This is a genomic window from Fretibacterium fastidiosum (assembly GCF_964642095.1).
In the GTDB taxonomy this organism is placed as follows: Bacteria; Synergistota; Synergistia; order Synergistales; family Aminobacteriaceae; genus Fretibacterium; species Fretibacterium fastidiosum.
Window position 1 is genome coordinate 115,344 of record NZ_OZ209244.1, and the last position, 57,671, is coordinate 173,014.

The window sequence follows — 57,671 nt, forward strand, 5'->3', positions numbered from 1 at the left end:
CACGGACTTCCCCCGTTCCCGCACCCCGCAGATAAACTCCAGCACCTTGTCCACCTCGCTCAGGGCCAGGGCCGTCGTCGGTTCGTCCAGAACGACGAGCTCGGCATCGAAGTACATGGCCCGTCCGATGGCCAGCCCCTGCCGCTCCCCACCCGACAGCACTCCGGCACGGGTGTCCGGGGTCAGGCGACCCCCTCCCAGACCCATGCGAGCCAGGAGTTCCGCGGTGACGCGGCGTTCCTCCGCCACGTCGATCAGCCCCCACGAACCTTTTATGTGCCGGCCCACGAAGACGTTGCGCCACAGGGACTGCTGCAGGCCTAGCGCCCTGTCCTGATAGACGGTCTCGATGCCCAGGCCCCGCGCGCGGGAGACGCAGGAGCGCGTCCAGTCGAGCTTCCGGCCCCGAAAGAGGAACGTCCCCGCATCCGCGCCGTAGAGGCCCGACAACACCTTGATCAGGGTGGACTTCCCCGCCCCGTTGTCGCCCAGGAGGCCCACGATCTCCGCGGCGTTCACACGGAAGTCCACGCCCCGCAGGGCCTCCACGCTCCCAAAGGACTTGCGGATGCCCCGCATCTCAACCAGCGCGGCGTCCGCCCCGTCTTTTCCGCCCTCCACGCTTCAGCGCACGCCCTTCTCCGCCAGGGGGGCGATCTGCTCAATGTTGTCCTTGTCCACGAACCCGCCCGCCGTGTCGATCACCAGCCCGCCGAATCCGCAGAGGCGCGACTGGACGAGGTTCACAACGGCCAGATAGCCGATGAGGTAGGGCTGCCCCTCGCCCACGAGGTCCAGGTAGCCGGAACGGATGGCTTCGGCCGTCGCGGGGGAGAGGCTGAAGCCGGCCACCGCCACGCGGTCGGGGTCCATCCCCGCGGACCGGAGGGCGTTCCCGGACTGCGCCGTCAACGCTCCGTGATCGATGACGACGAGCCTGCAATCCTCATGGGAGGACAGGTAGCCCGTCAGGACCGGACCGCCCAGCGTCGCGTCCTTGTTGATCTCAGGAGAGATCTCGATGTAGTCCGCCGTCAACCCCGCCTTCTCGAACACGTCCAGGATGGCCTGGGCGCGCCGGCCGCGTCCGGGCAGGCTCTTCAACCCCCAGACCATGACCCGGTCCCCCTTCTTGAGGTCGAACTGCGCAACGCAGCGCTCGGCCAGCATCCTGCCCTGATTGTAGTTGTCCGGGCCGATCATTCCGAACCCGCGGGACTGGTACTTTTGGTAGAGGCGGGGCAGCGGCGTGTCAACGCAGGTGACGAGAGCTCCCTGGGCATAGGCCTGATCGATCAGGGGTTCGTAGGCGTCGTCGCCGGGGACCCCGATGACGACCATCCCGTCCGGCTTCGAGGTCAGCCCCTGACGGAAGTTCTCCAGCATCTTCTCCGCGTTCCAGTCGGAGTAGACGAACACGATGTCAAGGTCCAGGTCCCGCGCCGCGGCCGCAGCGCCGTTCTGCAGCACGGTTCCGTAGGACTCGCCGGGGCCACCGCCCGTGTCGAACCAGACCTTGAAGCGTTTCGCCTCCTGGCTGGAGTCGACGCCGAAGGCCATGGACGGGAACAGGACGAGCGCAACCAACAACAGGGCAACTGTTTTTTTCATGAACACACAATCCTCCTCAGGACTCGAAGATAACGATACGACCGCGCGCCCCTCCGAAGCGGATCGGTCGCGCGACGCAGAACGCCTCCCCTGCCGACGGGCAGGGAGCGCTCGTGTCGTTTATGAAAATTAAAGACAAAGATGAAGGGAAGACCCCATCAGGGGGTCAACGAACGGTGCGGAGAGGGGCGGGAAAGCGGGGCCTGTCGAAATCGTCTTTACGACGCAGGACCGATCCACAGAGGACCGCACCGAACGATGCATCCCGTGCACCGCAGCTCAGCGCGTCAGGAAAAACCGAACATAGCGATCCCCCCTCCCGTCTTGACCAAGAGTGCGGGGCCGCGCCGCTCAGTCCAACTCCCCGGCCGGGGCCCCGCGTAAGTATGCGTCAAGGAGGACGGTAAAGTCAAGGGGGACAAAAACGTAATCCTCACTGTTCCGTCAGCGGACAGCGAGGCACCGAAGAGCGGCGGGGCGTCGGCACGGAGCCCCCAAAGTGGAATCGAAAATTCCCTTCGGCCCTTTCTTTTAAAATCCCCGAAAGTATGGTATAACGCTCACGGGACAGCGATCGACAGTCGCATAAACGGGAGGAATCGTCTTTGGATTACACCTATCTCTTGAGCCTTTGCGTCATTCTCTTGTCCACGAAGATATTCAGCCTCATCTCGCGCCGTGCCCAGCTGCCACAGGTGGTGGGCGCGCTGATGGCGGGGCTGATCTTCGGCCCCGCCGTGCTGGGGGAGCTCACGAACGCCCTCTTCGGCATCCGGTTCTGCCTCATGCCCTCGCCGCTCCTCTCCCGCCTGGCGGAGCTGGGGGTCATCGTCCTGATGTTCACCGCCGGCATGGGGACCAGCGTCAAGGACCTGAAGGCATCCGGCAAGGCAGGGTTCCTCGTGGCGCTCCTCGGCGTGCTGACGCCGCTCGGCATGGGGGTGCTGATGCTCTACGCCTTTGAGCCGGGCACGAACCTGGAGTCCGCCCTGTTCCTGGGCTCCGTCCTCACCGCCACCTCCGTCTCCATCACCGTGGAGGCCCTGAAGGAGATCGACATGCTGACCACGAAGGTGGGCAACACAATCCTGGCGGCGGCGCTCATCGACGACATCCTGGGCCTGGTCTGTCTCACGATCGTCAGCGGGATGGGAGGGGAGCGGGTGAGCCTGGCGCTCATCGGCGTGAGGCTCCTGGGCTTCTTCGCCTTCGTGGGCATCGCTGCCGTCGCCTACCATCGGGCCATGGTGTGGATGGACCACCGCAATGCGGAGAGGAACCTACGCCGCTACCCCGTGGCGGGCTTCGCCTTCTGCCTCTTCATGGCCTGGACCGCCGAGGTGGTGTTCGGCATCGCGGACATCACGGGGGCCTTCGCCGCGGGCATGATCATCGCCACGGCGCCCAAGGGACAGTACATCGCCAGCAAGTTCGACACGATGGGCTACCTCCTGCTGACGCCGGTCTTCTTCGCCAACATCGGCCTCGAAGTCTCCATCCCCAAAATGTCCGGCTGGCTCGTCTTCTTCACGCTGGTGCTGGTGCTGGTGGGGGTCGCCTCCAAGCTCATCGGCTGCGGGCTGGGCGCGAAGCTCTGCGGCTTCACCGACCGGCAGTGCGTCCAGACGGGGCTCGGCATGGTGTGCCGCGGCGAGGTCGCGCTGATCGTCGCCAACAAGGGCATCGCCATGCACGCCATCCACGAACAGTACCTTGGCCCGATCATCATCATGATCATCGCCTGCACCATCCTCTCCCCGGCCATGCTGAAGGCGGCCTTCAGGGGCGAGGTTTCCGCGGAGAAGGGGAGCCGCCTGATCGAAAACTACACCCTCGCCGAGAAGACCGAGAGGGTCCTGGGGCGCCTGTTCAACCGTCACCATCGAAGGCAGAGGCTGGAGGACGTCCGCTCGAACCGGCAGCGCGAGGATTGAATCGGGAATTTGGAACGACCTTCCGGCCGGCGGGCCGTCAGATATGACAGGGGGGGCCGGAGACGCCCCGTCAAGGCGTCTCCGGCCCCCGCTCCGCCGCGAAGTGTCCCCTGACGTCAGCGCAGGGACTCCGCGACGGAATGCGTCAGGACGCTGCCCTTCTGCGCCGTGCTCGTCACGGCGTCCATCATGACGCCGCGGACGCCGCGGCGCTCAATCTCCGCAACGCCCTCGATGGTCATGCCGCCGGGGGTGCAGACCGCGTCCCTCAGGTCGGAGGGAGCCCGGCCGGAGTTCGTCACCAGCCGCGCCGCGCCCAGCGCGGCGGCGGCGGCGCCCCGGTAGGCCAGGGCCTTCGGCAGCCCCGCCTGGATGCCCCCCAGGGCGGCCCCCTCCAGGAGCTCCAAAAAGAACGCGGGGCCGGAGCCGATCAGCGCGGTCAGGGCGTCCAGCTTGCCCTCCTCCGTAAACTCCGCGTCCCCCAGCAGGGAGAAGGCCGCGCGAAGCCACTCCACGTCCTCCGGCGCGCACCCCTCCGAGGCCACCACGCCGCTGAAGGCCGCGTTCATCGCCGCGCAGACGTTCGTCATGACGCGGGCCCAACGGGCCTCCGGGGCCGCCTCTTCCAGCATGGGCAGGGACACCGCCGCCGCCAGCGAGACGCAGAGCTTTCCCTTCAAGGCGCCACAGAGCTCCCGCACCGCCCCCAGGGTCAGGTGGGGCTTCAGGGCGAACATCACCACCTCCGCGCCGCGGGCCGCCTCGGCGTTGTCCGCGATCAATCGAACGCCGTCCTGCGCCACCTCCGGCCGACGGTCCGGGTGCGGGCACGAAGCCGTCACCCGGCACCCCGCCCTGGCCAGGCCGCGCGCCACGGCGCCCCCCAGGGCTCCCGCCCCGATCACGGCGATGCCCGTCCTCCCGACGTCCTTCTCCACGACTAATCCCCTCCCTGAGCCGAAGCGGACGCGCGGGTCCGGCTCCACTCGAACATCCCAAGCGCCGCGGCCACGCTGGCGTTGAGGGACCCCACGCCGCCCTGGATGGGGATGCGCAGCAGCTGGTCGCAGCTCTCGCCCACGAGGCGCGACAGCCCCTCCCCCTCGGCGCCGACGACGAGGGCCAGGCGCGCCGGCAGCTCGTCCTCCCACAGGCTGGCCCCCGCGCGCCCCTCAAGGCCCACGGTCCAGAATCCTGCGGCCTGAAGCTGCGCGAGCGTCCGGACGACGTTGACCACCGGGATCATCGGAAGGCGCAGGGAAGCGCCGGCGCTGGTCTTGACCACCGTCCCTCCCGGCAACGCGGAGCGGCGGCGCGAGTAGACCGCCGCCGCGGCTCCGGCGGCCTCGGCGGAGCGCACGATGGCCCCCAGGTTGTGGGGGTCCTCCACGTGGTCCAGCACCACGATCAGGGCCGGCGCCTCCGCGGGCAGGGCCTTCAAAAAGGGCTCCAGGTCCACGGGGACCGTCTCCGTCAGTCGGCAGGCCACCCCCTGATGGCGCTCTCCAGGGCAGAGCTTGTCCAGGGCCTCCGGTGCCACCAGCTGATACACGACGCGCCCGGCCCGGGCCAGGTCCACCAGCTCATCCAGGTAGGGCGGCCGGACGTTGTTGGCGATCAGGAGCCGCGTGCACCGCGAGGGCGTGTTCCGCACCAGGTCCAGCACGGGCTGGCGCCCCCAGCAGACGTCATCCGGTGGCAGGGGCCGCTCCGCGGACCTTCGGGGGGGCTCCCCTCGCGGGGCGCCGCCCCGCCGCGCCTCTGTGGGGCGTCCCGGCCCCCTCAGGTCGGGACGCCTGCGCCCCTCCCCGCCGCTTCGGCGCGGCCCGCCCTTTCCTCCGCTGAATCGTTCCGCCATGTGTCCTACGCTCCTTTGAGGGCCATTGCCCCCTCGATCTCCTGCGCGTACTCCCGCAGGAAACGCGCCGTGTACCCCTTTTTCCTCATCACCTGTTCGGGGGTGCCCTCCGCCACGATGCGGCCGCCGCCCTCCCCGCCCTCCGGCCCCAGGTCGATGATGTGGTCCGCCGACAGCAGGACGTCCAGGTTGTGCTCGATGACCACCACCGTGCTGCCGTTGTCGGCGATGCGGTGGAGGATCTCCATCAGCTTTCTCACGTCCGTGTAGAACAGGCCCGTCGTGGGCTCGTCCAGCAGGTAGAGCGTCCGGCTGCTGAACTTCTTCGACAGTTCCTTCGAGAGCTTCACCCGCTGAGCCTCGCCCCCCGACAGCGTCAGGGCCGACTGCCCAAGACGGATGTAGCCCAGGCCGGCGTCCTGAATCAGCCGCAGGCGGCCCGCGATGCGAGGGATGTCCCCGAAGAACTCCGCGGCGTCGTCCACCGTCATGGCCAGGACGTCCGCGATGGACCGGTCCTTGAAGCGCACCTCCAGCGTTTCGTGATTGTAGCGCGTCCCGCCGCACACCTCGCAGTCCACGTAGATGTCCGGCAGAAAGAGCATGGATATCTTCATGGACCCTGCGCCGCCACAGGCCTCGCAGCGACCGCCCTTCACGTTGAAGCTGAAACGCCCCGCGTTGTAGCCGCGTATCTTCGCTCCGGGCAGCCCCGCGTAGAACTCCCGGATCAGGGAGAAGACCCCCGTGTAGGTGGCGGGGTTCGACCGCGGCGTGCGCCCGATGGGGCTCTGATCCACCAACACGACGTTGTCGAACGCCTCCGCCCCCTCGATGGCCCGAAAGCGGCCCGGACGCTCACGAAAGTCGCGGTCCAACCTGCGCCGGAGGCCGCGGTAGAGCACGTCGTAGAGGAAGCTGCTCTTGCCGGAGCCCGACACGCCGCAGAGACAGGTGAACGCGCCCAGGGGAATCTTGACGTCGATGTTCTTCAGGTTGTGGTGCGCGGCACCCCGTACCGTGAGCCAGCCCTGAGGCCTCCGCCGCTCGCCCCGCCGCACGATGCCCGAAGCCTCGCCCCGAAGGTAGGGCCCCGTGAGTCCGTTTGAGGCCACCACCGTCTCGTAGGACCCGTTCTGCAGCACCTCCCCGCCCAGCTCCCCCGCCGCCGGCCCCATCTCGATGAGCGCGTCCGCCGCCTTCATCGTCTCGCGGTCGTGCTCCACCACCACCACGGTGTTGCCGAGGTCCCGAATGGAGTCCAGGGAGCGCACCAGCCGCTCCGTGTCGCGGGAGTGCAGACCGATGGTGGGCTCGTCCAACACGTAGAGCACGCCGCTGAGGTTGGAGCCTATCTGCGTCGCCAGACGGATGCGCTGGCTCTCGCCGCCAGACAGCGTGTCCGCCCGGCGAAGGAGGGTCAGGTAGCCCACGCCCACGTCCACCAAAAAGTCGAGCCGCCGGCGTATCTCGCTCAGCACCTGCTCCACGATGCTGGTCTCCGTCCGCCCCAGGTCTAGTCGGCGCATCCTCAGGGCCAGCTCGTCGATGGGCATGACCATCAGGTCCCCGATGCCGTAGCCCCCCACCTTCACGTTCAGGGCCTCCGGGCGCAGGCGCAGGCCTCCGCAGGTCCGGCAGACGTCCTCCTCCCGATAGGCCGCCAGTTCCTCCAGGGTCTTCTCGGACTCCGTGTCCCTCAACATGGTCTCAAGCCAGTTGACGACGCCCTCGTAGCGCCCCATGTAGGGCCGCGCGACGCCCCCCTCGTCGAACACCATGGGGACCCGCTCCGCACCGCTGCCGTTCCAGATGAAGCTCCGGACCGCCTCGGGCAGGTCCCCGTACTTCGGCGCCAGATCCCAGCCGTACTTCTCTGCAAAGAGCCGGATCTTCTTAACGTAGTAGGGCTTCGTCTTCCATGGGATGATGGCCCCCTCCAGCACGGACCGGTCCGGGTCGATGACCAGGTCCTCGGAGAAGTGCTCGTGGCTGCCCAGGCCGCTGCAGTCGGGGCAGGCGCCGAAGGGGCTGTTGAAGGAGAAGAGGCGCGGCTCGATCTCCGGCATGGCGATGCCGCACTCCGCGCAGGCGTACTTCTCCGTCATCATGTACTCCTTCTCCCCCTCGACGGCGATGAGCACGTACCCGTCCGACTGCCTCATGGCCGCCTCGACGGACTCCGCGATGCGGCTGCGGCGGTCCTCCGCCACGCGCAGACGGTCGATGACCACCTCGATGCTGTGGCGCTTCCGCTTGTCCAGGTCGATCTCGTCCTCGAGGTACAGGGTGGACCCGTCCACGCGCACGCGGGAGTAGCCTTTCTCGCGGACCTGGGTCAGGAGGTTCCTGAACTCGCCCTTCTTGCCGCGCACCAGCGGCGCGAGGATTTCGATGCGCCGCCCCGCGTCGTTCTTCAGGATGTGCCCCACGATCTCGTCGATGGAGCGGCGCTCCACGGGCCTCCCGCACTTCGGGCAGTAGGGGACGCCGATGCGGCCGTAGAGCAGGCGGAAGTAGTCGTAGATCTCCGTCACGGTGCCCACGGTGGAGCGCGGGTTGTGCCCCGTCCCCTTCTGCTCGATGGATATGGCCGGGGAGAGCCCCGTGATCTCGTCCACGTCCGGCTTCTTCTGAACGCCCAGGAACTGGCGCGCGTAGGCGGACAGGGACTCCACGTAGCGCCGCTGGCCCTCGGCGTAGAGCGTGTCAAAGGCCAGCGAGGACTTGCCGGAGCCGGACGGCCCCGTGATCACCACCAGGCTGCCGCGGGGAATGTCCACGCTCACGTTCTTCAGGTTGTGCTCCCGCGCGCCCCTGATGTGAATGCAATCGGTCAAAAGATGTTTTCTCCTTCGTTCGCTACCGCTGGCGCTTCCCCGGCGCGCCGGGGAGCGGCTGAATGCGATATAATCTTCAATGGGTTTCAACCCCTCGGCGGGGCGCCCCCTCACGTTCACCGCGTATTCTATCATGAAGCGCGGCGCGGGATGAGGGGTCAACGGCGCCTCATCCCGAAATCGAAAGAGGTGAGGACATGACGTCAGGACGCGCTCTCCGCGTCGGCTCGCCGGCCGGGAGGCTCCTCCTCGCGGTCCTCCTGGCACTGACGCCGCTCCTCCGGCCCATGGCGGCCGGCGCAGCGGAGGACTGGACGCCCCCCACGGACGTCGTTCAGGCCCAGGACGAGATCAGCAGGGACATCGCGCAGCGTCAGGCCGCCGTAGAGGCGGAGCTGGGCGACGGAAAGCTCACGAGCATCGACATCGCGGCGCGCATGAGGCAGCTTGACAGGCTCATTGCGACGGCCTCCGAGGACGCGGCGGGCTGGGGCTTCAGCGCGGAGCAGCGCGAGCAGTACGCGCGCCTCCTCTCCGACCTGAGCCTGGACTGGTCCGCCTACAATTCCATGCTCCAGAGCCAGCCGCCCCGCGCCACGGACGCTTCGGGGCTCCCCGCGTCGCAGGACCTCCCCGCCGTCGCCGACATCGACTTCAGCGACGACCTCCTAATGCGGATCCAGAAAGCGGCCAACGAATTGGACGTGCAGATGTTCTACCTGCAGTCCAAGCTTGGCGTGCTCAAGCTGAGCCAGTCGGACATCGAGAGCCTGAAGGGCGGCGCGGGGGCGGACGACGGCTCCCCGACACCGCCGAAGCTTCAGGAGCTGAAGCTGGAGCTGGCCCGCGTGAGGATGGCGGCCTCATGGGCCCAGGTCCTGGCCGCGAAGCGGAGCTGCGACGCGAACGTCGCGCTCATCCGGAGCATGAGGGCGCAACTGGCCTCCGTCAAGGGGCGGCTCACCTTCCCGGAGGCCCTGCTCAACGCCCGCGTCGCCAGCCTGGACCGGGAGATCGACGAGACGGCGGTGCAGCTCGAGAATGGCCGGGCCATGCTGCTGAGCGCGGCCTCCGACCTGACGAAGGCCTACGCCGCCATGAAGTCGGCCGACGTTTTTCCCCTCACCGCCGCCTCCTCGCGCTACCTGGAGCGCAAGACCAACACGAACAAGCTGGAGTACTCCGCCACCTTCCTGGAGGACAAGGTCCGCTGCCTCCGCGAGGCGCAGGACCTGTGGCGCAAGCGCTACAAGCTCTTTCACGACCAGGTCTCCGGCCAGGATATCTGGCAGTACCGCAGCGACGCGAGGAGCAGGATGGCCGAGCTGGAACGCCAGCTCGAGGCCATCCAATTAATGAAGAGCGAGCTTCAGCGCAGCATCGCCACGATGACCGAGCAGGCGGAGGGGACCGACGGGCGGACCCGGCAGAACCTCGGCCAGGCCCTCCAGAACGCGAAGGACACCGTCGCCAACGTCCTGAACCTCTACTCCTCCCTGATCCCGAACCAGATCTTCCTGCTGCAGACGTTCTACGACGAGGCCAGCGAAAAGCTCAACGCCGTGCGCATCGCGGAGAAGGTCGGCAGCTTCGGCAAGGCCACGGTCATGGACTTCCTGAACACGAAGCTGTGGGAGGGCGAGGGCTACGCGGTCACCGTCATCAAGCTGGTCACCGCCCTTCTGGTGTTCATCTCGAGCTTCTTTCTGAGCTCCTGGGGGAGCCGCTGGATCCAGCGCTGGATCCTCTACGGCCTTCCCTCACAGACCACGGCGGCCGGTGCCGCGCAGCGGATCGTCTTCTACGTCCTGTGGTTCGCCTTCGTCCTCATCGCCCTCCAGATCGTCAACATCCCCCTGACGGCCTTCGCGTTCCTGGGCGGCGCGATAGCGGTGGCCATTGGATTTGGAGCCCAAAACCTCTTCAATAACCTCATCAGCGGCTTCATCCTCATCTTCAGTCGGCCCTTCAAGGTGGGAGACATCATCGAGGTTGACGGCACCAATGGGATCGTCGAGGACATCGGCTCCCGCTCCACGTGCATCCGCACCTGGGAGAGCTTCGACGTCATCGTGCCCAACCGCTATCTGCTGGAGAACCGCGTCACGAACTGGACGGGCAGCGACGTGAAGAAGCGCGAGGTGCTGAAGGTCCAGGTGGCTTACGGCACGGACACGCGCCGTGTGGAGGAGCTCCTGACGAAGGTCATCCGGGACCACAGCAAGGCGTTGAAGGACCCATCTCCCTTCGTGCTGTTCCGGAACTTCGGAGAGAGCAGCCTGGAGTTCGAGATGTACTACTGGGTGGACCTGACGGCGGCCTCCACGATGAAGGTGGCGAGCGACATGCGGCATCACATCGCCTCCCTGTTCCGACAGGAGGGCATCGAGATCCCCTTTCCCCGCACGGACGTATACCTCGTCCCCCCCATCGAAGGATCGGAGGCACAGGGCACGCTCGACCCGTAACGCACGAAGGGGGCGACCGTCTCTGGCCGCCCCCTTCATATTCACCGATTCACCGCATCTCTGCCGCGCCCGGCAGCGCCCTACAGCCCCAGCAGCACCGCCGCTGCGATGCCTGCGGCCTGCATCAGGAGCCCAATCCCGAACAGCGGGAGGAAGAACTTATACCACTTGTTTAGGGGGATGTGGGCGATCGCGCAGATGATGGGGATGTCCGCCGTGGGCCACATGACGTTGGAGAGGCCATCGCCGAACTGGAACGCCAGCACGGCCACCTGACGGCTGATGCCCAAGAGGTCCGCCAGCGGCGCCATGATGGGCATGGTGACGACCGCCTGCCCGCTGCCTGAGGGGATGAAGAAGTTGATGAGGTTCTGCACCACCAGCATCCCCTCGGCCGCCAGCCACTTGGGCAGGACGGAGAGCGGGAGGGAGCAGTAGTAGGCCACCGTGTCGATGATGTGCCCCTTCTGCAGGATCACCAGCATCGTGCGCCCGAAGGCGATGAGGAGGCACCCGGCGGCGATGTCGCAGAAGCCGTCCGCAAAGGCCTTCGCCGTGCCGTTGACCCCCAGGCCGCCCACCACCCCTCCCAGGATGCCCATGAGCACGAAGAGCGCGCCCAGCTCGTTGAAGTACCAGCCCTGAGCGATGACGCCCCACATCAGGACGCCCACGGCCCCCAGGCAGATGAGGCACACCAGCTTGTGCCGCAGGCTGAACTTCATGGAGACGAGCTCGTCGTGGTCCATGTGGAGCTCTCCCATGTCCACGCCGTGGAGGAGGCTCTGCGTCGGGTCCGCCTTGACGCGAGCCGCGTAGCGCGCGACGTAGAGCGCCGACACCGCGAAGAACGACAGGCTGAGGACCAGCCGAAAGGGCCAGCCGGAGAGCAGGGGGAGCTCCGCGCACTTCTGGGCAAGGATCACCGTGAAGGGGTTCATGATGGCCGCGGAATAGCCCATCCCGACCCCAACGGCCACCGTGGCCGCGCCGACCATGCCGTCGTAGCCCATGGCGATGGCCATGCCCACGAACAGCGGCAGGAAGCCGAAGCTCTCCTCGAACATGCCGAAGATCGACGCGCAGAACCCGAAGACGAACAGAAAGAAGGGCATGATGTAGCGGCGCTGGCTCTCCCCGAAGACCCGGAGCATGGCCCCCACCGCCGCGTGCAGCGCCTTCGTCCTCAGCACCACGTACCAGGACGTGTAGGCGAAGAACACGAAACCCACCACGTCCGCCCCCTCGATGAACCCCTCCATGTACGCGGTGAAGAGCCCGAAGAAGGACACGGGCGTCTGCTCCACCGCCTTAAAGGTGCCGGGCACGACGACGTTCCGCCCCACCGCCTCGTTGAGCACGCGGTCGAACTCTCCGGCGGGAAGCAGCCAGGTGCCGATGACGGCCAGCACGGCGAGGAAGAAGAGGATCGCGTAGGTGTGGGGCGCCGTGATCCTCTCAAGAAAGGACGGTCCCCGCCCGCCCCGCTCCAGCTCCAGCCTCTCATCCATCATAAAATCTCCCTTCATGTAGATATTGTAGAATGGCCCGGCCTGCCGGACCCCTGCCTCAGCTCACGCTCGACAGCACGCGCCTGAGGTACCGGTGCGTCCTCCGAACGGACGGGACGCTCACCCGCTCGGAGGGCGAATGAAAGCCCCAGGCGTCCGGCCCGATGGCCACGGCGTCGAGGTCCGGCCTCCGCTGAAGCAGACACCCCACCTCGATCCCCGCGTGGGCCGTCAGGACCCGCGGCGCAGCGCCGAAGAGCGCCTCATAGGCGCCGACGCACAGCTCCCGCAGGGGCGACCGGGGACGGAACTCCCACCCCGGATAGAGGTCGTCGCACCGGCAGCTCCCGCCCAGCAGGCCCGCCAGGCGCTCCATCCGCTGATAGAGGTACGTCCTCAGGCTGTCCCGCGCCGAGCGCAGCTCAAGGGTCAGGCGCAGCTCCCGGCCGTCGAAGCGGACCTCCCCCAGGTTGTCCGACGTGTCCACCAGCCCCTCCAGCATCTCGTTCATCTGAAAGATCCCGTCCGGCGTCAGGACCAGGGCGGAGATCACGGGCCCCGGCTCCGCGGCAGCCGCCGGGGCCTCCGGCTCCCGCTCCAGCGTCACGCGCACCTCGTCCCCCGATACGGCCAGCTCTCGGCTCAGGTCCTCCGCTAGTGCGGCCAGGTCCTCCCTGAGCGCGGGCTCCTCCGCGGGGTCCAGGCAGACGACGGCCTCCGCATCCCTGGGGATGGCCAGGCGAAAGCTGCCACCACGGATGGAGGCGAGGCGCGCCCCTCGACGCTCCGCAACCATCAGAAGGCGCGCCAGCAGGACGTTGGCGTTCCCGTGCCCGCGGTGGATGTCCTCGCCAGAGTGGCCGCCGCGCAGCCCGGACACGGCCAGGCGACAGGCTGCAAACCCCGCCGGCAGGGGCTCTGCCGTCACGGGAAGGCAGATGTCCGCCCTCATGCCGCCGCAGCTGCCGCACAGCAGGGAATCGCCCTCCGCGTGGTCCAGGTTGATGAGGAAGTGCGAGCGTATCTTCCCCGCGTCGAAGTTCAGCGCGCCGCTGAAGTCCGTCTCCTCCGCGACGGTGAAGAGCGCCTCAAGGGCCGGGTGCTCCAGCGAGTCGTCCTGGAGCAGCTCCATCGCCATGGCCACGCCGACGCCGTCGTCCGCCCCCAGCGTGGTGCAGCCTCCCGTGGAGAGCAAATCCCTCTCCAGAACCCATCGAATGGGGTCCCGCGCAAAGTCGTGCTCGACGCCCGGCGCCTTCTCGCACACCATGTCGAGATGCGCCTGAAGCAGGACGCCCGGCGCCGCCTCCCGGCCCGGCGCGGCGGCCTTGCGGACGAGGACGTTGTTCACCGCGTCCCGCTCCGCCTCAAGCCCAAGCTCCCGCGCCCAGGCCAGCACGTGGTTGCTGAGCGCCCTCTCGTTTCCGCTGCCGTGCGGAATCTGGCAGATATCGTAAAAGTGCCGGAACACCGGCTCACGCCTCAGCGCGTCCAACGTCATCATCAACAACCCTTCCTCGTAGCTCCTATTTATTAATGCACTATGCTAAATAACAATAGCGATACTTTATAACCGAACAAGCCTTTTGTCAAGGCGTCCGGCGTTCCGTACAAAAGCGAATACGGGAAAGCCGGAACGCCCGGCCCTCCCGTATTCGCAATACGGTTGACAGTTCTCAACAACTTCGCCCCTGTTGCCTAACGCGCACCTCAGAGCCTCCGCTCCGGCGAAGTCCTCCCTAGGTGGAATGAAAGTACTCCTCCTTCAGCATCGAATAGATGATCTGGTCCAGGTAGCCCCGATCGGACTTGTAGTTCTGCCGCAGCACGCCGTCCCTGTGAAGTCTCAGGCTTTCATAAAGTTTTATGCCCACCGCGTTGTCGGGGTAGACGTCCAGCCAGAAGCGGTTGAACTTCAGCGTCTCGAAGGCGTACTTCATCAGGGCCTCCATGGACTCCCTTCCGTATCCCCTTCCCTTTTGGGCGATGACGATCCTCCGAAGCTCGAAGCGCTCGGACATGAAGTCGAGACGGGCCAGGGCGTAACCGACCGTCTCAACGCCGTCCTTCCTCCGGATGACCAGCAGCCGGTGTCCGGGGTCGGCGATCTCCGCCAGGTGCTCTTCGTAGGTGCCGACCCAGATGAACCTCCGGTTCTCCTCGTCGTTCTCCTGCGCAACGATCCAGCCGATGTCCGACTCCGCGGCCTCGACGATCGCAAGGCGCTCCGTCTCCAGCATCGCGCCGACCTCCTCCTCACGTCCTCACGTCCGCAGGGCGCATTCCCCCGCGCAGGCCATGCCACTGTGCGAGGATCATCCCCGAAAACATCAACACACAACCCACGTAGCCCCGCAGCCCCAGGTTCTCGCCCAGGACGACCGCTCCTCCCAGGGTCGCGAAGACCGTCTCCACGCTCAGGATCAGGGCCGCATGGGCGGGAATGACGTCCTTCTGGGCCACCACCTGGAGCGTGTAGGCGATCCCCACGGAGACCACCCCGCAGTAGAGGATCGGGAGCAGGGCGTCCCCCACGTGTGCAAAGCCGCCCGGCTCCAGGGACAGGGCCGTCCCGACGCTGAACAGCGCACAGAACGCGAACTGCCAGAACGAGAACTCCAGGGGGTCCGTCCTCTTCACGTAGGCGTCGATGCACAGGATGTGCAGGGCCCAGAACACCGCGCCCGCGATCTCGAAGACATCGCCCCGCGAGACGGAAAGGTCCTCCCGCACGCTCAGGAGGTAGAGGCCCACGAGGGCCAATATCCCGGCGCACCAGGTCGTCAACGGAACCCTGTGGTGCATGAAGAGCCCCAACAGGGGCACAAAGAGGATGTAGAGCCCCGTCAGAAAGGCGGCCTGCCCGGCCGTCGTCTCCGCGATTCCCGCCTGCTGGAGCCACGCCCCCAGGAACATGACGCCTCCGTTCAGAAGCCCGCCCTGGACCGAGAGCCTGCGGGACGCAGCCCTCGCGCGCCTCCTCGCCGGATCGTGCCATCCGAAGATGACGATCAAAGGGAGCAGCGACGCGCTTCCCAGGGCAAAACGGCAGGCGTTGAAGGAAAAGGGGGGCAGGGCCCTGGAGCCGAACTGCTGTGCAATGAACCCAAAGCCCCAAATGGCTGAGGTGACGAGGAGCAGGAGGTTGCCCCTCAGCGCCCTGGAATCCATGGTTCGTCCCTCACGACGGTTTCTTCATTCCCACTGCCATCATAAAGTATTGTCCTGCCCATACCGGTACCTTCTCGACGTACTTTGACATGAAGATCATCAGGAGCGCCTTGTAGTCCACGTCGAAGTCCAGGGTGCCGCCGACGTGCACGTCGCCCTTCGCGTGGGTCACGTCGAAGATCGTGTGGTCGGAGGAGTAGTGTCCCAGATAGCGCAAGCCTTCCATGCGGGGCGTCAGGCTGAAGGGGAACGTGTCCTGTCCGCCGACGGCGATGATCGCGCGCTGGATCATCCCCCGGTCCTCCATCTCCGCCGGCGGCTCCCCGAAGGCGTTGAGCCCCCGCTCGCCGGACGGCACGGAGTGCTTCAGCTTCTTCTCGATGACCTCGCACCGCAGCGTGAACACGTCGTGCAGCATCCCCGGTATGGAGCTTCCATAAGACGTCTCATGCCCAAGGAGGAAGGCCTCGCCGATGCGGAGGTGGTTGATGCCGGACGGTATCCGATCGTCGAACACCAGCGGCAGGCTGCCGGAGTTGCCGCCCGACACGTACTCGAACTCGTAGCCGCAGCGGTTCTGCGCCTCCTTCGCCAGGTCCGCCAGCTCCTTCAGCTTCGCTGGCGTCGGGATGACGCCGCCGTAGCAGTTGAAGTTCACGCCCAGCCCGGCGAGCTTCACGCCGCGCATCGTCAGGATCTGCTCCACCATCGGCATGACGTCCTCCGGCAGCGCCCCCTCGCGCAGGTCGCCCAGCTCCACCATCAGGATGACCTCGTGCGTCCGCCCCAGCGTCAGCGCGGCGTCCGACAGCGCCTCGATGACGGCGAGCTCCGAGTTCAGGCTGACGTCGCAGAGGCAGACGACGTCGTCCGCCTCGGAGATCATGGGCACGCGCAGGAGCATCGCGCTCCGCGCCCAGCGCTTCAGCACCTCGATGTTCTCGAGGCGCGCGTCCGCGAAGTTGCGGATTCCAGCGTCCGCGAGGGCGTCCACCATCGGCTCCCACGCGCAGAAGCACTTGGTGACGTAGTGAAACTTCAGCTTGTGCGCGCTCAGGAGCCCGGACAACACCCTCGCGTTCTCAAGCAGCTTGTCCAGATCGACCCGTATCTGTGGGTACCTCATGCGTTACCTCCCTCCTCGTTTTCCTCGTTCGGGCTGCTTCCGGCTCACTTTTCTGCGTCCTTTTGCCTGCATTGTTTGACGAGGAAGCTGGCGACGTCGATGCCCTTCGAGCCGCGTCCGAAGCCGGCGTCCAGCCCCGCGGCCACGGCCATCTCGTCCGTGACCTGCGTGCCGCCGCCCGCAAGGATCAGGCGGTCGCGCACCCCCCGCTCCACGCAGATCTGGTTCAGGCGCCGCATGTTCTGGATGTGGATGTCGTCGTGCGAGATGATGGTGGACTGCAGGATCGCGTCCGACCTCGTCTCGATGGCCGCGTCCACAAGCTTCTCCACGGGACACGACGTGCCAAGGTAGTGGTACTTCACGCCGAAACCCTCGATCCCCCCGTGCTTGATGTCCAGAATCTCCTTCAGTCCCACCGAGTGCTCGTCCTCGCCCACCGTCGCCGCCACCACCGTGATGGGGCGCTCGTGGATGTACTCCCGAATCTCCTTCGCGCTCAACACCTCAGGCAGCTTCGGGATGACCAGCTCGTCGGTGTCGATGTCGAACCCCACGACGCCCTTCAGCTCGATCAGCGCCCCCTCGCACGGGTGCATCGCCTGCTTGTGGATCGCCACGCAGTCGGTGAGGCCCATCTTCTCCCCGATCTTCAGCGCCGCAAACTCCGCCGTGCGCACGTCCGTCGGCAGCAGGAGCGTCACCACCACCACCCCGTCCGCCATCCACTCCACCTCGGGGCGGATGAGGTTCGGGTGCTCGTAGTACTTCCGCTTCTCCGCAATCCGCGCGTTCACGTTGTCAAACTCGTCCAGCTCGTCCACCCAGACGATCTTCGACGGGTCCTCGAACGTGTCCCCCCCGATGGCGTCCGAGGGGCGCTCGAACTGCGGAGGGACGTGGTTGTTCCCGTAGTGCACGGAGACCGGCGCGAAGTAGTCCGGCTCCCGAAGGAAGATCATGTCGTTGCCGATGCCTCCCGCCTTCTCGCGGGCGATGCCGTCCCCCTTGCGCTCGGGGTACTTCCCGCTGTCCACGAAGAACCCGCGCTCCACCGCCTCGAAGTAGCCGCCCACCTCCAGAATCTCCTCCAGGAAGAGCACCGCCCGCTCCTTCAGCTCCCGAACCGTGCGCCCAAGCTCGCCCTCGCGGTCCAGCTTCACCTGGTCGCGGATCCCGTCCAGGCCGTCCAGCGCCTGCCGCGCGGTGTTGACCCCCTGGATGTTGTAGTAGTGCCACGGCACGTTGCGCCCCTCGTCCGGCGTGATGGTCGACTGGATGTCCGCGCTCGTCAGACGAGAGATGACGATGTTCAGCGTGTGCGTCACCGTCGCCTCGCGCGTCTCCGACTCCATGAACTTCGTGTTCTGCTGCGCGCGCATCTTGTAGTCTCGGAACAGGTCCCGGAGCGCCACCGCGTAGGGGAGGTCCAGCCTCATGCATGGCGCCGGCGGCGCGGTGGGGGGCACGGTGGAGAGCGCGATGTTCTCCGGACGGATGCCGACCTTCCGCGAGAAGATCGAGTTGATGGCGTGCTGCACCATGAGCTCCGGCATCACCTTCCACGCCTCCATCGCCGTCGCGTTGGCGTTGTGGGCCCCGTCGATCTGAAGCATCCCGCCGTAGGCCAGGACCTTCTTGCTCTCGCACGCGTCGATGAAGCTCCGAAGGCCGTTGATGTTCCGGTAGAGGATGTTGTACTGGGGGTCCTGGTGCACGCCCGACACCCCCTCCTCCACGAACATCACGGCGATGTCCGGACCCGCGACGCCCGACACGTAGGAGTGGAAGTTCAGAGGACGCCCCACCTCCTCCTCGATCAGGTCCAGCGCGCGGCGCGTCGCACGACACTGCTTCCGGGTCACCGGGATGCCGCCGATCCCCTGCGTCGTCCCCTCGATGAGCGAGTCGATGTGCGACTGGCCCGCCGTCCGGATGACCATCAGGTGGTCCGCTCCGTTCCAGGCCGCCATCCTCATGCGGCGGATGTCGTCCTCGAAGCGCCCCGAGGCGATCTCCGTCGTGATGACGCAGTCCGGCTGCGGGTCGATGGACCCGAACCCACGGCTCCCAGGCAGGGGCACGGACTGCTTCAGCGGCTCCGACGTCTCGCGGTAGACGAAGTCCCCAACCTGGCGCTCGACGCCGCGGCCCTCGCGCCAGTGCCACGGGTGACGCCGCGGACGGTAGTCCGCAAGCCCGTTCAGTATCTGGCGGACGTCGATCTTCCTGTCCTTGTCCAGGTGCTCCGGGGGGTTGCCCGCCTCCGGGAACGGAACCTTTCTGTCCTCTCCCACGTCACTCCCCCCCTTCGTACAGGCCCGGAACCAGCTCCCAGTGCTCTCCGGACGCCAGCGCCACGCCCGCCTGACGTACGGAAACCCCAAGCTTCTCCGACAGGCGCCACACCGTGTTGCCCGCGCCGTGCCCCAGCAGGCTGCGCTCCACCAGGCCGTCCACGATGGGCTTCGCCTCGATGCTGGAGAAACCCATGCGCAGCAGCACGCTGCGCTCCACCGCTGGCGTCGTGTAGACCTTCCCCGCGTCCAGCATGGGCTGGACCACCCGGCCCGCCAACTCCCAGAAGTAGTCGAACAGCTCCTCGTCGCTCTTGTCCGCCAGGTGCGCGCGACGCTGTTCAAAGTCGTCCGCTCTTGCCATGCTCTCCCCTCTCTCCCACTCGCACCTCTCACGGCGCCCTCGTGAACCCGCGGGGGGAACGGACAGCGCTCCCCCCGCGGAACGGCCGGCGCGCCCCTCAGCAGGTGACGCCCAGCGCCTCGAGCTCCTTCCGGACGAACGCCGTGTCCGCGTTCAGCTCCGCCTTGAAGTACTCCAGGTCCTCGGCGCTCGCGGTCTTCCGGTCCTGTGCCAGGCGCTTCAGCGCGCTGCGGCGCATGGCCTCCAGGCTGTGCTCCCGAACCTTGAAGCGCGACGGGTGGTCGGGCAGCACGATGTTCTTCCCAGGGACCTCCGTCTCCGGGTCCCCGATCAGGACCTCCACACCGTTCCGGCGCGCGAAGCTGAGCTGCGCCATCGGGTGCTTGCCCGCGCCCGTGTACTCCGTCTCCTGCACCACGATGACCTGGTCCGACGGCAGCGTCATGGAGAGGGCGAACGCCGCGGCCAGGGAGGTGTTGCCCGCAGGACCCCGCTCCATCCCCTCCAAGGCGGCCAGGGCCTCCGTCATGTAGAACACCTCGCCCTCCTTCACCAGAAGGTAGCGGTCCATGTAGCGCAGCGGACGCGCGGCGTTGCGCGGTACGTCCGTCCGGTCCGGCTGCACCGTGAAGGGCACGCCGAACCCCGTGTGGCCCGTCGTGAAGGACTTGCGGTTGAAGTCGTGGTCCGAGGCCATGTGCAGCCCCGACAGGTCCACGCTCGCCGCGTAGACCTGGGACTTCGCCCCAGCCTTCCGGAGCCCGCGGGCCGTGCCGGTGATGTTGCCGCCGCCCGCGTTCGTGGCCACGACGACGTCCGGGTCCCGACCCAGCTGGCTGCGGCACTGCTGGGCGATCTCCCAGCCCAGCGTCTCGATGCCCGCGATGGCCGACGGCGTGTAGAGCGAGGCGTTGTAGAACCCCGTGTCCTCCAGCAGCATCAGCGTCTCGTAGAAGAGCTCCGGCCCCACCGTGAGCTGCACCACCTCGGCACCCATCGCCTCGCAGGCCCGCTGCTTCTCCAGGATCTCCGGCTGCCCCACGCGGCGGCTGTCGTAGCACTCCTGGACGACGATGCACTTCAGGCCGAGGCGCGCCGCCATGCAGGCCACCGCCGCTCCATAGTTGCCCGACGTGGCCGCGACCACGCCCTTGTACCCCATCCGGTGCGCCTCGTAGACGGACAGGGCCGCGCGCCGGGCCTTGAAGCTCCCGGAGAGGTTCTGCGCCTCGTCCTTCACCAGGATCTGCGCACCCTTCCCGCCCCCGGCCGTCCTCCGGGCCAGCTCCGTCACGTTGTCGAGGCTCAGGAGCTTCGTGTCGCCAACGCTCATCCCGCTCTGAATCTTGACGATCTCCTCGAGGCTGTGGGGGACCGCCTCCCGCATCATCCGCTCGTAGTCGAAGCGCCCTCCCGGCTCCTCGAACTTCGAGTAGTCGATCCCGACCGCCGCCTTGACGATCTCGCTCTTGCGCGCCATTACGGCCTCATAGCTCCTGCCGCCCATCTCAGCAGGCCCCCTTTCCGCTAAGGATATCCACAACCTGCCGATGCACCTGCGCCAGCTCCGGGACGTAGCTTCCGAAGTCGTGCCGATAGCCCGGGTCGCAGTTGGTGAGCGTGCCCTCCACCTCGCGCCCGATCGCCGTCCGGACCCGCACGGACTCGCCGGTGTGGGCGCTCTCCGCCAGGAGCTCCCCCTTGACCCACATCTCGAGCGGCAGCGCGGCGGTGTCCTCCGGGACGCCCGCGGCCCGCTCCCCTGCAGGGAGCAGCTCAATGTGCAGCACGACGCAGTCCCCCTTGTGGTAGACCCGGCGCTCCTCCCGCAGCTCGTGGACGAACCGGTTCATGTCGCCCAGGATCGCGTGCGGGATCGGGAGCTCCAGAAGGTCGGTCAGCCCCGCGGGCGCGTTCAGCACCTGTGGGATCATGTTCACGACCATCGCGATCGTGCCGATGCCGCCCGGCATCTCCGGCTTGCCGGAAAACTTCAGCGTGTAGCCGCCCGCGTCGATGGTGATGTAGTCCCCCGTCTCGATGCCCTCGGCCTCCGGACGAACCTGCTGCGGGTGGTCCAGGTGGATGAACGCCCGGCCGTCGGCCGTCCTCCCCCAGCCCTGCTGACGGATGCCCGCCAGGTTCCCCGGCTCGACCTTGGCGTAGGGCGTCTCGCGGTGTACCTTCGAGATGATGGGGTCCTTCGTCTGCTCGATCTTGGTGATCTCGACGCCCAGGCCCGCGGCGATGGCCGAGATGGACTCCGGAAAGCCCACGTGCCCCGCCAGGTCGTTGGCCGCAAGGCGCCTCTTGAACTCTTCCGGCGTGATCCCCACGCCCTGCTCGTGCATCACCGCCCCGCCGAAGGGCGAGAGGTCGTTGATGCGCGCCGCCTCGATGGACTTCACGTCCTCGCAGGTCCCCGTGATGGCCAGGATCAGCAGGTCCAGCACAAAACCAGGGTTGATCCCCGTCCCAAAGACCGTCACCCCGTGCTGGCGCGCCAGACGGTCGATCTCGAGCGACAGCTCCGGCTCCTGAGCCCACGGCCAGGCCATCTCCTCCGCCGTCGTGATGACGTTCAGGCCGTGCTCCACGCAGAGCTTGACCTTCTCGAACGCGCTCCTGGTGAAGGAGTCCGTCCCCAACAGCACCACGTCGCACGCGCCGTTTCGGATGAGCTCCGTGCCGCCGAACAAAAGCTCCGGACGGCTCCCCCGCTCCTCCCCCAGGTACTGGTAGACGTCCGTTCCGTGGAGGTGCTTGCGCCCCACCACAACCCCCACAATCTCAACGCCCGTCTTCTTCAGAAGCATTCGCGCGATCCCGCTCCCCATCGCGCCAAATCCCCATATCATCACACGGATATCCCTCATGAAAACGCCTCCTCACTACAAATTTAACTCAAATTGATTATAAAACCACAAACAAAAATACACGCAGCCACACAAAAACCCTATCCGCACAGGGCGCCGGGCTGAGCGAGGCCCGGCTTCACGCGCAGCGGGAAATACGATCCTCTGAACTTCAGTCCCTATCCCGCAGGATGGGGGAAAACGCGCCCTCAGCAGCGCCCCGTTTCCGCCAGCTGAGCCTTCTCCTCCTCCGTCATGTAGCGGACGTTAAACTTCAAGAAGGCGAACACGGCCACGACGAGGGGCATGAACAGGTTGAAGAAGCAGTACTTGAAATAAAGGGCCGTCGGCACGCCCAGGGCATTGCTCATAAAGGCGCCGCAGGTGTTCCACGGGATCAGGGCGCCCGAGACGGTGCCCATGCCCTCCAGAGTGCTGGAGAGCTGGGACGGGTGCAGTCCTCGTTCCCGGTAGGATTGAGCGTACATGCGGCCCGGTATCACGATGGAGATGTACTGCTCCGGCATGGTGATGTTGCTGAACAGGCAGGTCACCTCCGTGGAGACGATGAGGCCCGCATAGCTCTTCAGCCGGAACAGGACGGCGTTCACTATCGTCTCCAGCTGGCCCGTCTCCTCCATGATCCCACCGAACATCATGGCGATGATCGTCAGGGAGATCGAGAAGAGCATCCCCTCCAGCCCGCCCTTGGTGAAGAGCGTGTCGATGACCTCAACGCCGGTCTCGCTGACGTACCCGTAATGCGCGCACTTCAGGATATCTCCAAGGGAAGCCCCCTGATAGATGGGGGCCAGGAACGCGGCGGTCAGAAGCCCGATGACGATACCCGGTATGGCAGGCATCTTCATCGCCACCAGGACGATGACCAGCGCCGGCGGGATCAGGAGGACGGGACTGACCTTGAACTGGGACAGGATTCCGTCCTGAATGAGCTTGATGCTCTCCAGGCTGGTCTCGGTGCCCCCATAGCCCATGCCCATATAGGCGAACAGCCCCAGAGCGGCGAGGTAGGCCACCACCGTGGTGGGGATCATCGCCTTCACGTGAGTGAAGACATCCGTCCCCGCCATCGCGGGGGCCAGGTTCGTGGTGTCGGAGAGCGGGGACATCTTGTCGCCGAAGTACGCCCCGGAGATCACTGCGCCCGCCGCCAGGGGAAGCGGGATCTCGAGCCCGACGGCGATCCCCATGAGCGCGACCCCCATGGTCCCCGCGGTCCCCCACGAGGTCCCCGTCGCCAGGGACGTGATGGAGCAGATCAGGACCGCCGCCGGCAGGAAGAGTTGAGGGGACAGCAGCTTCAGCCCGTAAAGGATCATCGAGGGGACGACGCCCGACACGATCCATACGCCGATGAGCATACCGATGATGGCCAGGATGATGATCGACTGCATGGCCTGAGATATCCCCTTGATCATCGCGTTTTCGAGGGACTCCCACTTGTAGCCCAACCACAGTCCCATAACCGCGGCCGCGATGACGCCGACGAACATGGGGATATGCGGGTCCAGTTTGAACTTGATAATGCTCACCGACATCACGACGATGAGAAAGCCGAAGGTAAACAGCGCCTCGATAAGGTTGGCCTTCCGCGGAGTCCGGCTTCCGGGCTCCTTCTTCCCTCCTCCGGGCTCCCCCAAAAATTCTTCCTCAACGGTCTGAAGGTTATCGAAATTCCCGGCGGCATCAATATTCTTGTCCATAGTCTTCCCTCTTTCCATCTCCAAGCTCAATCGCCCTTACGGGTCCCCTGCCTCAACCGCAGCGCACTTAATCTCTCGGATGCGATACACCTCCTCCCATAAGCCCCCCAGCGTACTGCCCGACATCGCTCGAACTCGAAACGCAAAAAAAGGCTGTCCGTAAAATGGGCACAGACCCATTTTACGGACAGCCTCAGATCCTCGTAAGGCTATCCCTCTCCCCGCGAATGACCGGTCTCCTGACTCGCCTTCATCCTCGAATCGCCCTTCCCGGAAAACGGAACCCAGTGGTTGCGCGACCTCGTCCGGCACACAGTGGCGGGTCCCGCGCCGGATTTTCACCGGGCTTCCCGTCCATCAAACGCAGGTATCGACAATCAAGTGCGAACCCCCTAAGGAGCTCACGAGTGAAACGGTGAAAAAGAACGCACTTCGTGACTTGGCCCCCAGTTTAACTCAACCGGGTGGAGTTTGTCAAATTTTTTAGGCGAACAGACCAAAGAATTTCAGAAACGAAGGACGCTTTTGTATCGATGTTGAACAATCGCCGTTTCTTTTCTTACCCATGGATTGAGGCACTCAAAAAGGGCCGGAACCCTCAGGCCCCGGCCCCTGCATCAACCCGCAGGGCTCCGCCCTACGCGGCTTCGACGGACTTCACCTCGTAGCCCGCGTCCGTGACGGCCTTCGTCAGGACCGCGTCCGCCACGTCCCCGGAAAGGGTCACGAGCGCCGTCCGGTCCTCAAGGCTGACCTCCACGCCGGACACGCCGGACACCTGCGACAGCGCAGTCCTGACGTGCTTCACGCAGTTCTGGCACATCATGCCCTCCACATGCAGCAGCTTCTTCACCTTCATCACCCCCTTACCCTCGTCTCCCTCCGCGGCGCCCGACGCTTCCACGATCGGGTCCGCCGAGGCGTAACTCGGCCTGAAGCGGCGCAGGCGCAGCGCGTTGGACACCACGAACACGGAGCTGAAGCTCATGGCCAGCGCCCCCAGCATGGGGCTGAGCTTCACCTCCCACAGGGGGTAGAGCACGCCCGCCGCGACGGGGATGCAGAGGGCGTTGTAGAACAGCGCCCAGAACAGGTTCTGCTTTATGTTGCGGATGACGGCGTGGCCGAGCTGGATGGCCCCCGCCACGTCCATCAGGCTGCTGCGCATCAGCACCAGGTCCGCGGACTCGATGGCCACGTCCGTGCCCGCCCCGATGGCGATGCCCACGTCGGCCCTGGCCAGGGCCGGAGCGTCGTTGATGCCGTCCCCCACCATGGCCACCTTCCGCCCCGCCTCCTGCAGGCGGCGCACCTCCCCCTCCTTATCCTGGGGCAGCACCTCCGCCGTGACCTCGTCCAGCCCCACCTGACGCTGAATGGCGCAGGCCGTGCGCCGGTTGTCCCCCGTCAGCATCGCGACCCGGAGCCCCATGCGGCGCAGCTCGCCTACGGCCTGACGGCTGGTGGGCTTCACGACGTCCGCCGCCGCGATCACCCCCGCCAGCCGCCCCTCCGTCACGAAGAACATCGGGGTGCTTCCCTCGTCCGCCAGCTTCTGCTCCAGCTCCTTCGCGCGCTCGTCGTAAAGGCCCGCCGCCTCCAGGACCCTGCGGTTCCCCGCGCGCCACTCGCGCCCTCCCACGACACCGCGGACCCCCGCTCCGGCCTCCTGGGCAAAGTCCTCCACGGACAGGAGCTCCAAGCCCTCCGCCTCCGCCCGCGCGGTGACGGCAGCGGCCAGGGGATGCTCCGATCGGCTCTCAAGGGACGCGGCAGCCCTCAGGAACTCCCGCTGATCCATCGCGGGACACAGGACGTCCGTCACGACCGGCGTCCCCTGAGTGATGGTGCCCGTCTTGTCCAGCACCACCGTGTCGATGTCGTGGAGCCGCTCGAGGGCCTCGGCCGACTTGATGAGGATGCCGCTGGCCGCGCCCCGCCCCGTGCCCACCATGACGGCCGTGGGCGTCGCCAGCCCCAGCGCGCAGGGACAGGAGATCACCAGCACGGAGATGGCCATGGAGAGGGCGAACTCCACGCCGCGTCCCGCCAGGAGCCATATCGCGCCCGTCGCAAGGGCGATGGCGATCACGATGGGCACGAAGACGCCGCTGACCCGATCCGCCATCTTGGCGATGGGGGCTTTGGAGCTCGTGGCCTCGTCCACCAGGCGGACGATCTGCGCCAGGGTCGTCTCCTCGCCGACACCCGTGACCCGCATCTTCAGCCAGCCGCCGCGCACCGTCGTCGCGCCGACCAGGCGGTCTCCGGGGACCTTGTCCACAGGGATGCTCTCGCCCGTGATCGCGGACTCGTCCACCGCGGCGGCGCCCTCCGTCAGCACGCCGTCCGCGGGGATGGCCTGTCCGGACTTGACGACGGCGATCTCCCCCCTCTCCAGCTCCTCGATCGGGATCTCCACCTCCGCCCCGTCCCGCTCCACCACCGCCGTCCGGGGAGCCAGGTCCATCAGGCGCGTGATGGCGTCCGACGTTCGGCGTTTGGCCCGCGCTTCGAAGAACTTGCCGAGCGTGATGAGGGTCAGGATCATCCCGGCCGACTCGATGTAGAGGTCCATGGAGAAGCGGGAGACCGTCGCCGCGTCCCCGCGTCCCGCGGCCCAGGCCATGCGATAGATGGCGTACACGCCGTACACCAGGGCCGCGCTGCTGCCGAGGGCGATCAGGGAGTCCATGTTCGGGGAGCCGTGGGCCAGCGCGCCGAAGCCCACTCGAAAGAACTTGAAGTTGATGAAGGCCACCGGCAAAGCCAACAGAAGGAGCGTCAGGGCAAAGACCAGCGCGTTCTCCACGCCCAGGAAACAGGACGGCATGGGCCAGCCCATCATGCGCCCCATGGACAGGTAGGACAGCGGGAGGGCGAAGACGAGCGAGGCCACGAGGCGCGTCCTGAGCCCCAGGTACTCCTGGAGGGCGACGTCCTGCGCTGGCCCGCGCGCCTCTCTCCTCTCCCCCGCGCCGCCGCGGAGGCTGGCCCCGTACCCCGCCTTCACCACCGCGGCCACGACGTCGGCGGAGGAAAGCACCCCCTCGTCGTAGCGGACGGTCATGCCGTTCTTCAACAGGTTGACGGCAACCTCTTCGACGCCCGGCAGCGCCGCCACGCTCTTCTCCACGCGGGCAGAGCAGGCCGCACAGCTCATGCCCGTAACGTCGTACGATTCCCTCTTCATCGGGATCCCTCCTCGAGAACCTATTGCAACTCACCGTCCGGACGCCCGGAGATGAGGCTCAGGACGTCCATAACACCCCCTCCCCGTGGGGGTCTATTGAACGATAGCACGGCCCGTCCCCTTTGTCAAACGGGCTTCAGCGGCCTATGATCTTCGCGAGGAGGTCCGATATCTCGTCCAGCTTCGCGTCGACGTCGCCGTGCTCGACGGCATCCCGCACGCAGTGGTGCATGTGCTGCCGCAGCACCAGGACGTTCGCGCGCCTCAGGAGCGCGGACGAGGCCAGGAGCTGGTTGGATATGTCCACGCAGTAGCGCCCCTCCTCGATCATCCTTATGATGCCCTCCACCTGTCCCCTCACCGTCTTCAGCGCCTTGAGCGCCGCCCGCTTCTCCTCGTTCAACGCCGCCGCACCCGGCGTGCGCTCCGGCATGATCGTCATCTAAAAGCCCCCACTTTCCTCGCTCAGGACCTCCGCATTGGCATGACACCCCCACCCCGTGTCATTATACTACGCTCGGATATCGATGCTCGCCTTAACGTGTCTCCACGCCACCGTCATGATAATATATTGATCGACCTGTCTGGCGTCGCGGACAGCCGGTCCGTGCCGCACACGACGAATCCATCCAAAATTATAAGGAGTGAGCGACGGTGAGCGAAGCGTGGGATGCGCAAAAGGACCGGGGCCGCGTCAGCCTGTGGGGGCTCTGGGCGTGGGGACTTTCGTTCGGCTACGCGCTGAGCGACGCCCTCCTGAGGATCGTCCTGTGGGGCAATGCAAGCCCCACCTCATGGAGGAAGGAAACCTGGCCGGTGCTCGTCCTGGCTGCAGCGGCTGCAATCGCCCTCCTCCTGCACCTCAGGCGGGACCGCCGGGCGGCCCTGGCGCTGAGCGCCGGAGCGGGCCTCTACGGACTCCTGGATCGGGGGCTTTACCTCCACTCGACCTTCCTCGCCAACGCGAACCCCGAAGCTCTGCGGAAGGCGTTTCAGCTGTTGTCCTCGCCGTATTGGTGGATTCATCAGATCCTGTGGCTTCCCCTCCTTGCCGGCGGGTACCTGGCGCTGCGCCGAAGCCGACGCGCCTGGCCCCTCCTCTGCGCCAGCGCGGCGGGGGCCCTGTACCTCCTCTCCGACACCCCCGCCCTGTGGCACATGGGGCACAGGGAGCTGCAGTCCCCCACGATCCTGGCGTTTCAGGTCTGCGATATCATGGGCTACGCCTCCATCATCGCCGCGTTCCTGTTCGCGTGGCTGGACGTGCGTTCACCGCGGCCGGTGCGGTTTGGTGTCGAGAAAATCGAGCCGGATACGAACGACGAACGTTCGGAGGCCTTGAAACTCAGAAAGAGGCTCAGCCGGCTGCTCCTGGCGGGCATGATCCTTTTCTGCCTCAACGAGTTCTTCGGCGCGGGCGGCCTTTTGAGCGCGATCCTGTCGATGACGCTCTACGACAGCCTCGGCCGGACGGGCGTTCGACTTCTGCCCTGCATCCTACCCTGTGCTGCCTTCCTCTACAGTCTGCGCCCTTTGGCTTCGCCAAAAATCCTTATGGCCTACGCCTGCTGGGAGGCCTTCGTGTACGCAGTATTGTCAGCCGGGGCAACGCTTCGCGCGTTTACGGGCAGGTCCATGATGGTGGCCATCGGATTGGGGGAAATCTATTTTCTGGTCACCATGGGAGAAGTGCTCCTGACGGTGCTGTTCCTCGCCGTCCTTCACACGGCCCGCCGCCTGGACGGGTTGTCTTGCCCCGCCGGGGCGAAGGAGTCCTCCCTCGCGTGGTGCGCCTACGCCGTGTCCTTTCTCTATCCGCTGGCAGACTGCGTCTACTGGGTCATGAGGTGGATCGAGTTCAGCCACTATCAAGACAGCCCGGCCCTTTGGGCAACCCTATCGGTCCTCAAGGTCCTGCTGGCCGCGCTCTTCCTGTCCCTTTTCCCCAGGAGGGATCGCCACGCGGCCCTGGCCGCCAGCGCCGCAGCGGGCGCCTCCTTCCTGCTCAACATTGCCTACAATCTCCACTGGGTAACCTCCAGAGGGGAACTCCAGTCGCTGTTGCTCTCCGGGACGTGGTGGGCCGGATGGGCCTTCCCCGCCGCCCTCATCGTCGGCGGGTACCTGGCGCTGCGCCGGGTACGCTGGGCGCCCTTCGTGTTGACCGCCAGCGCCGTGAGCGCCCTGTGGCTGCTGTGGGGCTACGTATCCTCCCTCAGTCCAGACTTCAGGGAGATCGACGTTCGCACCACGCTGACGATCTTTGAATACCTGGCCCCGCTTTTTGCCTGCATTCCGGCATGGCTCGACCGCCGGTAAGGGGTCCGAGTTCCCAAAAGAAAAAGCCCCCGAAGGGGCTAAACGCTTCGGGGGCCGGGGAGGTCCTCTTTGGGACAGGTGATCTCGAACAGGGCGTCCATCATGCGGTGCAGCAGCCCGGCCCTGCGTTCGTCGGAAAGGGTGTAGTGAATCTCCTTTCCGACGCGGCTGCCCACGATGAGGCCGCTGCGCTTCAGAAGCTGAAGGTGGTGCGATACCGCGGCGTCGCTCATGCCCACCGCCGCCGCGATGTCGGAGACGCACTCCCGGCAGTGGCACAGGATCCACAGTATCTTGAGCCGCGTGGGGTCCCCCAGCTGCTGAAAGCTCATGGCCGCCTCCTCGAAGCGCTGCGCCGCCGGCATACGCTCCAGCACGACCTGAACGTCCTGCCCGTGATCGTGCGGCAAATTGTAGTGCGTCATCCCGCCTCACACCACCCGATAAAACCAATCCCGGTTAAAACGCATCCGCAGCAGGAAGGGTCGCCGCTGCCGCTTCAGCCGAGGCTCAATAAGCTTTGGCGAAGATCGTCCTGCGCCCTTCCTTCCCCGTGACGATGCACCGGCCCGTGCTCGCGTCCACCAGAGGGATGCAGCGCGGCGTCACGCCGCCCGTCTCCTCCCGGATGCGGCGCTCGTCCTCAGGCGTCCCTCCAAAGTACGCCTCGACAAACCCGCCCCTTTCCGCCAGGATCGCCTTGAGCTCGTCGTAGCTGGAGGCCTGGGCCGTGTGCGCCTCGCGGAAGGACAGGGCCCTCCTGTAGAGGTTCGACTGGACGTCCTCAAGCAGCTTCTGCACCGCAGGGACCAGCGCGTCGCGGCTGAGGTCCGCCTTCTCCCCGGTGTCGCGCCTCACGACCCGCACCGTCCCGGACTGCACGTCCTTCTCCCCCAGCTCGAGGCGCAGGGGCACCCCCCGCTGCAGGTGAGTGAAGAAGCGGTCGCCGGGCCGCATGTGAAACTGCGTGTCCACAGCCGTATAGAGCCCTCCCAGCGCCTCGTCGAGCTGCCCCGAAAGCTCGCGCGCCATGGGCAGCAGAACGCCCTCCGCCTGGCGCTCGTCCTTCGAGATCGGCAGCAGCACCACCTTCACGGGCGCGATGTGCGGCGGAAGCACCAGGCCGTCGTCGTCGGAGTGGGTCATGATGATGGCCCCGATGAGGCGGGTGGATATCCCCCAGCTGGTCGTCCAACAGGTCGCCAGCTCTCCGTCCCTGTCCTGAAAGCGGATTTCAAAGGCCCTGGCGAAGTTCTGCCCCAGGAAGTGGCTGGTCCCCGCCTGGAGCGCCTTCGCGTCGCTCATCATCGCCTCGCAGGTGTAGGTGGCCACGGCGCCGGGGAAGCGCTCCCCCGCCGTCTTCTCGCCCGTGATCACGGGCAGCGCCAACTCCTCCTCCATGACTTTGCGGTACACCTCCAGCATCCGCAGCGTCTCCTCGCGGGCCTCCTGCTCCGTGGCGTGAGCCGTGTGCCCCTCCTGCCACAGAAACTCGGACGTGCGGAGGAAAAGGCGCGGCCGCTTCTCCCAGCGCATGACGTTGCACCACTGGTTGATGAGCACCGGCAGGTCCCTCCAGGACTGAATCCAGCGGCTGTACATGTGGCCGATGACCGTCTCGGAGGTGGGGCGCACCGCGAAGGGCTCCTCCAGCTCCTCCCCGCCCGCATGGGTGACCATGGCGCACTCCGGCGCAAAGCCCTCCACGTGCTCCGCTTCCTTCTGGAGGAAGGAGTTGGGGATCAGGAGCGGGAAGTAGGCGTTCACGTGCCCCGTCCGCTTGAAGGCGTCGTCGAAATAGCGCTGAACGTTCTCCCAGATGGAGTACCCCGTCGGGCGGATCACCATGCAGCCGCGCACCGGCGCATAGTCCGCCAGCTCGGCCGCCTTGATCACGTCAAGGTACCACTGAGAGTAATCGACGCTTCGTGCTGTGATGTTGCGTGCCATTGTATGACCTCCACAGGGCGGCGGGCCGCCGGGGCCCTGCCCTCACACAGGATGGAGGGCCCCGGCGGGGCCCTGTGATCTTTCGGTTAAGGAAGCGCTGCGGCTACGGCAGCGGGTAGTGGTCCCAGATGGGGACCCCCATGAAGAAGCCCACCTTGAACTCCTCCGAGCCGTACAGGGCCGCCAGCTTGACGTCTATGATGTTGTTGGGGAAGTTCACGGCGACGCCGACCTCCCAGGGGGAGGCGATCTTTCCGTACTCCTTGTCCATCGCGTAGCCGTAGCTGCCGAAGAGCTCCACCGCCACGATGCCCAAAACGCTCCGGCTCAACACCCGGCGGAAGGCCAGGTTCGCCCAGGCCATGCGCTCCGCCTCAACGGGCCGGGCCGCCGCGGTGTAGAGCTCCTCCGCCGCGCCCAGGTAGGCCGCGTGGCTGCAGCGGTCCAGGTCGCCCTCCGCATAGCCCAGGCGGAAGTACGTGCGCAGGTGCCCTGTAACCTCCAGGGGCTTGAAGTAGGTGAATCGGTAGAGGACCTCGTCAAAGTCCGGCCACCATGCGTTGACGCGCCAGGCGTAGCCCTTCGTCGGGTCACCGGGAATGTCCAGCGTGTCGTAGGCCGCGAAGAACGTCGGGCCGATCGAGTTGCGGTCGTCCTCGTCGGAGACGGAATCCCCCCCCACGTGCTCGTAGGCCAGCCCAAGCCCCACGTTCACGTCGCCCCACTGGTAGACGCGGTTCACTCCGAAGGCGAAACGGTCCCAATCCCGCGTGCCCGCGCTGCTGCGGACCTCCCAGTTCTGGGCGGACAGGTTGAAGCGCCAGGCGTTCATGCCCTCCGGCGCCGTCTGATAGGACAGGTCGATCCCCCACTGGTCCCCGATCCGAAGCACCCCGGACATCGTGTCGTACTCCGACAGGAGCCCCCGGCCAGCCCCCTTGACGTAGAGCCAGCGGTTGTTGTGCAGGTTCGTGGTGTACCCCGACAGCCCCACCTCGATCTCCGGCGTCTGCCGCACCTCGAGGCGCACCAGCACGTCGCCCGACTCCGTGCGCCCCATCTGGTAGTCCACGTTGGCGATGCCGGGGGACCCCACCAGCCGCTCGATGGCGCTCTCGATGCGCTTCTGGTCGATGGTCTTCCCCACCCAGACGAGACAGCGCTTTCGCAGGTTCCGCGCCATCTTCTCCGGCAGGCCCACGACCTCCACGTCGCCGACGACGTCGCTCGTGACCTCCACGTTCGCGCTCGTGAACAGCGCGGGGCCGCGGGCCGACAGTCTCTGGATCGCGTCAAGCTTCTCCAGCGCCACGCGCCGTCCCTCCTCGATGATGGCGTCCGCCTCGCTCGAATCCAAAAAGCTGAAGCTGTTCACGCGGGGGGAGAGCAGCAGGTCCGCCGCGCGGCTCTCCTCGCTCGTCGTGCGCCGCATCAGGATGGCCAGCGACTGGTCGATGACGTCGATGAAGGAGTTGATCGGGCGTTCCTTTGAGGGGTAGTCCGAGACGTCCACCGCGACGATGGGGATGCCGGGGAAGACCTCCCTCGCCGTGTAGACGGGAAGGTTCGAGACCACGCCGCCGTCCACCAGGAGGCGGCCGTCGATCTCCCACGGCTCGAAGAGCCCCGGAATGGACATGGAGGCCCGCATGGCCGAGGCCAGCCCTCCCCTTCTCAGGACGACCTTCTCCCCGGTGTGGATGTCCGACGCCACGGCCGCGTAGGGGATGGGGAGGTGATAAAAGTCCTTCGCCGAGACGTGGCGCATCAGCTGCGCAAAGTAGCGGTACAGTTTGTCTCCCGTCAGGATGCCCCGCGGGCCCCGCTGATCTCCCTGCTTCTGGTAGGAGAGCGCGGTGATCGTGCTGCCCTTGGCCCTCCTGTCGTCGCCCGTAAAGACGAACATGGGGCCCGTGTTCTCCGAGAGCAGGGAGGGCAGGTCCAGCTCCGCGACGATGCGCCTCATCGCCTCCGCGTCGTAGCCGCTGGCCTTCAGCGCGCCCATCAGGGACCCCATGCTGGTCCCCACGATGCCCACGATGGGGACGTTGTTCTGCTCCAGCACCTCGATGACGCCGATGTGGGCAAAGCCCCGGGTCCCGCCCCCGGAGAGGACCAGCACGACTCCCGCCTCCGCGGACCGGAAGGACACGAGGCCGAGGAGCAGCGCCCACAAGATTTTCCTGGCTATCCGCACCACCTTCACCTCCCGCAACGAAAAAGGCGGCGAACTCACCCGATGAGCCGCCACCCCAATCCATAAGAGCTGCGGGCAAGGGGTCGCCGTTTCGGCCCTCGCCCATTCCCCGCTATTGCGGACCGCCCTGCCGCCGACTCGCCGGAGGCAGGGCCCTCACCGTCATTTTCCCTGTTCAAAGGACAACACCAGGTAGAGCACGCCGCTCGGCTGCATGGCGAAGGGAAGCGTGAAGCTCTTCATGCCCGGCCCCTCGTTGGGGACGTTCTGGATCTTGTCCCCCACGATCAGCTGCGGCGGCGTCACGTCCACCCCCGCAAGGGCCGCCTGGATCAAGGCGCGCCCGCTGACCATGTTGGACAGCTCGCCCACGACGCTCATGGACATGGAGTCCTCCAGGTTCGGTGCGATCATCCCCCCCGACATCGCCGAGATGACGGAGTCGAAGCCGTCCTTGTCCAGCATGATGACGGCCGTTCCGCGGGCGTCTTCCCCCACGATCCCGATCAGGGCGGCCGCACAGATGTTGGCGACCTTTATCCCCTGGGAGACCTGTGCTTTGTTCAAGGTGACCGAAAGCCCCACCTCTCGTCCCACAGACATGACGGACGAACCGAAGCTGTTGACGAGAGCAGCAAGTTTATCCATATTGGCCATAGCGTTGAATGACTCCCTTCAAAACTGCCCCCTGCGCGCAAAGGGCTGTCCCGCGTGTTCTTTAAATCCCCAGTTTATGCTGAGGACGGAATTGTCGTCGCATCCACCCCGCGAATGGCGATCGCCCACGCTGCCAGGTCGTCCAGCGGCCGCGGAGGCACCCTCATCGAGTGCGGCAGAAGAAGCTGCCAGGGACGGGGACGGTGCAGCCGCCAGTAGAGCTCCCTCGCCTCCAGGGTGGTCCCCCGCTCGTCCACGCAGACGACCCGACAGGGCAGGGAAGCCGCTTTGAGCGCCTTCATCAGGACATGACAACAAGTGCCATCCCCCAGGACGACGGCCCTCGGCGCCCGGCGCGTCCCCTCCTCCAGGCACTCCCGCAGCCACGGCGAAAAGGTGCCCGCCGAACAGCTTTCGCGTCCGACCTTCTCCAGAAACGCCCCCAGCTCCTTCGCCGGGAAGACCCCGGAGAACAGGAGTTCCTTCGTCAGGGCCACCGCCGCGAACCCGATCTTGTCGCGCCCCGGGTCCAGCCCGAGGATCAGCGCATCGTGGATTCCCATCGGTCCAAAAGCCACAGCCATTGATCGGGATAGGTGCGGACCCACTCCTCCAAAACATTATGACACATCCGCAGGGACTTTTCCATATTGAATCCAAACGAATTTCCATCTTCGTCCAGTTCATCGCTCAGGACGTCCTGAAAGACGACGCGGTGGTGAATCCCGTCCGGGGCGCGCACGCAGAGGACGGGGACGACGGGGGCGCCGAACCGGCGGAAGAGCTTCACGATCCCCTCGTGGGCGCTGGCCGGCATCCCCAAAAACGGCACCACCACCCCGTCGGCGCGGGCGTCGAGGTCCTGAAGGATGCAGACGATGCCGTTCTGGCCGAGGGCGCGAAAGACCCCCCGCAGGCCCCCGCCCTCGCTGGGGATCATCGTCATGCCGGCGGCGCGGGTCCGCCGCCGCTGGATCAGGTCGTTCAGGCCGCCGCGGTTGCGCTGGGGCGTGTAGATGGGGACCAGCGGGTAGCCGGCCTGGACCACGCGGGCCCCCCCCATCTCCCAATTCCCCATGTGGGCGACCATGAGGAGCGCTCCATGGCCTCGCGCCAGGGCGCGGTCCAGATTTTCAATGCCCTCGATCGCCACGAGCTCCTGAAGCCTGGGCTTGAGGCGGTCCAGTCGCACGAACTCCGCAGCGGACCGGCCGAGGTTGGCGAAGGAGCGACGGACGATCCCACGCGCAAGCGTCACGCCAACCCCCAGGGCCTGGACGCAGCGCCGCTCGCAACGATCGACCTTCTTCCAGCTCAGGAGCCACAAGAGGCGCCCCAGGAGGCCGCCGAAGGCCACGGCCGCGCGGTGTGGCAGGGCCTCGATCAAGGCGACGAGAAAGCCCACCGCGCGCTCTTCCAACAGGCCGCTTCCCCCTACGCCTGACGCTGGCAGAGCTCCAGCAGGACGCCACCCGTCGCCGCCGGATGGATGAAGGCGATCAGCGCGCCGCCCGCCCCCCTGCGGGGCTTCTCGTCGATCAGGCGCACGCCCTTCGCCTTCAGCTCGGCCAGCGCAGCCTCCAGGTCGTCCACGCGCAGCGCCATGTGGTGCATCCCCTCGCCCTTCTTGGCGATGAACTTCGCCACGGGGCTGTCCTCCGCCGTCGGCTCCAGAAGCTCCACCTCGGAGTCCTTCAGGGGCAGGAAAGCCGTCTTCACCTTCTGCTCCGCAACCTCCTCAACGCCATGGCACGCGACCCCAAGCGTCCCCTCCCAGAACTCAAGCGCCGCGTCGATGCTCTTCACGGCGACGCCAATGTGATCGATGATCGTCGGTTTCATCACGAGTCCCCCCTCTAAAAAATAACGGAACGAGTCCAAAGACCTCGCTCTATTTTAAGGCCAACCCCTCATCCGGCGCAAGGGAAGAACCTGCGTCCCAATCCACCTGTCATCCTGAACATCCCCGCACGCCACCAGCTTACGATATCCGGCCCTCGTGCGCCACCCCCATGCCGGGTGGTTTTGCGGGTAGTTTTTGCCATGCCGACCCCACGGCACACCCGCCACCGAGGGGCATGGGACGAGGCCGCGGCGCACAAAGAACCCCGCAGGATGTTGTACAATAGAAGGGTAATACAGAAGGACAGGATGACTTGAGTTTTTTCGTCAACACAATCGGGCGGGCGGAGTTTCTCCCTGGCGCCCGCCAACGCAGGAGGTAACGGACATGGCTTTGATAACGTGCAGACTGTGCCGCAAGATATTCACCGCAGCGGCCGGAAGGGTGTGCCCTGAGTGCCAGAAGCGCCTCGACGACCTCTACCTCGACGTCCGCAACTACCTGAGGGACAACCCGAAGGTGGCCTTCAACGTCGAGACCCTGGCCGACGCGCTGGGAGCGGACATCCGCGACGTGCAGGGGCTGGTGGACCTGGGCTACCTGGAGCGCGACCTGCCGCGCGGCGGCGAGCTGCAGGAGAACGACAGCCGACAGAAGCTGGCGAAGGAGTTCGAGCAGTCCTTGACCCAGATGCGGGCGGCCGCGGCGGCTGCGGCCCAGCGCAAGCCCGTCTCCTACGGCCAGGAGCTGTACAGCGACAAGGGCAGGAAGAAGTAGAGCCCGTCCATGCCCGAAGAGTCTGCGTTTCCCATCTTCGTCGCGCTGACCGCAGCGCTTGGGGCCTGCATGGGCTCTTTCCTGAACGTCGTGGCGCACCGCAGCATCGAGGGGCGCCCGTGGTGGGGGAAGGAGCGTTCGACCTGCGAAGCCTGCGGCCACGTCCTCACGCCCTGCGAGCTGATCCCGATACTCTCATGGTTTTTCCAGAGGGGGCGCTGCCGATCCTGCGGCGCGTCGCTCTCCCCGCGCTATCTGCTGGTGGAGCTCATCGGAGCGGCCGGAGCCGCCGGAGTCGCCTGGCGGTGGGGCCCCTCCTGGGCCGGCGCCCTCGTCCTGTTCGCGTTCTTCAGCCTCCTTTTGAACGCGCTGACCGACTTCGAGTCCGGCGACGTGTTCGACGCCTTCGCCCTGGCCCCCGGCGCAGTGGGGATGCTCCTGCGCTGTGCCGGCGGACGCGAGGCGCTGTTGGACGGGCTGGCGGGCGCGGCCGTGGGCTGGGGGGCCTTCGCCGCCATCATCCTGATCACCGTCCTCGTCCTCTCCCGCGAGGGCATGGGCTGGGGCGACGCCTTCTTCATGGGCGGCATGGGGGCCGTCATGGGGTGGAAGCTCACCCTCCTGGCCTTCTACCTCGGCATCATGGTTGGAGGGTTCGGCATCGTCCTCCTGATGCTGCTGGGCCGCGTGCGATGGGGGCGGGGGGACGCCGTCCCGCTGGTCCCCTACCTGGCGGTGGGGTGTTACCTGACGCTCCTCTGGGGACCGCAGATCCTGGGCTTCATCGGCCAGCGCTTCCCCAACCCGGCGGCGTTCCTCCCCTCCTGGCCGTTCTGACTTGAGTGCTCGAGTGGGTAACGCGCCAATGACTGCAAGCGCAATGGCATAAAGTGCAACGCATAAAGAAGGGGGCCGTCCCGGCGGACGGCCCCCTTCTTTGTTTCGTTGGTGTCATCCACCTCAGTCGCCCCTCACAGCGGGGAGGACGGGGAGTCATGCATGAGCGGCAATGGTGCCCCTCTCGTGTAGCCCCCGCTAGCGGGCCTCGTGGGAGCGCGGCTCCTCGTCTCGGGCCTCGGGGCGCAGCAGCCAGCGTCCCCAGTCGAAGTGAAGGAGCCCGCTCAGGACATAGGCAAAGAAGAGAAAGAGCGGGGCTGCGTTCCTGAGGAACGCGAAGGAGAGGACCAGGAGCGAGGAGAGCGCGAGGCACTTCCTCCGGTCCGCGCTGCGCTTCGTCAGCCTCTTGAGGTTGGCGTAGGGGATGCTGGAGATCATGAGGAAGCCCGTCAGCGCCAGGACCGCCGCCATCGCCCCTGCGGGCAGGTCCGCGCCCGCCAGCACGAAGGAGGAAACGAAGAGCCCCCCCGCCGGAGCGGGCAGCCCCTGGAAGGGGCCGGGGACGTGGACCACGTTGAACCGCGCGAGCCTCAGCGCGGTGCACAGCGCGAAGAAGCAGGCCGCAGCCGCCCCCAGAAGGCCGCCAAAGCCGCGGAGGGAGGTCTGAAAGATCAGGATAGAGGGCGCGACGCCAAAGCTGACCAGATCGGCCAGGCTGTCGAACTCAAGCCCGAACTGGGAGCCGCCGCCCAGCATGCGGGCCACCTTGCCGTCCATGCCGTCGAAGATCACGGCGAAGAAGACCAGCCACGCCGCCGGGACGAACATCCCCTGCGTCGTCAGCATCAGCGAGAACACCCCGCACAGCAGGTTCCCGCTGGTGACCATATTGGGCGCGATCTGTCGAAACTCCAGCGGCTTGCGCGCCGAACCTCGTTTTCTCCTGAAGAAACTCATCGTTCCACCTCTCCTATGAGGGAGACTCCGGCATACACCTTATCTCCAATCTTGACTGTCAATCTTACCTCCCTGGGAAGGTAGATGTCAACTCTGGACCCCAGGCGAATCATCCCATAGCGCTGCCCCGCCTCCAGGACGTCACCCAGCTTCAGGCGACAGACGATGCGCCGCGCAAGCAGTCCCGCGATCTGCACCATCATGACCGGACCACGGGGCGTCGAGAGGCCGACGAAGTTGCGCTCGTTGACCTCGGAGGCCTTCGCGGCGAAGGCAGCGACCTTCTTTCCCGGAACGTAGTCCAGAAAAGCCACCTGCCCCGCGCAGGGGGCCCGGTTCACGTGGACGCTGAAAACGTTCATGAAGACCCCCACCCGGACGGCGGGCCCCGTGAAGGGGTGCTCGACCTCCAAAATCTCAACGACGCGCCCGTCCGCCGGGGAGAAAAAGGCGTTTTCCCGATCCGGCGTGCTGCGGTCCGGGTCGCGGAAGAACCAAAGGACGAAGAGCGTGAACGCCCCCATCGCCGCCCCCAGGGCGAGGGAGAAAAGGGCGGCAAACGCCGTCAGCAGGACGGAGGCCGCAATCGTGAAGAACCCGTCTCTGGCAAACCTCATGGCAAACTCCTTACGTCGGGTCGGAGCCTTCAAAGGGCAGGCTGCGCGTCTCGCCGTCCTCCGGCTCACCGGACCGGAGCGCGTCCGCGCGCACGACGCTGCAGTCCGCCACCAGGTCCCCTTCGTCGAGGCGCACCGTGATGTCCCCCGTGGCGGCACGACCGAGCAGCCGGATCTCCTGAACCGCCACCCGGATCATGCGCCCGCGGACGGTGACGGCAATCATCTCGTCCTGCTCGTGCACCGCGTGGCAGGCCACGAGGCGCCCCGTCCTCTCCGATATCTTCATCGCCAGCATCCCGCCCGTGGCCCGGTGGTGGGGCGTGAACTCGTCAAAGCGCGTGCGCTTCCCCACCCCCCGCTCGCTCAGCAGCATGACGTCCTCGCCGTCGCCCGCCACGTCGCAGCTGATGATGTGGTCGTCCCCCGCAAGGTTCATGGCGCGGACGCCCCTTGCGCTGCGGCCCATGGGCCGAAACTCCTCCTCCGGGACGCGCAGGGCCTTCGCCCCCGCCGTCATCAGCAGGAGGTCGTCCCTGCCCCGGGTCAGGCGCACCTGGGCAATCTCGTCCCCCTCGTCCAGGGTGATGACGCGGCGGGGCCGGTTGGAGTCCATGAGCTCGGAAAAGGGGACGCGCTTCGCGATGGCGCACCGCGTGAGGAAGAAGGCGTACCGCCACTTCTCCCCTCCCGCCTCCTCGCTGGCCAGCGTCACCACCGTCTCGCCGTCCTCCAGGGGCAGGAGGGAGGCGATCTGCCGGCCCTTTCCTCCCGATCGGGTTTCCGGGATGGCGAAGCCCCGCAGCGACATGACCCTGCCCCGGTTCGTGAAGAAGTAGAGGTCGCGGTGGGTGTGGGTGACGCAGACCATGGCGGCGCTGTCGTCCTCCCGCACCGCCGCGCCCTTGCGCCCCTTGCCGCCGCGCCCCTGCAGCGCGTAGGACTCCAGGTCCTGACGCCTCAGCAGGCCGTCCTTCGAGAGGACCACGACGATGTCACTCTCCGGGATCAACTGCTCGTCCGGCGTCTCCAGGTAGCTGTCCAGGATCTCCGTCCTCCGCTCGTCCCCGAAGCGCTTCCCCAGGTCCGCCAGCTCGTCCCGGATCACCCCGTCCAGCGTCCGGGGATCCCCCAGAATCCTCTCGTAGGACGCGATGTCCGCCTGAAGCTGGCGCATCTCCTCCTCCAGTTTCTCGCGCTGCAAGCCCGTGAGGCGGCGCAGGCGCATGTCCAAAATCGCCTGGGCCTGAAGCTGGGAGAATCCAAACCGGTCGATCAGCCCCCGCTCCGCCACGTCGTCGTTCGCGGCCTCCCGGATGAGGCGGATCACCTCGTCGATCCGGTCCACCGCCCTCAGCAGCCCCTCGACGATGTGGGCCCGCGCCGAGGCCTTGTTCAGCCGGAACTGGGTCCTGCGGCGCACCACATCGCGCCGGTAGCTCAGGAAGAGCCCCAGGATGCTCGCCAGGGGCAGGAGCCTTGGGGTCTGCCGGTCCAGGGCCAGGTTGATGACGCCGAACGTCGCCTGGAGCTGCGTGCGCTTGTAGAGCTGGCGCATCACAAGGTCCGGGTTGGCGTCCCGGCTCAGCTCCAGGACGATCCGCATCCCCTCCCGGTTCGACTCGTCGCGGATGTCCTGAATCCCGTCGATGACCTTGTCCTGGGCCGCCTTCACCATCGTCTCGATCAGCGTGGTCTTGTTCACCGCGTAGGGGATATCGGTGACGATGACGTTCACCTTGCCGCGCCTGCCGTCCTCCACGTGCATCCGGCCGCGGACGATAACCTTGCCGCGGCCCGTCCTGTAGGCGTCGTAGATGCCCTGCCGCCCCAGGATCTGGCCTCCCGTGGGGAAGTCCGGTCCCGGCAGCCGCTCCATGAGGTCCGCCAGGCTGGCCTCCGCCGGGTTGATCCCCTCCTCGAGGAGCCAGCAGAGGACGTCCGTCACCTCCCGCAGGTTGTGGGGCGGGATGTTCGTCGCCATGCCGACGGCGATGCCCGTGCTCCCGTTCACCAGCAGGTTGGGCAGGACGGAGGGAAGGGAGAGGGGCTCCTTGAGGGACTCGTCGAAGTTCGGCCCCCACTCCACGGTGTCCTCGTCGATGTCCGCCAGCATCAGCTCGCCCAGCTCGTGAAGCCGGGCCTCCGTGTAACGCATGGCCGCGGCCCGGTCCCCGTCCACGGACCCGAAGTTGCCCTGCCCGTCCACCAGGCAGTACCGCAGGCTCCAGTCCTGCGCCAAGCGCACCATGGTGTCGTAGATGGAGCTGTCGCCATGAGGATGATACTTACCCATCGTCTCTCCGACGATGCGGGCGGACTTTTTATAGGCGGAATTGTGGCGGAGCCCCAACTCGGACATCGCGTAGAGCACCCTGCGCTGTACCGGCTTCAGTCCGTCGCGCACGTCCGGCAGGGCCCGGCCGACGATGACGCTCATCGCGTAGTTGAGGTAGCTGTCCTTGATCTCCCCCACCAGCGGTAGGGAAAGGATCCGCTCCCCCGCCCGCTGCCCCTCGATCTTCTCTTCCGACATAAAATCAATGACCTCCCAAAAACTCTCCAGCACAACCCGGAGCGTCGGGCCGACGCGCGGCTCGCTCATACGTTCACGATAGCCTTACGTCCTATTTTAACACGAGGGACGGACGAAAAACGGCATTGGACGCCATTCATGCCGCTTTTTGCGCAAAAACACCGCGCCGCTTCTGCTAAAATACAGAGCGCAAGCGATGGCTCAGGCACGCCGGAGAGGGGCCTTTTCCCCGTGCGGCCAAGGGCCTTTTGGACATCGACAAAAGGGGGACCCTTCGACGCTGCGGTCGGGCTCCACGGGTTCTGCATGGCATGGCGGAGCGGCTCGCCTGGGCACAGGCGGACCGCCAACGAAGGGTTCGTTCGCGTCAAATTCGCATGAAATGGGGGTTTGCTCTCAAAATGAAGGATCTGAAGCAGGACGTTCGCGCTCTCCTTGAGTCCTACAGGGCGCGCGGGAGCTTCACCAAGGCCGTCTGCGCCGTCTCGAAAAACGGCAAAACGATCCTAGAGCTCTCCATGGGCTGCGGCCTGGAGACGTTCTTTGACCTGGGCTCCGTCACCGAGGTCTACACGACGACGGCCATCCTGCACCAGGAAGCGCTGGCCCGCCTCGCCCTGGAGGAGCGGCTCGACAGGCTCCTGCCCTTCGCTCCCCTGGGCCCCGCCACGCGCTCGCGCTTTGAGCGGCTCACCGTCCGGGACCTGCTCACCCACGCTTCGGGCATCCCGGCCTGGTACCCCTTCTACGCCCGGCAGGGGAGCTTCTGGGACGTCCTGGAGCACGTCCTGTCCGTGGAGCCCCCAGCTCAGGGCCCCGTCCACAGCGACGTCAACTTCATGATCCTGGGGGAGGTCGTCCGGGCCAAATGCGCGGGGCTCAAGGAGTCCCTGGCGGACCTCAACGCGGCAATCGGCGCCTCATCGACCTACGGGCCGGTGGACCCAGGCATCTGCGCCGAGACGGAGAACGGCAACCGGGCCGAGGCGCAGCGGTGCGCCGACATGGGACTCCCCTTCGAGGGCTTCCGCCCCGCGGACCGTCCCATCGTCGGCACGGCCAACGACGGCAACGCCTTCTACTTCTTCAAGGGCGTCGCAGGACACGCCGGCATCTTCGCCTCCGCCCGCGCCCTGCTGAAGCTGGGACGTATCTACCTGGACGGCGGCTCCTCCGGTGACAGGGAGTGGCTTCGACACAAGGCCGTGGAGGAGGCCTTCAGGGACCATGGCGGCGGCTGGGGCCTCGGCTGGAGCCTCTCCGACGTCTTTCCGAAGGGCGTGGGGCACGCGAGCCTCTCCGGCCCCTCCCTCTGGCTCACCCCGGACTGGAGGATCGCGGCGGCGCTGCTCGTCAACCCCCTGACGGCGGACCCAGCCCCGGACCTGTCGGACCTGCGCCGCCAGCTGCACGCCATGCTGCTGCAGTCCCTGTAGCGGGGCGAACGACCTCGAGGGGGGTGCAGCGCGCACCCCCCTCACGCGATCACGCGATCATCAAACCAGGGCTGCCGGCTGAAGGCCGCGCCTGGCGCGGAACTCCGCGAGGCTGACGACCTTTGCGGGCCGCCGCAGCCACCCCTTGCGCTCCGCCTCCGAGGTCAGAGCCGCAAGGAGGGCGGGGATCTCCCGCCGGGTCTTGATCCCCAGCTTGCGGTTTATGTTGCGAATGTGATATTTCAACGTGTTTTCCGTGATGAAGATCGTCGCACAGATCTCTTTGGCGCTTTTGGACTCCGCCAGCATGACCGCCACGCGGCGCTCCTGCCGCGTCAGGTCCATCCCCTCGAAGTACGCCGTCAACGCCATCAGAAGAAGGTCGTCGCGGCTCCAGCTCATCAGATCCCTCTTGAACGCCGTCATGCAGAAACAGCCTCCTCTCGATCTTCCGGCCGCCCCCTCCGCAGGGGCGGCCCATCCCGAGAACGCCGGGCTTGTGCGCCCTCAAGACTTCAGCACGGCAGAAGGATACCTCAAAGCCGGGAGGGCGTCATCACCCCCCCGCAGGATTCGTCGCGGGAGCCCTGCTGTGGCAGCAGATCAAAAAATCGAACAAAAATTCAGCGTTGACAGGGGTTGACCTCCGGCTCACCCAAAAGGATGAGCCGGAAAATCCAGGCCCCAGGGCCCGGTCGCTGTGAGCCTCGAGTCTGGGTCAAGGGTCAAACGATGGGGGGCGGCGGTCCGGCTCGCCGGCGCGCCTTCAGGATGCCGATGTACAGGGTGAGGAGCTCTCGTTGGGAGGAGACGCCCATCTTGGCGAAGATGTTTCGGTTGTGGGTCTTTACCGTGTTGGGGCTGATGTTGAGGGCGGACGCCACGTCCCCCGCGGAACAGCCCTGGAGGCAGAGGTCGAAGACGGCGCGCTCCGCGGGGGAGAGGGTCCCCGCACGCTCGTTGAAGGCCCGTTCCTCCGCGCCCATCGCCCCGTCCGTCTTCCGGGCGTCGTCCGAGTGGGCGCTCAGGAGCTCGACGAGTTCGTCCAACTGAGCGTTCGCCGCCATCGGGCCATCCGAGGCCCAACCCGACAGGACGGGACGCAGGTACAGCCGGCTGAGGCAGAGCGAGAGGAGGACCCCAACCCCCGCCGCGATGGCGAAGGGCAGGGCCAGCCGGAGGGTTCGGGCGCGGCTCGCCGCGTCGTAGCTCTCCTTCGGCACCAGGAGGGCGAAGGCGAAGTCCCGGGCGCCCTCCGGCGGGTTCGCAGGCTGCACCCTCAAGGTGCGGTGGGCCCCCACCAAGCCGCTGCCGTCCTCGGACTGATACACCGTCAGTCCCTCCCGGCTCCCCGTGCGGAGGATCTTTCCCACCCCCGCGCCGTCCGGCCTCTCGTCAACGAAGTAGCGCCACGACATGAGGCCTCCCGACAGGTTCAGCCCCGTCTCGTCGATGGGGACCAGCGCACAGAAGGCGCCCTCGTAGATGTTGGAAGCGGGGACGTTGGTCCTCTTGAAGTACAGGTCCGTGAGGTCGAAGCCGCAGACGCCGAACGCGCTGCCTCGCGAATCGACGAGGGGCGCCGCGCACAGCATGGCGCGCCGCGCCGTGCCCCGGACGGGCGCCGCCGGAAACCACAGACAGACGCGCTCCGCTTCCTCCGCCCGCGACTGGGGAAGGGAGAAGTAGTCCGCGCCCTGGACGTCGAACTCCATGCCCCACTCCTTCTCCATGGCGAATCCGCGGTCCAGGGCGACCCCCGCGGGGCCCCGCAGCAGCTGGTATTGAAGGGCGGACCCGTTGACGAAGTCCGGGGCCCAGTTGACGAGGTAGAGCCCCGATCGGGAGGTCACGGCCTCCTGAAGGCGCAGGCTGGCCGTGGCGTTCAGGATCACGAAGGCCCCCGTGGCGCGGGAGCGCTGCAGCGAGAGCATCAGGAGGTCGAACTGCGACGCCAGAAGCGGTTCCAGCAGCTCCGGCCGGCGCATCAGCCCGTCCGGAGAGAGGTCCCGCGCGGACAGGAACTGCTCCGCGCCCCGCGAGATCATCCGACTGAGCTGCAGGGCCATGGCCGAGAGCTCCCCCAGCCGGCGCTCCGTTCCGGCGGCCAGGCGGTTCAGCTCGTTGTCGAAGGCCAAGCGTCCCCGCCGGTCCCTCAGGCTGACGCCTCCCGTCAGGAGGAGGGCCATAAAGACGACGGCGGCTACCGTCAACGCGATCGCAGCAAAGAAGGCGTAGAGCTTCAGCCGCAGCGCGCGCCCGAGGGCGTCACCGGGTCCGGTCGAGGAACTGCTCATAGGCACCCGCAGACGCCATGCTCCAGGCGTCCTCCTCGCTCATCCCCGCGTCCAGGGCGTCCCGATAGCGCTGACGGGACTCCGACGCGACGTCCCACAGGGCCCGCTCGTAGCGGATCTCGAGCTCCCCGTAGTTCGGCAGGGGGCTCTGGGGGACGAAGGCGTACTCGTGCTGCATGACCCCGATCGTCTCGATGTAGCTCTTCCAGATCCCGCAGGCGCCCTCGCTCCACTCCGCCTCGGCCCGCTCCGCCGCCTGTCGCGTCACGGGGAGGTAGCCCGTGCCGTAGACGTAGCGGAGGTTCTCGTCCGGGGACGTCAGCCACTTCAGGAACAGGACGGCCGCGGCCTCCCGATCGGGCGTGCTGCGCAGGAGCGTGAACCCTCCGGATCGGAGGATGGCGGCCTTCCGCCCCCCCTCCAGCACGGGGAAGGGCAGGATGTCGAAGCTCACGGGCTCCGAGGTGTTGTCCCGGTAGATCACCCGGTTGGGCACGAAGGTGATGCCCGCCGTAGCGCTGGTCCAGCACAGGAGCAGCCCCGTCTTGGCCAGGTCCGTTCCGTAGCCCTTGTAGATGGCCGCGTAGCCCCGCACCCTCGGCTCAAAGAGCAGCTGGAAGACGCGACGGTAGGTCGGCGACGCGACGTTGAGCCCGTCGTCCACAAAAGGGTCCTCCCCCATCTGGGCGAAGGCGGCCTGAAGCAGGTTGAAGGGGTTGTCCACCATGAAGAACATCGCCCCGTCGCGCTGGACGTTCGGCGTCCTGTCGTCCGTCCAGCGGTAGTAGCGCTCGGCGGTGCGAAGCAGCCCTTCGAGGGTCCCCAGCTCGGACAGCTGCGCACCCGTGTCCTGCGCGAAGCGGTCCCAGAGCGTGCGGTTCAGGATCAGGCCCTCCGACCCGCGGCCTATGGGGAAGGAGTAGAGCTTTCCGTCGTGGATGCGCCCCGCCTCGATGAAGGAGGGGACGTATCGGGCCAGCTCCTCCTGGGAGAAGTAGTCGTCAAAGGGGACCACCCGTCCCTTTTCGATCAGGGGAAGGACGGACTTTGGGTAGGCCACGACGATATCCGGGGGCTCCGGAGCGCCCGGCGCGTCCTCGGCGATGGACGTCAGGTTCTCGTGGATGATCTCAGCCTTGGCGATGTTCGTGACGAGGATGGCGACGTCGTGCTTCCGTCCCGTCGATCGGTTGAAGCGGTCCACGGCCACGGTCAGCGCGTCCTCCACGTGCCCCGTGGGGTTGTGCCATATCGTGAGCACGATGGGGTCACGTCCGGCACTCCGCCAGCACAGGAAGCCCAAGGCCAGAGCCGCCGCAGCACAAAAGGCCGCTATAGCCAGGCCACCACGAGAACGAAACAGGACCACGCGCAAACACCTCCCTCTGCGTCCGTCGCAAGGGGGACGACGGGATTTCATTATAATACAACACAACGCCCGGCGTCCGCACATCAAACGGGCGAAAAGGGTGTAGAATTAGGGAAGTTTTGTACCCGTCAGGCACGGGGGAAGGAGATTCGCACCGATGGGGAAACGCGCCTTTTTCGTCCGCAGGGTCCTTTGTCTTCTCTGTCTTGCAGCTGCGGCGGGGGTCCTGGGCTACCGCGCGGTCCTGCGCTTCGCCCCGGACAAGCTGCGCGAGGAGGTCCGCTCCGAGATCGCGACCCTCATGAACTCCATCCAGATGGAGACGCTGAGGACGGGTGTCCTGCTCAAAAAGGCGGCGCTCGAGGCGGGGCGATGCGGAGCCGCCGGCGACGCCCTCGCCTGCAAGTCCCTTCCGGCCCGCTACCTCGCGTCCTACGACGTGGTCGGCAGCCTGGGGCTCCGCCTGCCGGCCGAGGCCCTTGCAGACGGAAGGCCCCTCGCGGAGTACGCCCTTCGGGAAGCGGGAGAAATCTCGACGATCGACGACTTCCCTGACGGCGCCGAAGCCGTCTCGGAGGACGAGGAGGCGGTCCTGTGGCGGCCGTTCCGAATTCACCCCCTGACGAGGACCCCTTCGGTCTCCGCCGTCTATCCCGTTCGGGCAAGGGGCCAGACGTGGCGGGGCTTCGTGACCTGCGACATGGACGTGTTCGAGCTCCAGAAGCTCGTCACGGACCGCGTCCTCCCCGACTCCCTGACGGCCGACGTCCTAGACTCACAGGGCGTCGTTCTGGCGAGCTCCCGGCCATCGGCCCTGATGCGCCCCGCAGTCCGTGACGCTGGACCGGACTTCGTCCGGGCGATCCGGACCGTCCTCTCGACGGCCTCCGGGGACATCGACTACGAGGACGGGGGAGAACGGTGCCGCCTCATCTTCGACACCATGCCCGAGACGGGCTGGAAGGTCTGCATCAGGTCGCGGACCCGCGACGTCTACAAGAACGTGACCTGGTTCCTGGAGAACAACGTCCGGGTATACTCGTGCTGTGGCTTCCACACCCTGAGGCGGGCACCACAGCAACTGGTCGGCGATCCATCCTCCACCGAACGGAAGGCGCCGGGGGGCAAGCCCCGACGCCTTCGGCGCTTCGACCTGAAGGGTTCCCGATGAACGTGGCAGAGCTCAGAAAGGTTCCCAGCGTGGAGGCGCCGAGCGCCGCAAAACGATAAAAACGCACGACATATCATCCTCAAAATTTTAAAGGGAGTGGGTATTCATGGCGATCAAGAAAATCGATCGGTTATTAATGGCCCTGCAGGCCTCTTTGCTCCTCATCGGCCTCATGCTGCTCTACGCAAGCGGGAAGTCCTACTGGAACATTGAGAGAAGCGGCATTCCGAAGATCGTCGATTTGAAGACCCTTTACGCTACCAGCTCAGAGTACGCGCGCGTTACTGCAAAGCTGAAGGATACCGGCATCCACATCCCAAAGGACGAACACGACAGCGAGTCTTATTTCTACGTGATTGAGCTGGAGGACAAGCTGGTCTTGATCGAGAGCCTGCACAAACAAAAGGAGGGGCGGGCTCACACGTTTTTCGTGCGGCCCCATCCGTATGAGGGGACGCACGTGGAGATGTACTTTTCCGTGCTGGCCGCTGCCAGCAACCGCCCGGTTCGCGACGTGCGGGCGGAGTACGCGGATACGATGCTGCAGTACTTTGAAGACAACCCCAAGACATACAACGTGATCTTGCTGCTCATCGGAGCGCTCCTGTTCGGTTCGGGCGCGCTGTGGACGATCAAGGCAAGGAACGGCAAAGCAATGATCCGCGCGATCTTCACCTTCAAGGACGACGAATAGGAAGAACAATAAGGCTGCCGGAACCTTCGTCCGCATGGCGCTCCATACAAACACAAAGCCCCCTCGGAGGCACAACGGGCGAGGTGTCCCCGAATGACCGTCGTGGCGGCCCCAACAGGGAGCCGCCACGACGGTTCCGGCCAGGGCCAAACAAGACCACAGCTACTCGGAAAACCTCTCGAAGAGATCGTCCAGCTCTGGGCAGTGGTCCATGTCCGCGCAGCCGGAGACCCCGTCCGTGCTGACGAACCTCTCGACCTCCACGGACCCGTCCTCCATGAATTCGACCTCCCAGCGCTCCCCCGGAACGGCGATCTCCGCCATCACCGCCTCCTCCCGAACCTTGTTGAGCCGATAATAAATTTTTTCCTCCTCAAGCCGGTTGAGGAACCTCAAGAATTGTTTCATCGTCTCTTGCCCCCTGTCTCGTTCGATTTCTCGTTCGATTTACCGAAGTTCACGATAGTTCACGATTTGAAAGACCCGCCGTCAGTTTGCGCCTCTCTTTGGCACGCTTCATGGAAACACGAAACCGGCCATCCCGTGAAGGGCCATCCCACCGATTTTTCAAAAGGGGCGTTCACCTGAACCGCGGCCCTGCCGCGCCCTGGCAAAACCTTCAAGTTTACGAAAGTTTACGATAGAATAAGGGACAAAAGGCCGTGACTCGGAGGATCGGTCTTCCGAAAGGGCAACCGTTCCACAAAGCTTCCGGCGGACAAAATCTTGAAGAGGTGTTGAAACGGTGAGGCATCCCAATCTGTGTCTGAACCTCGCAATCGGTGTGGCCCTCGCGGTCCTGACGGCCCTCCCGTCCGCGCCCGCGGAGGGCGCCCGGCGCTACGTCGCCTCGGGACGCATCGTCCCCGTCTTCGAACGGCTGGCGGGCGCGGTGTCGGCGCCCCCCACAGGCTGGGCGGAGGTCCGCGGCGACGCGGGCGCTCTGGTCATGGCCTACGGCGACGTCATCGACGCGGACCCGTCGGAGCGCGCGGACTGGCTGGTCCTCCGGCGAGGGCCGGACGGAAGGGAGACGTCGGGCTTCGTGGAGCGGAAGCTCATGGTCCCCATGCCGGACTACGAACCCTTCCCCGCCCAGTCCTGGCAGGCCCGGCGGGACGTGTCCGACCTCTTCCTCCTGCCTGGGGCCCTCCCCCTCTCCGCCTACGACGGGCTCAGGGTGCCCCGCGGAGCCGTGGCCTCGGTCTCCGGCCGCGCGACGGATTCGGAAGGCCGGGCCTGGCTGCTCTGCGTCTTCGAGACGGACCGGTCCGGGGCGTCGGGGTTGGTCGCGGGGTCGGACCGTCGCTGCGCCTGGGCGCCGGAGGAGGCCCTGGTCTCCCTGGCCGCCGCATCCCCCGACCTGACCCAGGTGGCCCCTGAGGCCCTTCCGCCGGGCCTCAGCCGCGACGAGCGCAAGTTCCTGACCCACAGCGGCTTCTACGTCGATCCCGACCCGATCCTGGGACCCGACGGAGGCGGGGCCGCAGCCCCCCGAAGGGCGCGCTTCATCACGGCCGACATGGCGCTCTGCGCCTTCCGCCTATCAGCAGGCCGCGCGGTGCAGAGGGTCGAGGAGCGGGCGCTCCTGCCCCTGCTCCACGACTTCCTGAGGTCCCTCGCGGACGCCGCCCGGCGCCTGCCCGAGGACCTCTCCGCCTCGGAGCCGGGCCGGACGGCCGCGGCCAACGTCAAGGACTTCATCGCCCTGGCCGCGTACCTCGCCACGGGCGGCGTGACGGAGGTCCCGCCGGAGGTCACGGACCTGGCCTGGGGCACGATGCTGGGCACAGGACACCTCGATCACAACCCCTTCACGGAGCTTTCCCAGGACTTCGCCGCCTTCGCCCCGCGAGGGCGCTACCTGCTGAACAACCAGATGAAGGCCTGGTTCCGCACCTCGCGCCTGCTGGAGATGGCCTGGCCTACCGACACGGAGAGGGGTGCCGCCGCCGTTCTCATCCTGAACCGCCTCATGAGGACGAGGGACGTGCAGGCGCGCTGGCGCGCCCTCGTCGCGCCCCTCCAATACCTGCGGGGCGCCACGACACCAGAGGACGGCGTCGCCGCGGCCCTGGAGCCCTTTGCGCTGGCGGACCTCAAGGCCCCGGACCGCGTGAAGGCCCTGATGTCGGCCCTCGCGGAGCTCGACCAGGGGAGCGGCGGCCCAGGACGCAGGTTCGCCCTCCTGCCCCTTCGCCCCTCCTTCGAGGCGCGGGCATTCGGGCTCCCCATCGCGCCCCCGGAGGGCGCGGCCGAGGACCCTGCTCCGCTGCCGGACCCGCTGGAGGTCATGGCGGCGCTGGGGTCCCAGCCGGCGCGGGACGAGCTGTCGCTGTTCGCGGGGAGTCGGGGCAGCGACCAGGCCCTGCGGGCTGCGGCGGACCTGTGGGCGGGGTACGCGGCGGGCAGGGAGGAGGACAGCCTGCGCACAGACGCCCTGAAGTGCCTCAGCGCCTACCTGACACCCGCTCCGACGGGGAAGGGCCCGGCCCAGTACTTCGCGACGCAGCCGGCCTGGGGCTACAAGAGGCTCGTCACGGCGGAGGCCGCGCTGGCGGAGCTGGGGAGCGCGGCCGAGGCGCCCGCAGGCGGGGGCGTTTCCACAGGACGCGACCCCGAAGGGACCTGGCGTCCGGGCCCCTTCGCCCCGCCCCTCCCCAGGGGGTACGTCGAGCCCGCGCCGGCCCTCTACAGCGCCCTGGCGGAGGCTGCGGACCGGCTGGCGGCCTTCGTGACCCCCCTTCTGGGAGGCAATCCGGACCCTGGCGTCCGGGGCCTGACGGACTTCGCCAGCGAGATGCGCCACCTTGCCGGCATCGCGCAGCGCGCCATTGATGACGCCATGACCTACGACGACTTCTACCGCATCCAGCACCTTCGCCTGCCCGAGGCAGGGGCCCCCGCGGTCGTCCTGGCGGAGGCCGCCGCGTCTCCTGCAGCCGGACAGGCCCTCTACGTCGGCACGGGCGCGCCGCGCAGGCTCCTCGTCTACGTCAACGACCGATCGGGGGGAAGCCGCGTCACGGAGGGGCGTACGCTCTCCTTCTACACCTTCACGCGCCCCCTGGGAGCCGGGATGGCCGAGGGAAAGTGGCAGACCCTGGTTCGGGACGGCGGACGGCAGGATAAGCTGAAGCAGTGCCTCCCCTACTGGGCGGGCCGGCTGTACGAATGACCGCCTTAAAGCGGTGAAATTGACGGCGGCGGAACGGGCTGCCTCAGGTTATAATCGGAGCCGGGCCGGAGGGTTCCGGCCACATTCGACCATTTGTATTTTTGGAGGGATGTACGAGATGAAAGGAAAATGGCTAAGACGTTCGGCAATTTGCCCCTTGTTTGCGCTGCTCCTGGCGGCGCTCTTGACGGGCGCCGCCGAGGCCACTCAGCGCTGGGTGGTCACAAGCCCCGTAGCTCCGGTCTTCGAGGATCTGAAGGACGTAAAGGCCGCCTCCAACGGCCGATGGGAGGCCTACCAGCCGAAGGAAGAGGAGAACACCTTCTGCATCGCCTACGGCGACACCCTTGAGGCGGAGCCCTCGAAGCAGGAGGGCTGGCTCTCCATCAAAGCCGGACCCGACGGGACAGAGCTGCTGGGCTTCGTAGAGCAAAAGCTCCTGGTCCCCATGCCGGAGCACGAGGGCTTCGCCCCGCGTCCCTGGCAGGTCCTGAAGGACGGCGCCATGCCGTACCTCCTGCCGGGGAGCCTGCCCCTCTCGGACTATTCGAAGTTCACGCTTCCCCGGGGCGCCGTGGTGACGGCACTGGGCCAGAAGCAGGGGGAGGACGGCGCCCTGTGGGTCCTCTGCACCTTCTACACGAACTACGATGAGGGGCCCGATCGCGAGGCCCTCTCAGCGCTCCAGGAGAAGGCGGGGTCCTATGGCCCGGCGTTTTCGGGGTCCGACAGCCGCCAGGCCTGGCTGCGCGCGGAGGACCTCAGGGACCTCTCCGCGTCGTCGCCCGACCTGACCCGCGTCGAGGAGGAGAACCTTCCGGCCTCCCTGGAGGAGGAGGCCCGAGCTGCACTCCTGAAGAACGGCTTCTACCTCGACCCCGCCCCCCAGTTCCGCGAGTTCCTCCAGGAGGACGACCTGGTGGACTGCTACGCAGAGATGAACGAGCTGACGGCCAAGTTCATCACGGCGGACCTGCCCATGCACGCCTTCCACCTCTACTTCGACCGCTCCCTTCAGAAGCTGGAGGAGAAGGCCCTGGCGCCCCGCGTCACGGGGCTGCTCAACGCCATGAGGGACGCCGCCGCGAAGCTGCCGAAGCAGCTCTCCGCCTCCGAGCCGGGACGGACGGCCGCAGCCAACGTCAAGGGCTTCATCGCCCTCGGCCTTTACCTGGCGTCGAATGGCAAGGGGGACGTGCCGGCGGAGGTTCGGGAGTTTGCGGAGGGCGCGATGCGCGGCTCCGGCATCCTGGAGGCCAACCCCTTCACGGAGCTGCCTCAGGACCTCTCCCTCTTCGGGCCCAGGGGCCACTACACGCTGAACGACGGGCTCAAGGCCTACTTCCGGGCCTCCTACCTCCTGGGCACCGCCTGGCCGCTGGACAGCGAGAACGGCGCGGCGGCGACGCTCATCCTGAACCACATTCTGAGCGCCCCGGAGGTTCAGAAGCGCTGGCGCGCGGTAGCCGACCCCATCTCCTACCTGGTGGGCAGCTCCAACGTCAACTCGTGGGACGACCTGTCCGCGGCCCTCAAGCCCTTCAAGCTGGAGGACCTCGCCAAGCCGGACCGCGTCAAGGCGCTCGTGGCGGCGCTCGATGCGGCGGGGAAGAAGAGCGTCATCCAGAAGCTCGATGGCAAGAAGTTCGCCGTCCTGCCCCGGCGCGTCACCTTCGACGCGATGGTCTTCGACGCGCTGACCTTCCCCGCTACGAGCACGCGCGAGGATATGAGGCCGCTCCCGGACCCGCTGGACGTCATGGCGGTGCTGGGCTCCCCGACCGCTCAGGCCGAGGTGAAGCCGAACGGGAAGTTCAAGGACTACGAGAAAAACCAGCGGGCCATGGCCGACCTCTGGGAGGCCTACTCGACCGGTAAGGACGGCGACAACGTCTACACGGACATTCTGAAGTTCGTTCGGGCGTACCTCGCAGAGGCGGGATCGAAGCAGTTCTTCGCCAACCGTCCGGCCTGGGGCTACAAGAAGCTCATCACGGCCGAGGCCGCGATGACGGAGCTGAAGCACGACACGATCCTCTACGCGGAGCAGAGCGGCGCGGAGATGGGGGACGGAGGCGGGGACCTCTGGATTCCCGGCCCCTTCAAGCTGCCCATCCCCCGCAGCTACGTTGAGCCCGTTCCGGCGCTCTACAGCGCCCTGGCAGAGGCCGCGGACCGCCTTGTGGAAACCCTGACGAAGCTCCTGCCCAAGGAGAACGAGAAATGGCGGGAGTACTACGCGGCGAACCTGATGTCCTTCGCCAAGGACATGCGTGGGCTGACGGCGATCGCCGAACGCGCCCTGGACGACTCCATGACCTGGGAGGACTTCGAGCAGCTGCTGAGCTTCAGGCTGGCCTCCGTCCTGCCCGAGGACATCGGTGAGATCGTGGGCGAGGAGGCGCAGCGACAGCTTCGCATGGCCCTCGTGGCGGACGTCGCCACCTCCGTGCCGACGGGCGAGGTCCTCTTCATGGGCACGGGAACGCCCAGGAAGCTCCGCGTCTACGTCAACGACAAGTCGGGCGGATTCCGCGTCACGGAGGGTTACATGTTCTCCTACTACACCTTCACGACCCCGATGGGGGAAAAGCGGATGGACGACGATGAGTGGAAGGCCCTCGTCTACGACGAGAAGCGCCAGGACGAGCTGAAGATGGCCCTTCCCTACTGGCAGAACAAGGTCAATGACTAGCTTATCGAATCGATTGAGACGGATTGCGGCGGCCCTGGCGGCCGCCGCCTGTCTTGTCTCCGCGGCGGAGGCCGCTCCCCGCGTCGTCGGGGCCCTGGCTCCGCACCACAGCGTGGCCGGAGCGATGATCGATCGCCTCTACAAGCGGCTGGCCTCGGAGGACGCGGCCCCGGCCCGCGTCGTGATCATCGGCCCGGACCACTTCGGCCGGGCCCGTGCGGGCGTCGTCATGGGCGCGCCGGACTGGAGGACCCCCGCAGGACTTCTCCTGCTGTCCGGCGACGCGGCGGCTGCGCGCGCTCTCTCCTGGGCCGTGCCCCGCCAGGACGACGCCGTGCAGCGGGACCACTGCGTCACGGAGCACATTCCGCACGTCCTGCGCTTTTTCCCCGGCGCGAAGGTGCTGTGCCTCCTGCTGAGGACCAGCGCCAGCGACATGGAGCTCCTGCGCGCGCACCGCGTGCTGGCGCGCCTGCTGCGCCAGGAGGGGGGCGTGGTGCTCCTGAGCATGGACCTGTCCCACTACAAGCCGCGGGCCACGTCCGACGCGGAGGACGAGCGGACCCTGGCGGTCCTGAGGGGCTTCCACACGGGAGAGATCGGCGGGCTGGACGTGGACTGCCGGCGCGGCGCGCGGCTCTTCCTCGCCTTGATGCAGACCCTCGGAAACGGGGAAGCCGTCCTGCTGGAGCGCAGCAACTCCGACGACTACGCCTCGCGCCCCTCACCGCGCACTACGGGCCACGCGACCTGCCTCTACCTCCCTACAGCCCCACCCGCTCCATAAAGAGGGCCAGGGCCAGGAGGTCCGCGGACCCTCCGGGGCTGAGGTTCTGTCGGATCATCACGCGGTCCATGCCCCGCATCGCCCAGGGGTGCATCCCTTGCGGCAGACAGAGGGCGGCCCGCGCCATTGCCCGGACCAGGAGGAGCCCCTTCCGCCCGCCGCGATACAGGAGGTTGGTGTCCGTGCAGCGCGCGAGGAGCCCCAGGAGCGCCGTCAGCGGCCCCTTCGCCTCCAGCACGGCCCGCGCCCGCCAAGCCGTCGGGAACCCGGCCAGGGCCTCTTCCACCGCCCCGCCTGCGCCGTAGCGGGCGCGCACCGACGCGCCGTGGGACCCCTCGCCTCCCCCCCGTCTCTGCCTCGCCAGGGCCGCCGCGCGCTGAAGGACATCCCGCCCGTCCAGGAGCGACGCCCCAAGCGCCCCCAGCAGCAGCCCCAGGGCGAAGATCGCCCCGCGGTGCGCGTTGACGCCCCCCGTGGCCTCCATCATCGCGGCCTCCGCCTCCACGCCAACCTCCTTCAGCGGGAGGAAACGGTCCGGCTCCTCCGTCCCTGCCTCGAAGAATCGCTCGAAGTACGGACGAAGCGCCCTGGCGCTCCGCTCCAGCATGGGGAGGTCCATGTCGCGGTGAGCGCCGTTGTTCGATCGGTCCACCAGGCCAGGCTTCGGCGTGAGGCGCGCCTCCTCCAACAACGCGGCCTCCGCCGCCTCCGCAAAGCGCGGCGCCGCCCAGCCCACCAGGAGCGCCCGCGCAGCCGCCTCGACGGCGGCCAGCCCGTGGGCCCGGCTGCGGGCGCAGTCAAAGGCCGGACCACCGCACACGATGCAGGCGCGGGGCACGGCCCTGGAGAGCTTGCGCCCCTCCCCGTCCAACACGTCCACGTCGAGGAGCCGCCCCACGGGCGCCTCCGCCTCGACCGCCTCCCCCAGGGCCTTGAGCGCGGACGCCTCCATCCGGCACGCAAGGAGGGCCTCCGGCCCGGCGGCGTCCCGCCTCACCTCCATGGACAGGAGCGGGGGCAGACGCGCCTCAAGCTCGTCAAGTCCATGCCGAAAGGCCAGCTCGATCAGGGGCGTGTCCTTGACGGGGCCGGGGACGTTCATGCAGAGGCTGACGAGGGGCGTTCCCCACCGCGCCAGCAGGGCCCGCTGAGCCGCCTGACGCCGCTCCCGCGCCTCCAGCACCTCTTCCAGCCCCACGGCCCTCGGCGCGAAAAACTCGATCTTCCGCACGCCCCGTCTCTCCCCGCCCACCATTCCGATGTCCCCTCTCAAAGGCTCAAAGGGCCTCCCTGCTCCGAAGGCGCGCCCGGCTTTCGGTACGGCTCAGGCATCTCCCTCGCTTCCATCCCTGGACAAGCAGGGAGCCTGAAAAACGCACTTCTTCGCTTTCGCCTGAAAGGGGAGGTGCCGCCAAGGGCGGCGGAGGGGTTTGCTCTTAGCCTACTCAACACCCCCCAGCCCCTTCGGGGCAGCCCCCCTTGCAGGGGGGCCTTTTTTGCCCTTCTTTAAACGCGAATTGGTATCAGGCATCTTCCTCACTCCACCCCTGGACAACCGGGGGGCCTGAAAAACGCGCTTCTTCAATTTTTGCCTCCCCTGTAAGGGGAGGTGGTCCGGAGGGGTTGGCTTCACGCTCAGCAATAGGCATGGCGTAACGGATTGTCAATCCAAAGCCCCTTTTGTAAAAGCAACGCGAATATCGCGGTTTCTATCGGCATCAAGATCTATGGATTCGATATACCACGGATTCCCCAGAGCAGGCGCGATTTCAAATACTTGAATGTCTTTCATAATGCCACTACTATACCACTTCTGACAATTTTGAACCCATCCTTACCCACTTGAGATAGCGAGGAACTTCTTTTTCTCAGCCCATGCCGTTCTCAATCCCGCAGGCAAGATTTTTAACCTGTGGCAAAGACAGATTTCTAACGTTTCCTGTCGCACTCGACGGGTGCAAGATCAAAATCATCTTAACCTATGTTATAACGAGCTTAATCTTCGGTAACTTCCTTGCAACCTGCGGATTTGTGCTATTGCGTTTGACTTGACAAGCTAGCATCGGTGGTCGTTGCGTCAGCGCTTCCCTTTTCGTTTCGACCCTCCCGAATAACTTCCAAAATAAAGCCAAAAATAAAGCCAAAAATAACTCCAGTCCAAAAGTATCCCATGATACCTCCGACGAGGATCGTACCCAAAATAATAAGAAATATCATCTTTACCTTCATCGTTTCACTTGCCCACAACATACCCAAAATAAAGCCAAAAATAACTCCCCTCCAAAAGTATCCCATGATACCTCCGAGGATCGCACCCAAAACAAGAAGAAATACTGCCTTCTTCTCCTGTATCGACGCTTTTCTCAACTCTTCTTCTCTCGCTGTCAACAACTTTTTCATGT

Annotated in this window: 45 protein-coding genes and 1 riboswitch (2 of these 46 cut by a window edge); of the genes, 11 read left to right on the forward strand and 34 right to left on the reverse strand. The window is 66.4% G+C overall.

Features of this window, described 5'->3' with window-relative positions; all coding sequences use genetic code 11:
- Both ACK28C_RS00530 and ACK28C_RS00535 read right to left on the reverse strand, forming a co-directional pair.
- Positions 1-621 carry the 5' portion of an ATP-binding cassette domain-containing protein gene (locus ACK28C_RS00530; RefSeq protein ID WP_243440558.1) on the reverse strand. The gene continues 147 nt to the left of window position 1, outside the view, so 621 of the gene's 768 nt are visible here — the first part of the coding sequence; the start codon lies at positions 619-621; its stop codon lies beyond the left edge, outside the window.
- Positions 622-624: 3 nt separating this feature from the next.
- On the reverse strand, positions 625-1,611 hold the full coding sequence (locus ACK28C_RS00535) for a substrate-binding domain-containing protein (protein ID WP_015555993.1): 987 nt from the start codon (positions 1,609-1,611) through the stop codon (positions 625-627).
- Between the two features lie 605 nt (positions 1,612-2,216).
- Here ACK28C_RS00535 and ACK28C_RS00540 point away from each other — a divergent pair.
- Positions 2,217-3,545: a cation:proton antiporter gene (locus ACK28C_RS00540; RefSeq protein WP_208872573.1), complete on the forward strand. Its 1,329-nt coding sequence runs from the start codon at positions 2,217-2,219 to the stop codon at positions 3,543-3,545.
- Between the two features lie 116 nt (positions 3,546-3,661).
- Here ACK28C_RS00540 and ACK28C_RS00545 read toward each other — a convergent pair whose 3' ends face one another.
- The 3 genes from ACK28C_RS00545 to uvrA are packed head-to-tail and all read right to left on the reverse strand — an operon-like array spanning position 3,662 to position 8,243.
- Entirely contained in the window at positions 3,662-4,483 is an 822-nt protein-coding gene (locus ACK28C_RS00545) for a pyrroline-5-carboxylate reductase family protein (protein WP_409152309.1), read from the reverse strand.
- A 2-nt stretch (positions 4,484-4,485) separates the two neighbouring features.
- The gene (gene rlmB, locus ACK28C_RS00550) at positions 4,486-5,403 is read right to left on the reverse strand and encodes a 23S rRNA (guanosine(2251)-2'-O)-methyltransferase RlmB (RefSeq protein WP_409152310.1); all 918 of its coding nucleotides are present in this window, start codon (positions 5,401-5,403) and stop codon (positions 4,486-4,488) included.
- Between the two features lie 5 nt (positions 5,404-5,408).
- Entirely contained in the window at positions 5,409-8,243 is a 2,835-nt protein-coding gene (gene uvrA / locus ACK28C_RS00555; protein ID WP_409152311.1) for an excinuclease ABC subunit UvrA, read from the reverse strand.
- Between the two features lie 197 nt (positions 8,244-8,440).
- On the opposite strand from uvrA, the gene ACK28C_RS00560 reads away from it, so the two are divergent.
- The gene (locus ACK28C_RS00560; RefSeq protein WP_015555992.1) at positions 8,441-10,711 is read left to right on the forward strand and encodes a mechanosensitive ion channel family protein; all 2,271 of its coding nucleotides are present in this window, start codon (positions 8,441-8,443) and stop codon (positions 10,709-10,711) included.
- An 80-nt stretch (positions 10,712-10,791) separates the two neighbouring features.
- On the opposite strand, the gene ACK28C_RS00565 is transcribed toward ACK28C_RS00560, so the two are convergent.
- The 12 genes from ACK28C_RS00565 to ACK28C_RS00620 form a co-directional block, all read right to left on the reverse strand.
- On the reverse strand, positions 10,792-12,225 hold the full coding sequence (locus tag ACK28C_RS00565) for a YfcC family protein (RefSeq protein ID WP_015555991.1): 1,434 nt from the start codon (positions 12,223-12,225) through the stop codon (positions 10,792-10,794).
- Between the two features lie 55 nt (positions 12,226-12,280).
- Complete coding sequence (gene pepD, locus ACK28C_RS00570) at positions 12,281-13,726, reverse strand: beta-Ala-His dipeptidase (RefSeq protein WP_015555990.1); 1,446 nt, start codon at positions 13,724-13,726, stop codon at positions 12,281-12,283.
- A gap of 235 nt (positions 13,727-13,961) precedes the next feature.
- Positions 13,962-14,462 (reverse strand): GNAT family N-acetyltransferase, encoded by a 501-nt coding sequence (locus tag ACK28C_RS00575; RefSeq protein WP_015555989.1) that lies wholly within the window; start codon positions 14,460-14,462, stop codon positions 13,962-13,964.
- A 16-nt stretch (positions 14,463-14,478) separates the two neighbouring features.
- The gene (locus ACK28C_RS00580; RefSeq protein WP_015555988.1) at positions 14,479-15,393 is read right to left on the reverse strand and encodes a DMT family transporter; all 915 of its coding nucleotides are present in this window, start codon (positions 15,391-15,393) and stop codon (positions 14,479-14,481) included.
- A 10-nt stretch (positions 15,394-15,403) separates the two neighbouring features.
- Positions 15,404-16,519: an alanine/ornithine racemase family PLP-dependent enzyme gene (locus ACK28C_RS00585; protein ID WP_015555987.1), complete on the reverse strand. Its 1,116-nt coding sequence runs from the start codon at positions 16,517-16,519 to the stop codon at positions 15,404-15,406.
- 44 nt (positions 16,520-16,563) lie between these two features.
- Entirely contained in the window at positions 16,564-18,816 is a 2,253-nt protein-coding gene (gene oraE, locus ACK28C_RS00590; protein WP_409152312.1) for a D-ornithine 4,5-aminomutase subunit OraE, read from the reverse strand.
- 1 nt (position 18,817) lies between these two features.
- The gene (locus tag ACK28C_RS00595) at positions 18,818-19,180 is read right to left on the reverse strand and encodes an ornithine aminomutase subunit alpha (protein WP_409152313.1); all 363 of its coding nucleotides are present in this window, start codon (positions 19,178-19,180) and stop codon (positions 18,818-18,820) included.
- Positions 19,181-19,277: 97 nt separating this feature from the next.
- A complete protein-coding gene (gene ortB / locus ACK28C_RS00600; RefSeq protein ID WP_409152314.1) occupies positions 19,278-20,687 on the reverse strand; it encodes a 2-amino-4-oxopentanoate thiolase subunit OrtB in 1,410 nt (469 codons plus the stop codon).
- A gap of 1 nt (position 20,688) precedes the next feature.
- Positions 20,689-22,056, reverse strand: a complete 1,368-nt coding sequence (gene ord / locus ACK28C_RS00605) for a 2,4-diaminopentanoate dehydrogenase (protein WP_409152315.1) — start codon at positions 22,054-22,056, stop codon at positions 20,689-20,691.
- Positions 22,057-22,244: 188 nt separating this feature from the next.
- Positions 22,245-23,759: a Na+/H+ antiporter NhaC gene (nhaC, locus tag ACK28C_RS00610; protein ID WP_015555985.1), complete on the reverse strand. Its 1,515-nt coding sequence runs from the start codon at positions 23,757-23,759 to the stop codon at positions 22,245-22,247.
- Between the two features lie 211 nt (positions 23,760-23,970).
- Positions 23,971-24,149, reverse strand: a riboswitch (cobalamin riboswitch).
- Positions 24,150-24,396: 247 nt separating this feature from the next.
- A complete protein-coding gene (locus ACK28C_RS00615) occupies positions 24,397-26,952 on the reverse strand; it encodes a heavy metal translocating P-type ATPase (RefSeq protein WP_015555984.1) in 2,556 nt (851 codons plus the stop codon).
- A 136-nt stretch (positions 26,953-27,088) separates the two neighbouring features.
- Positions 27,089-27,394 carry a metal-sensing transcriptional repressor gene (locus tag ACK28C_RS00620; protein WP_015555983.1) on the reverse strand — a complete coding sequence of 102 codons (306 nt, stop codon included), beginning with the start codon at positions 27,392-27,394 and terminating at the stop codon, positions 27,089-27,091.
- Between the two features lie 212 nt (positions 27,395-27,606).
- On the opposite strand from ACK28C_RS00620, the gene ACK28C_RS00625 reads away from it, so the two are divergent.
- Positions 27,607-29,271, forward strand: coding sequence for a hypothetical protein (locus ACK28C_RS00625; RefSeq protein ID WP_409152317.1), 1,665 nt, complete (start codon positions 27,607-27,609; stop codon positions 29,269-29,271).
- A 38-nt stretch (positions 29,272-29,309) separates the two neighbouring features.
- Here the strand turns inward: ACK28C_RS00625 and ACK28C_RS00630 are convergent, their stop codons facing one another.
- The 7 genes from ACK28C_RS00630 to mce all read right to left on the reverse strand — a co-directional run bounded on the left by ACK28C_RS00630 (position 29,310) and on the right by mce (position 35,917).
- Positions 29,310-29,696: a helix-turn-helix transcriptional regulator gene (locus ACK28C_RS00630; protein ID WP_015555982.1), complete on the reverse strand. Its 387-nt coding sequence runs from the start codon at positions 29,694-29,696 to the stop codon at positions 29,310-29,312.
- Positions 29,697-29,781: 85 nt separating this feature from the next.
- Positions 29,782-31,221 (reverse strand): proline--tRNA ligase, encoded by a 1,440-nt coding sequence (proS, locus tag ACK28C_RS00635; RefSeq protein WP_015555981.1) that lies wholly within the window; start codon positions 31,219-31,221, stop codon positions 29,782-29,784.
- A gap of 103 nt (positions 31,222-31,324) precedes the next feature.
- Positions 31,325-33,427 (reverse strand): patatin-like phospholipase family protein, encoded by a 2,103-nt coding sequence (locus ACK28C_RS00640; protein WP_409152626.1) that lies wholly within the window; start codon positions 33,425-33,427, stop codon positions 31,325-31,327.
- 153 nt (positions 33,428-33,580) lie between these two features.
- Positions 33,581-34,066: a chemotaxis protein CheX gene (locus tag ACK28C_RS00645; RefSeq protein WP_409152318.1), complete on the reverse strand. Its 486-nt coding sequence runs from the start codon at positions 34,064-34,066 to the stop codon at positions 33,581-33,583.
- An 83-nt stretch (positions 34,067-34,149) separates the two neighbouring features.
- The gene (locus tag ACK28C_RS00650) at positions 34,150-34,659 is read right to left on the reverse strand and encodes an endonuclease (protein WP_409152319.1); all 510 of its coding nucleotides are present in this window, start codon (positions 34,657-34,659) and stop codon (positions 34,150-34,152) included.
- Complete coding sequence (locus ACK28C_RS00655; RefSeq protein ID WP_409152320.1) at positions 34,617-35,495, reverse strand: lysophospholipid acyltransferase family protein; 879 nt, start codon at positions 35,493-35,495, stop codon at positions 34,617-34,619. Before ACK28C_RS00655 ends, ACK28C_RS00650 begins: the two co-directional genes overlap by 43 nt.
- A gap of 14 nt (positions 35,496-35,509) precedes the next feature.
- Positions 35,510-35,917, reverse strand: coding sequence for a methylmalonyl-CoA epimerase (mce, locus tag ACK28C_RS00660; protein WP_208872567.1), 408 nt, complete (start codon positions 35,915-35,917; stop codon positions 35,510-35,512).
- Between the two features lie 388 nt (positions 35,918-36,305).
- On the opposite strand from mce, the gene ACK28C_RS00665 reads away from it, so the two are divergent.
- Both ACK28C_RS00665 and ACK28C_RS00670 read left to right on the forward strand, forming a co-directional pair.
- On the forward strand, positions 36,306-36,695 hold the full coding sequence (locus tag ACK28C_RS00665; RefSeq protein WP_015555980.1) for a hypothetical protein: 390 nt from the start codon (positions 36,306-36,308) through the stop codon (positions 36,693-36,695).
- A gap of 9 nt (positions 36,696-36,704) precedes the next feature.
- Positions 36,705-37,532: a prepilin peptidase gene (locus ACK28C_RS00670; RefSeq protein ID WP_409152321.1), complete on the forward strand. Its 828-nt coding sequence runs from the start codon at positions 36,705-36,707 to the stop codon at positions 37,530-37,532.
- A gap of 198 nt (positions 37,533-37,730) precedes the next feature.
- Here the strand turns inward: ACK28C_RS00670 and pssA are convergent, their stop codons facing one another.
- The 3 genes from pssA to gyrA are packed head-to-tail and all read right to left on the reverse strand — an operon-like array spanning position 37,731 to position 41,642.
- Positions 37,731-38,489: a CDP-diacylglycerol--serine O-phosphatidyltransferase gene (gene pssA, locus ACK28C_RS00675; protein WP_015555979.1), complete on the reverse strand. Its 759-nt coding sequence runs from the start codon at positions 38,487-38,489 to the stop codon at positions 37,731-37,733.
- Positions 38,486-39,106: a phosphatidylserine decarboxylase family protein gene (locus tag ACK28C_RS00680; RefSeq protein WP_015555978.1), complete on the reverse strand. Its 621-nt coding sequence runs from the start codon at positions 39,104-39,106 to the stop codon at positions 38,486-38,488. Before ACK28C_RS00680 ends, pssA begins: the two co-directional genes overlap by 4 nt.
- 10 nt (positions 39,107-39,116) lie before the next feature.
- On the reverse strand, positions 39,117-41,642 hold the full coding sequence (gyrA, locus tag ACK28C_RS00685; RefSeq protein ID WP_409152323.1) for a DNA gyrase subunit A: 2,526 nt from the start codon (positions 41,640-41,642) through the stop codon (positions 39,117-39,119).
- A 401-nt stretch (positions 41,643-42,043) separates the two neighbouring features.
- On the opposite strand from gyrA, the gene ACK28C_RS00690 reads away from it, so the two are divergent.
- Positions 42,044-43,078: a serine hydrolase gene (locus tag ACK28C_RS00690; protein WP_015555976.1), complete on the forward strand. Its 1,035-nt coding sequence runs from the start codon at positions 42,044-42,046 to the stop codon at positions 43,076-43,078.
- Between the two features lie 60 nt (positions 43,079-43,138).
- Here the strand turns inward: ACK28C_RS00690 and ACK28C_RS00695 are convergent, their stop codons facing one another.
- From ACK28C_RS00695 to ACK28C_RS00705, 3 genes are all read right to left on the reverse strand, one after another.
- Positions 43,139-43,504: a response regulator transcription factor gene (locus tag ACK28C_RS00695; protein ID WP_015555975.1), complete on the reverse strand. Its 366-nt coding sequence runs from the start codon at positions 43,502-43,504 to the stop codon at positions 43,139-43,141.
- A gap of 299 nt (positions 43,505-43,803) precedes the next feature.
- A complete protein-coding gene (locus ACK28C_RS00700; protein ID WP_409152627.1) occupies positions 43,804-45,375 on the reverse strand; it encodes a LuxR C-terminal-related transcriptional regulator in 1,572 nt (523 codons plus the stop codon).
- Positions 45,347-46,744 (reverse strand): extracellular solute-binding protein, encoded by a 1,398-nt coding sequence (locus ACK28C_RS00705; RefSeq protein WP_208872563.1) that lies wholly within the window; start codon positions 46,742-46,744, stop codon positions 45,347-45,349. Before ACK28C_RS00705 ends, ACK28C_RS00700 begins: the two co-directional genes overlap by 29 nt.
- Before the next feature lie 157 nt (positions 46,745-46,901).
- Between ACK28C_RS00705 and ACK28C_RS00710 the strand changes: the two genes are divergently transcribed.
- Together ACK28C_RS00710 and ACK28C_RS00715 are read left to right on the forward strand one after the other, a co-directional pair.
- Positions 46,902-47,915, forward strand: coding sequence for a cache domain-containing protein (locus tag ACK28C_RS00710; RefSeq protein WP_409152324.1), 1,014 nt, complete (start codon positions 46,902-46,904; stop codon positions 47,913-47,915).
- A 106-nt stretch (positions 47,916-48,021) separates the two neighbouring features.
- Complete coding sequence (locus tag ACK28C_RS00715; RefSeq protein WP_208872560.1) at positions 48,022-48,609, forward strand: hypothetical protein; 588 nt, start codon at positions 48,022-48,024, stop codon at positions 48,607-48,609.
- Positions 48,610-48,771: 162 nt separating this feature from the next.
- On the opposite strand, the gene ACK28C_RS00720 is transcribed toward ACK28C_RS00715, so the two are convergent.
- Complete coding sequence (locus ACK28C_RS00720; RefSeq protein WP_015555973.1) at positions 48,772-49,017, reverse strand: hypothetical protein; 246 nt, start codon at positions 49,015-49,017, stop codon at positions 48,772-48,774.
- Positions 49,018-49,354: 337 nt separating this feature from the next.
- On the opposite strand from ACK28C_RS00720, the gene ACK28C_RS00725 reads away from it, so the two are divergent.
- The 3 genes from ACK28C_RS00725 to amrB all read left to right on the forward strand — a co-directional run bounded on the left by ACK28C_RS00725 (position 49,355) and on the right by amrB (position 55,269).
- Positions 49,355-51,787 (forward strand): DUF3160 domain-containing protein, encoded by a 2,433-nt coding sequence (locus ACK28C_RS00725; protein ID WP_409152325.1) that lies wholly within the window; start codon positions 49,355-49,357, stop codon positions 51,785-51,787.
- A gap of 157 nt (positions 51,788-51,944) precedes the next feature.
- Positions 51,945-54,482, forward strand: coding sequence for a DUF3160 domain-containing protein (locus ACK28C_RS00730; protein ID WP_208872557.1), 2,538 nt, complete (start codon positions 51,945-51,947; stop codon positions 54,480-54,482).
- Between the two features lie 13 nt (positions 54,483-54,495).
- Complete coding sequence (amrB, locus tag ACK28C_RS00735; protein ID WP_208872556.1) at positions 54,496-55,269, forward strand: AmmeMemoRadiSam system protein B; 774 nt, start codon at positions 54,496-54,498, stop codon at positions 55,267-55,269.
- On the opposite strand, the gene citX is transcribed toward amrB, so the two are convergent.
- The 3 genes from citX to ACK28C_RS00750 all read right to left on the reverse strand — a co-directional run.
- Positions 55,247-56,542 carry a citrate lyase holo-[acyl-carrier protein] synthase gene (gene citX, locus ACK28C_RS00740; protein ID WP_409152326.1) on the reverse strand — a complete coding sequence of 432 codons (1,296 nt, stop codon included), beginning with the start codon at positions 56,540-56,542 and terminating at the stop codon, positions 55,247-55,249. The two genes, amrB and citX, sit on opposite strands and share 23 nt — an antisense overlap.
- A 390-nt stretch (positions 56,543-56,932) precedes the next feature.
- On the reverse strand, positions 56,933-57,061 hold the full coding sequence (locus tag ACK28C_RS00745; protein WP_279369710.1) for a hypothetical protein: 129 nt from the start codon (positions 57,059-57,061) through the stop codon (positions 56,933-56,935).
- 242 nt (positions 57,062-57,303) lie between these two features.
- Positions 57,304-57,671, reverse strand: partial view of a hypothetical protein gene (locus tag ACK28C_RS00750; protein ID WP_208872554.1) — the 3' end only. It continues 550 nt past the right edge of the window; the window shows 368 of its 918 coding nt (coding positions 551-918); its start codon lies beyond the right edge, outside the window; the stop codon is at positions 57,304-57,306.

Coding starts and splice junctions, on each gene's coding strand:
- ACK28C_RS00535 (WP_015555993.1), bottom strand. CDS start 1,611: ATGAAAAAAACAGTTGCCCTGTTGTTGGTTGCGCTCGTCCTGTTCCCG.
- rlmB (WP_409152310.1), bottom strand. CDS start 5,403: ATGGCGGAACGATTCAGCGGAGGAAAGGGCGGGCCGCGCCGAAGCGGC.
- ACK28C_RS00560 (WP_015555992.1), top strand. CDS start 8,441: ATGACGTCAGGACGCGCTCTCCGCGTCGGCTCGCCGGCCGGGAGGCTC.
- ACK28C_RS00565 (WP_015555991.1), bottom strand. CDS start 12,225: ATGATGGATGAGAGGCTGGAGCTGGAGCGGGGCGGGCGGGGACCGTCC.
- pepD (WP_015555990.1), bottom strand. CDS start 13,726: ATGATGACGTTGGACGCGCTGAGGCGTGAGCCGGTGTTCCGGCACTTT.
- ACK28C_RS00575 (WP_015555989.1), bottom strand. CDS start 14,462: ATGCTGGAGACGGAGCGCCTTGCGATCGTCGAGGCCGCGGAGTCGGAC.
- ACK28C_RS00580 (WP_015555988.1), bottom strand. CDS start 15,393: ATGGATTCCAGGGCGCTGAGGGGCAACCTCCTGCTCCTCGTCACCTCA.
- ACK28C_RS00585 (WP_015555987.1), bottom strand. CDS start 16,519: ATGAGGTACCCACAGATACGGGTCGATCTGGACAAGCTGCTTGAGAAC.
- ACK28C_RS00595 (WP_409152313.1), bottom strand. CDS start 19,180: ATGGCAAGAGCGGACGACTTTGAACAGCGTCGCGCGCACCTGGCGGAC.
- ortB (WP_409152314.1), bottom strand. CDS start 20,687: ATGGGCGGCAGGAGCTATGAGGCCGTAATGGCGCGCAAGAGCGAGATC.
- ord (WP_409152315.1), bottom strand. CDS start 22,056: ATGAGGGATATCCGTGTGATGATATGGGGATTTGGCGCGATGGGGAGC.
- nhaC (WP_015555985.1), bottom strand. CDS start 23,759: ATGGACAAGAATATTGATGCCGCCGGGAATTTCGATAACCTTCAGACC.
- ACK28C_RS00615 (WP_015555984.1), bottom strand. CDS start 26,952: ATGAAGAGGGAATCGTACGACGTTACGGGCATGAGCTGTGCGGCCTGC.
- ACK28C_RS00620 (WP_015555983.1), bottom strand. CDS start 27,394: ATGACGATCATGCCGGAGCGCACGCCGGGTGCGGCGGCGTTGAACGAG.
- ACK28C_RS00630 (WP_015555982.1), bottom strand. CDS start 29,696: ATGACGCACTACAATTTGCCGCACGATCACGGGCAGGACGTTCAGGTC.
- proS (WP_015555981.1), bottom strand. CDS start 31,221: ATGGCACGCAACATCACAGCACGAAGCGTCGATTACTCTCAGTGGTAC.
- ACK28C_RS00645 (WP_409152318.1), bottom strand. CDS start 34,066: ATGGATAAACTTGCTGCTCTCGTCAACAGCTTCGGTTCGTCCGTCATG.
- ACK28C_RS00650 (WP_409152319.1), bottom strand. CDS start 34,659: ATGGCTGTGGCTTTTGGACCGATGGGAATCCACGATGCGCTGATCCTC.
- mce (WP_208872567.1), bottom strand. CDS start 35,917: ATGAAACCGACGATCATCGATCACATTGGCGTCGCCGTGAAGAGCATC.
- ACK28C_RS00665 (WP_015555980.1), top strand. CDS start 36,306: ATGGCTTTGATAACGTGCAGACTGTGCCGCAAGATATTCACCGCAGCG.
- ACK28C_RS00670 (WP_409152321.1), top strand. CDS start 36,705: ATGCCCGAAGAGTCTGCGTTTCCCATCTTCGTCGCGCTGACCGCAGCG.
- pssA (WP_015555979.1), bottom strand. CDS start 38,489: ATGAGTTTCTTCAGGAGAAAACGAGGTTCGGCGCGCAAGCCGCTGGAG.
- ACK28C_RS00680 (WP_015555978.1), bottom strand. CDS start 39,106: ATGAGGTTTGCCAGAGACGGGTTCTTCACGATTGCGGCCTCCGTCCTG.
- gyrA (WP_409152323.1), bottom strand. CDS start 41,642: ATGTCGGAAGAGAAGATCGAGGGGCAGCGGGCGGGGGAGCGGATCCTT.
- ACK28C_RS00690 (WP_015555976.1), top strand. CDS start 42,044: ATGAAGGATCTGAAGCAGGACGTTCGCGCTCTCCTTGAGTCCTACAGG.
- ACK28C_RS00695 (WP_015555975.1), bottom strand. CDS start 43,504: ATGACGGCGTTCAAGAGGGATCTGATGAGCTGGAGCCGCGACGACCTT.
- ACK28C_RS00700 (WP_409152627.1), bottom strand. CDS start 45,375: ATGAGCAGTTCCTCGACCGGACCCGGTGACGCCCTCGGGCGCGCGCTG.
- ACK28C_RS00710 (WP_409152324.1), top strand. CDS start 46,902: ATGGGGAAACGCGCCTTTTTCGTCCGCAGGGTCCTTTGTCTTCTCTGT.
- ACK28C_RS00715 (WP_208872560.1), top strand. CDS start 48,022: ATGGCGATCAAGAAAATCGATCGGTTATTAATGGCCCTGCAGGCCTCT.
- ACK28C_RS00720 (WP_015555973.1), bottom strand. CDS start 49,017: ATGAAACAATTCTTGAGGTTCCTCAACCGGCTTGAGGAGGAAAAAATT.
- ACK28C_RS00745 (WP_279369710.1), bottom strand. CDS start 57,061: ATGAAAGACATTCAAGTATTTGAAATCGCGCCTGCTCTGGGGAATCCG.